At 52.2% G+C, this 57,671-nt stretch carries 55 protein-coding genes, 2 tRNA genes and 1 pseudogene (1 of these 58 only partly in view); 31 read left to right on the forward strand and 27 right to left on the reverse strand.

Features of this window, described 5'->3' with window-relative positions; genetic code table 11:
- The first annotated feature begins 14 nt into the window (after positions 1 to 14).
- The 3 genes from trpS (at position 15) to HV334_RS13285 (ending at position 2,573) form a co-directional block, all read left to right on the forward strand.
- Entirely contained in the window at positions 15 to 1,019 is a 1,005-nt protein-coding gene (trpS, locus tag HV334_RS13275) for a tryptophan--tRNA ligase (RefSeq protein WP_049281616.1), read from the forward strand.
- 349 nt (positions 1,020 to 1,368) lie between these two features.
- Positions 1,369 to 1,530, forward strand: coding sequence for a hypothetical protein (locus HV334_RS13280; protein WP_181012492.1), 162 nt, complete (start codon positions 1,369 to 1,371; stop codon positions 1,528 to 1,530).
- A gap of 290 nt (positions 1,531 to 1,820) precedes the next feature.
- On the forward strand, positions 1,821 to 2,573 hold the full coding sequence (locus tag HV334_RS13285) for an SDR family oxidoreductase (protein ID WP_181221896.1): 753 nt from the start codon (positions 1,821 to 1,823) through the stop codon (positions 2,571 to 2,573).
- Between the two features lie 129 nt (positions 2,574 to 2,702).
- Here HV334_RS13285 and HV334_RS13290 read toward each other — a convergent pair.
- The 4 genes and pseudogenes from HV334_RS13290 to HV334_RS13305 form a co-directional block, all read right to left on the reverse strand.
- Positions 2,703 to 2,975 (reverse strand): annotated as a pseudogene (locus tag HV334_RS13290) (integrase core domain-containing protein); the annotation flags it as partial.
- Between the two features lie 16 nt (positions 2,976 to 2,991).
- On the reverse strand, positions 2,992 to 4,068 hold the full coding sequence (locus tag HV334_RS13295) for an IS110 family transposase (protein ID WP_000227969.1): 1,077 nt from the start codon (positions 4,066 to 4,068) through the stop codon (positions 2,992 to 2,994).
- A gap of 550 nt (positions 4,069 to 4,618) precedes the next feature.
- Positions 4,619 to 6,124 (reverse strand): glycoside hydrolase 43 family protein, encoded by a 1,506-nt coding sequence (locus tag HV334_RS13300; protein WP_249415021.1) that lies wholly within the window; start codon positions 6,122 to 6,124, stop codon positions 4,619 to 4,621.
- A gap of 11 nt (positions 6,125 to 6,135) precedes the next feature.
- The gene (locus HV334_RS13305) at positions 6,136 to 7,563 is read right to left on the reverse strand and encodes an MFS transporter (RefSeq protein WP_047500561.1); all 1,428 of its coding nucleotides are present in this window, start codon (positions 7,561 to 7,563) and stop codon (positions 6,136 to 6,138) included.
- Between the two features lie 277 nt (positions 7,564 to 7,840).
- Between HV334_RS13305 and HV334_RS13310 the strand changes: the two genes are divergently transcribed.
- The 6 genes from HV334_RS13310 (at position 7,841) to HV334_RS13335 (ending at position 12,059) form a co-directional block, all read left to right on the forward strand.
- Positions 7,841 to 8,029 (forward strand): hypothetical protein, encoded by a 189-nt coding sequence (locus tag HV334_RS13310; RefSeq protein ID WP_235426916.1) that lies wholly within the window; start codon positions 7,841 to 7,843, stop codon positions 8,027 to 8,029.
- A gap of 178 nt (positions 8,030 to 8,207) precedes the next feature.
- A complete protein-coding gene (locus HV334_RS13315; protein WP_032947028.1) occupies positions 8,208 to 8,570 on the forward strand; it encodes a RidA family protein in 363 nt (120 codons plus the stop codon).
- A 13-nt stretch (positions 8,571 to 8,583) separates the two neighbouring features.
- Entirely contained in the window at positions 8,584 to 9,240 is a 657-nt protein-coding gene (locus HV334_RS13320; RefSeq protein WP_103766259.1) for a PAS domain-containing protein, read from the forward strand.
- Positions 9,227 to 10,033, forward strand: a complete 807-nt coding sequence (locus tag HV334_RS13325) for a PhzF family phenazine biosynthesis protein (RefSeq protein WP_181220474.1) — start codon at positions 9,227 to 9,229, stop codon at positions 10,031 to 10,033. The genes HV334_RS13320 and HV334_RS13325 overlap by 14 nt, the downstream gene beginning before the upstream one ends.
- Positions 10,034 to 10,118: 85 nt before the next feature.
- Positions 10,119 to 11,288, forward strand: coding sequence for a branched-chain amino acid transport system II carrier protein (gene brnQ / locus HV334_RS13330; RefSeq protein WP_141875147.1), 1,170 nt, complete (start codon positions 10,119 to 10,121; stop codon positions 11,286 to 11,288).
- Positions 11,289 to 11,546: 258 nt separating this feature from the next.
- Positions 11,547 to 12,059 carry a GNAT family N-acetyltransferase gene (locus HV334_RS13335; protein ID WP_016156401.1) on the forward strand — a complete coding sequence of 171 codons (513 nt, stop codon included), beginning with the start codon at positions 11,547 to 11,549 and terminating at the stop codon, positions 12,057 to 12,059.
- Positions 12,060 to 12,110: 51 nt separating this feature from the next.
- Here the strand turns inward: HV334_RS13335 and HV334_RS13340 are convergent, their stop codons facing one another.
- A complete protein-coding gene (locus HV334_RS13340; RefSeq protein ID WP_016152950.1) occupies positions 12,111 to 13,001 on the reverse strand; it encodes a LysR family transcriptional regulator in 891 nt (296 codons plus the stop codon).
- A 172-nt stretch (positions 13,002 to 13,173) separates the two neighbouring features.
- Between HV334_RS13340 and HV334_RS13345 the strand changes: the two genes are divergently transcribed.
- Positions 13,174 to 14,310 (forward strand): alpha/beta hydrolase, encoded by a 1,137-nt coding sequence (locus HV334_RS13345; RefSeq protein ID WP_049281907.1) that lies wholly within the window; start codon positions 13,174 to 13,176, stop codon positions 14,308 to 14,310.
- A 141-nt stretch (positions 14,311 to 14,451) separates the two neighbouring features.
- Positions 14,452 to 15,645 (forward strand): MFS transporter, encoded by a 1,194-nt coding sequence (locus HV334_RS13350; protein ID WP_047499603.1) that lies wholly within the window; start codon positions 14,452 to 14,454, stop codon positions 15,643 to 15,645.
- A 98-nt stretch (positions 15,646 to 15,743) separates the two neighbouring features.
- On the opposite strand, the gene HV334_RS13355 is transcribed toward HV334_RS13350, so the two are convergent.
- Entirely contained in the window at positions 15,744 to 16,214 is a 471-nt protein-coding gene (locus tag HV334_RS13355) for a GNAT family N-acetyltransferase (RefSeq protein WP_019076706.1), read from the reverse strand.
- Between the two features lie 248 nt (positions 16,215 to 16,462).
- Here HV334_RS13355 and HV334_RS13360 point away from each other — a divergent pair, with 248 nt between their 5' ends.
- The 6 genes from HV334_RS13360 to HV334_RS13385 all read left to right on the forward strand — a co-directional run bounded on the left by HV334_RS13360 (position 16,463) and on the right by HV334_RS13385 (position 20,578).
- Positions 16,463 to 17,443 (forward strand): helix-turn-helix domain-containing protein, encoded by a 981-nt coding sequence (locus HV334_RS13360; protein WP_153690405.1) that lies wholly within the window; start codon positions 16,463 to 16,465, stop codon positions 17,441 to 17,443.
- A gap of 78 nt (positions 17,444 to 17,521) precedes the next feature.
- On the forward strand, positions 17,522 to 18,532 hold the full coding sequence (gene gap, locus HV334_RS13365; RefSeq protein ID WP_181220475.1) for a type I glyceraldehyde-3-phosphate dehydrogenase: 1,011 nt from the start codon (positions 17,522 to 17,524) through the stop codon (positions 18,530 to 18,532).
- Between the two features lie 267 nt (positions 18,533 to 18,799).
- Positions 18,800 to 19,282, forward strand: a complete 483-nt coding sequence (locus tag HV334_RS13370; protein ID WP_137352083.1) for a glutathione peroxidase — start codon at positions 18,800 to 18,802, stop codon at positions 19,280 to 19,282.
- 199 nt (positions 19,283 to 19,481) lie between these two features.
- Positions 19,482 to 19,558 (forward strand) — tRNA-Val (locus HV334_RS13375).
- A gap of 4 nt (positions 19,559 to 19,562) precedes the next feature.
- Positions 19,563 to 19,639, forward strand: a tRNA-Val gene (locus HV334_RS13380).
- Positions 19,640 to 19,837: 198 nt separating this feature from the next.
- The gene (locus tag HV334_RS13385; RefSeq protein WP_181220476.1) at positions 19,838 to 20,578 is read left to right on the forward strand and encodes a substrate-binding domain-containing protein; all 741 of its coding nucleotides are present in this window, start codon (positions 19,838 to 19,840) and stop codon (positions 20,576 to 20,578) included.
- Here HV334_RS13385 and HV334_RS13390 read toward each other — a convergent pair.
- The 4 genes from HV334_RS13390 to puuE form a co-directional block, all read right to left on the reverse strand.
- Positions 20,547 to 21,299 (reverse strand): ABC transporter ATP-binding protein, encoded by a 753-nt coding sequence (locus tag HV334_RS13390; RefSeq protein WP_181220477.1) that lies wholly within the window; start codon positions 21,297 to 21,299, stop codon positions 20,547 to 20,549. The two genes, HV334_RS13385 and HV334_RS13390, sit on opposite strands and share 32 nt — an antisense overlap.
- On the reverse strand, positions 21,296 to 22,300 hold the full coding sequence (locus tag HV334_RS13395) for an iron ABC transporter permease (RefSeq protein ID WP_047499609.1): 1,005 nt from the start codon (positions 22,298 to 22,300) through the stop codon (positions 21,296 to 21,298). Before HV334_RS13395 ends, HV334_RS13390 begins: the two co-directional genes overlap by 4 nt.
- Positions 22,287 to 23,342, reverse strand: a complete 1,056-nt coding sequence (locus tag HV334_RS13400) for an ABC transporter substrate-binding protein (protein ID WP_181220478.1) — start codon at positions 23,340 to 23,342, stop codon at positions 22,287 to 22,289. The genes HV334_RS13395 and HV334_RS13400 overlap by 14 nt, the downstream gene beginning before the upstream one ends.
- A gap of 176 nt (positions 23,343 to 23,518) precedes the next feature.
- The gene (puuE, locus tag HV334_RS13405) at positions 23,519 to 24,781 is read right to left on the reverse strand and encodes a 4-aminobutyrate transaminase (protein ID WP_046274906.1); all 1,263 of its coding nucleotides are present in this window, start codon (positions 24,779 to 24,781) and stop codon (positions 23,519 to 23,521) included.
- A 106-nt stretch (positions 24,782 to 24,887) separates the two neighbouring features.
- Between puuE and HV334_RS13410 the strand changes: the two genes are divergently transcribed.
- Positions 24,888 to 26,363 carry a PLP-dependent aminotransferase family protein gene (locus HV334_RS13410; RefSeq protein ID WP_046274905.1) on the forward strand — a complete coding sequence of 492 codons (1,476 nt, stop codon included), beginning with the start codon at positions 24,888 to 24,890 and terminating at the stop codon, positions 26,361 to 26,363.
- Positions 26,364 to 26,410: 47 nt separating this feature from the next.
- Here HV334_RS13410 and HV334_RS13415 read toward each other — a convergent pair whose 3' ends face one another.
- The 4 genes from HV334_RS13415 to HV334_RS13430 form a co-directional block, all read right to left on the reverse strand.
- On the reverse strand, positions 26,411 to 27,619 hold the full coding sequence (locus HV334_RS13415; RefSeq protein WP_181220479.1) for a cytochrome c: 1,209 nt from the start codon (positions 27,617 to 27,619) through the stop codon (positions 26,411 to 26,413).
- Positions 27,620 to 27,622: 3 nt separating this feature from the next.
- Positions 27,623 to 29,515, reverse strand: coding sequence for an FAD/NAD(P)-binding protein (locus tag HV334_RS13420; protein ID WP_181220480.1), 1,893 nt, complete (start codon positions 29,513 to 29,515; stop codon positions 27,623 to 27,625).
- Between the two features lie 88 nt (positions 29,516 to 29,603).
- Positions 29,604 to 30,077, reverse strand: a complete 474-nt coding sequence (locus HV334_RS13425; RefSeq protein ID WP_181220481.1) for an ester cyclase — start codon at positions 30,075 to 30,077, stop codon at positions 29,604 to 29,606.
- An 11-nt stretch (positions 30,078 to 30,088) separates the two neighbouring features.
- Entirely contained in the window at positions 30,089 to 31,516 is a 1,428-nt protein-coding gene (locus HV334_RS13430) for a gamma-aminobutyraldehyde dehydrogenase (RefSeq protein ID WP_047499621.1), read from the reverse strand.
- Positions 31,517 to 31,833: 317 nt separating this feature from the next.
- On the opposite strand from HV334_RS13430, the gene HV334_RS13435 reads away from it, so the two are divergent.
- Together HV334_RS13435 and HV334_RS13440 are read left to right on the forward strand one after the other, a co-directional pair.
- Complete coding sequence (locus HV334_RS13435; protein ID WP_016156385.1) at positions 31,834 to 32,559, forward strand: GntR family transcriptional regulator; 726 nt, start codon at positions 31,834 to 31,836, stop codon at positions 32,557 to 32,559.
- A 24-nt stretch (positions 32,560 to 32,583) separates the two neighbouring features.
- Entirely contained in the window at positions 32,584 to 33,282 is a 699-nt protein-coding gene (locus tag HV334_RS13440; protein ID WP_049281872.1) for a cache domain-containing protein, read from the forward strand.
- A 21-nt stretch (positions 33,283 to 33,303) separates the two neighbouring features.
- On the opposite strand, the gene HV334_RS13445 is transcribed toward HV334_RS13440, so the two are convergent.
- Entirely contained in the window at positions 33,304 to 34,785 is a 1,482-nt protein-coding gene (locus HV334_RS13445; protein ID WP_181220482.1) for an APC family permease, read from the reverse strand.
- A 331-nt stretch (positions 34,786 to 35,116) separates the two neighbouring features.
- Between HV334_RS13445 and HV334_RS13450 the strand changes: the two genes are divergently transcribed.
- The 5 genes from HV334_RS13450 (at position 35,117) to HV334_RS13470 (ending at position 38,567) form a co-directional block, all read left to right on the forward strand.
- A complete protein-coding gene (locus HV334_RS13450) occupies positions 35,117 to 35,257 on the forward strand; it encodes a hypothetical protein (protein ID WP_016152930.1) in 141 nt (46 codons plus the stop codon).
- A gap of 204 nt (positions 35,258 to 35,461) precedes the next feature.
- Positions 35,462 to 36,295 (forward strand): ABC transporter substrate-binding protein, encoded by an 834-nt coding sequence (locus HV334_RS13455; RefSeq protein WP_047417771.1) that lies wholly within the window; start codon positions 35,462 to 35,464, stop codon positions 36,293 to 36,295.
- Between the two features lies 1 nt (position 36,296).
- Complete coding sequence (locus tag HV334_RS13460) at positions 36,297 to 37,115, forward strand: amino acid ABC transporter ATP-binding protein (RefSeq protein WP_181220483.1); 819 nt, start codon at positions 36,297 to 36,299, stop codon at positions 37,113 to 37,115.
- Positions 37,115 to 37,900, forward strand: coding sequence for an amino acid ABC transporter permease (locus HV334_RS13465; protein ID WP_181220484.1), 786 nt, complete (start codon positions 37,115 to 37,117; stop codon positions 37,898 to 37,900). The genes HV334_RS13460 and HV334_RS13465 overlap by 1 nt, the downstream gene beginning before the upstream one ends.
- The gene (locus tag HV334_RS13470) at positions 37,890 to 38,567 is read left to right on the forward strand and encodes an ABC transporter permease subunit (protein ID WP_019076692.1); all 678 of its coding nucleotides are present in this window, start codon (positions 37,890 to 37,892) and stop codon (positions 38,565 to 38,567) included. The genes HV334_RS13465 and HV334_RS13470 overlap by 11 nt, the downstream gene beginning before the upstream one ends.
- Positions 38,568 to 38,576: 9 nt before the next feature.
- On the opposite strand, the gene ydhT is transcribed toward HV334_RS13470, so the two are convergent.
- The 9 genes from ydhT to ttrS all read right to left on the reverse strand — a co-directional run bounded on the left by ydhT (position 38,577) and on the right by ttrS (position 47,509).
- Entirely contained in the window at positions 38,577 to 39,389 is an 813-nt protein-coding gene (ydhT, locus tag HV334_RS13475; protein ID WP_016152925.1) for a protein YdhT, read from the reverse strand.
- 3 nt (positions 39,390 to 39,392) lie between these two features.
- Positions 39,393 to 40,178, reverse strand: a complete 786-nt coding sequence (gene phsC, locus HV334_RS13480) for a thiosulfate reductase cytochrome B subunit (protein ID WP_019076690.1) — start codon at positions 40,176 to 40,178, stop codon at positions 39,393 to 39,395.
- Positions 40,175 to 40,843 (reverse strand): 4Fe-4S dicluster domain-containing protein, encoded by a 669-nt coding sequence (locus HV334_RS13485; protein ID WP_016152923.1) that lies wholly within the window; start codon positions 40,841 to 40,843, stop codon positions 40,175 to 40,177. Before HV334_RS13485 ends, phsC begins: the two co-directional genes overlap by 4 nt.
- Before the next feature lie 64 nt (positions 40,844 to 40,907).
- Positions 40,908 to 41,573, reverse strand: a complete 666-nt coding sequence (locus tag HV334_RS13490; protein ID WP_046274687.1) for a YdhW family putative oxidoreductase system protein — start codon at positions 41,571 to 41,573, stop codon at positions 40,908 to 40,910.
- Positions 41,574 to 41,583: 10 nt separating this feature from the next.
- Entirely contained in the window at positions 41,584 to 43,686 is a 2,103-nt protein-coding gene (locus HV334_RS13495) for an aldehyde ferredoxin oxidoreductase (RefSeq protein WP_046274686.1), read from the reverse strand.
- A 119-nt stretch (positions 43,687 to 43,805) separates the two neighbouring features.
- A complete protein-coding gene (locus tag HV334_RS13500) occupies positions 43,806 to 44,432 on the reverse strand; it encodes a ferredoxin-like protein (protein WP_038640293.1) in 627 nt (208 codons plus the stop codon).
- Between the two features lie 482 nt (positions 44,433 to 44,914).
- The gene (fumD, locus tag HV334_RS13505; protein ID WP_003029345.1) at positions 44,915 to 45,124 is read right to left on the reverse strand and encodes a fumarate hydratase FumD; all 210 of its coding nucleotides are present in this window, start codon (positions 45,122 to 45,124) and stop codon (positions 44,915 to 44,917) included.
- Positions 45,125 to 45,216: 92 nt separating this feature from the next.
- Positions 45,217 to 45,801 carry a tetrathionate respiration response regulator TtrR gene (ttrR, locus tag HV334_RS13510; protein ID WP_103766242.1) on the reverse strand — a complete coding sequence of 195 codons (585 nt, stop codon included), beginning with the start codon at positions 45,799 to 45,801 and terminating at the stop codon, positions 45,217 to 45,219.
- The gene (gene ttrS, locus HV334_RS13515; protein ID WP_249415070.1) at positions 45,776 to 47,509 is read right to left on the reverse strand and encodes a tetrathionate respiration histidine kinase TtrS; all 1,734 of its coding nucleotides are present in this window, start codon (positions 47,507 to 47,509) and stop codon (positions 45,776 to 45,778) included. Before ttrS ends, ttrR begins: the two co-directional genes overlap by 26 nt.
- Positions 47,510 to 47,735: 226 nt before the next feature.
- Here ttrS and ttrB point away from each other — a divergent pair, with 226 nt between their 5' ends.
- Genes ttrB through ttrA form a run of 3 tightly spaced genes read left to right on the forward strand, consistent with a single transcriptional unit; the run spans position 47,736 to position 52,557 of the window.
- Positions 47,736 to 48,470, forward strand: a complete 735-nt coding sequence (ttrB, locus tag HV334_RS13520) for a tetrathionate reductase subunit TtrB (RefSeq protein WP_019076686.1) — start codon at positions 47,736 to 47,738, stop codon at positions 48,468 to 48,470.
- A complete protein-coding gene (gene ttrC, locus HV334_RS13525; RefSeq protein WP_181220486.1) occupies positions 48,471 to 49,493 on the forward strand; it encodes a tetrathionate reductase subunit TtrC in 1,023 nt (340 codons plus the stop codon).
- Positions 49,486 to 52,557: a tetrathionate reductase subunit TtrA gene (ttrA, locus tag HV334_RS13530; RefSeq protein ID WP_181220487.1), complete on the forward strand. Its 3,072-nt coding sequence runs from the start codon at positions 49,486 to 49,488 to the stop codon at positions 52,555 to 52,557. Before ttrC ends, ttrA begins: the two co-directional genes overlap by 8 nt.
- A gap of 74 nt (positions 52,558 to 52,631) precedes the next feature.
- Here ttrA and HV334_RS13535 read toward each other — a convergent pair whose 3' ends face one another.
- The 3 genes from HV334_RS13535 to HV334_RS13545 are packed head-to-tail and all read right to left on the reverse strand — an operon-like array spanning position 52,632 to position 55,149.
- The gene (locus tag HV334_RS13535) at positions 52,632 to 53,444 is read right to left on the reverse strand and encodes a MetQ/NlpA family ABC transporter substrate-binding protein (protein ID WP_003029358.1); all 813 of its coding nucleotides are present in this window, start codon (positions 53,442 to 53,444) and stop codon (positions 52,632 to 52,634) included.
- A 21-nt stretch (positions 53,445 to 53,465) separates the two neighbouring features.
- Positions 53,466 to 54,134, reverse strand: coding sequence for a methionine ABC transporter permease (locus HV334_RS13540; protein WP_016152914.1), 669 nt, complete (start codon positions 54,132 to 54,134; stop codon positions 53,466 to 53,468).
- Complete coding sequence (locus HV334_RS13545; RefSeq protein WP_016156371.1) at positions 54,127 to 55,149, reverse strand: ATP-binding cassette domain-containing protein; 1,023 nt, start codon at positions 55,147 to 55,149, stop codon at positions 54,127 to 54,129. Before HV334_RS13545 ends, HV334_RS13540 begins: the two co-directional genes overlap by 8 nt.
- Positions 55,150 to 55,523: 374 nt before the next feature.
- Between HV334_RS13545 and HV334_RS25305 the strand changes: the two genes are divergently transcribed.
- The 3 genes from HV334_RS25305 to lpp form a co-directional block, all read left to right on the forward strand.
- On the forward strand, positions 55,524 to 55,718 hold the full coding sequence (locus tag HV334_RS25305) for a hypothetical protein (protein WP_242637968.1): 195 nt from the start codon (positions 55,524 to 55,526) through the stop codon (positions 55,716 to 55,718).
- A 7-nt stretch (positions 55,719 to 55,725) separates the two neighbouring features.
- The gene (pykF, locus tag HV334_RS13550) at positions 55,726 to 57,138 is read left to right on the forward strand and encodes a pyruvate kinase PykF (protein ID WP_016152912.1); all 1,413 of its coding nucleotides are present in this window, start codon (positions 55,726 to 55,728) and stop codon (positions 57,136 to 57,138) included.
- Between the two features lie 309 nt (positions 57,139 to 57,447).
- Positions 57,448 to 57,671: the 5' portion of a murein lipoprotein Lpp gene (gene lpp, locus HV334_RS13555; protein ID WP_003029373.1), read on the forward strand. 13 nt of this gene lie beyond the right edge of the window; only the first 224 of its 237 coding nucleotides appear in the window; the start codon lies at positions 57,448 to 57,450; its stop codon lies beyond the right edge, outside the window.

Here is a 57,671-nt window from a genome sequence, read left to right on the forward strand (position 1 = left end):
TTAAGGAGTCTTACATGAACAACAAAACTATCATCCTCACTGGCGATCGTCCCACTGGCCCGCTGCATCTCGGCCACTATGTTGGCTCTCTGCGCCAGCGCGCCACGCTGCAACATGATTATCAGCAGTTTATATTGGTTGCTGACCTGCAAGGGCTGACCGATAACGGCAGCACACCACAAAAGATCCGCAACAATATTCCCGAAGTGCTGGCTGATTACCTCGCCGCAGGAATCGACCCGTCACTCACCACCATTTGTCTGCAGTCGGCCCTGCCCGCCCTCGCTGAGCTGACCGCGCTTTATATGAACATTGTTACCGTGGCTCGCGTGGAGCGAAATCCTACGGTCAAAAACGAAATTGCGCAGAAAGGATTTGCCCGCTCGTTACCGGTTGGCTTTCTGGTTTATCCCATCAGCCAGGCTGCAGATATTACCGCCTTCAAAGCCGAGGTGGTTCCCGTCGGCGACGATCAGTTGCCCATGATCGAACAGACCAATGAGATCGTGCATAAGATGAATAGTCTGTTACCGACCTCTGTCTTGTCGCATTGTAAAGCGCTACTGAGTGAGACCAGCCGTCTTCCAGGGATCGACGGTAATGCCAAAATGTCAAAATCGCTCGGCAATACACTACTCCTGTCCGCCAGCGAAGAGGCTATTCATCATGCGGTCAGCGCAATGTACACCGATCCCAATCATCTAAAAGTGTCCGATCCGGGGCAGATTGATGGCAATATGGTATTTACTTACCTCGATGCCTTTCATCCGGATAAAGCAAAAGTGGCGGAGATGAAAGCACATTATCAGCGCGGCGGGCTGGGTGACCGGACATGCAAAAACGAGCTGGAGATGTGCTTGCAGGAGCTTATCGCCCCGATGCGCGAGCGGCGGGCAACCTACATCCAGGATAAAGGTATGCTGATGACGATGCTCAAAAAAGGCAGCGAAGAGGCGCACGAGGTCACGCAGCAGACATTAAAAGAAGTAAAGCAAGGGCTGGGTTTGCCGGTGTTCTGAACTCGAAGCACTACAGGTTCGATAATTAAAGATAGCTCCCGACGAATGACAATCGCCGGGAGTGGCGCAGCCATGCGTTGACGCGTAAAGATAACCTCTGTCACAGAGGCTAATTAATTCGCTGTTTAATAATCCGCGCAATACGATATGTCGTTTTTTATGCAGTGTTATTTCTATCCTGCACCTTCAATTATTTCAACTAATCATTATGAATTACCCATTACATGTACGGGCTCGAAATCCTCACCTTGCCTGAGATATGATTATTTGTTAAATTAACCGCGTTAGCGTTAAATACATTGAGCATTACACAGACGCTATTTATACAATAATGAATGATGGAGTTAAAATGAAGTATGCGTTTGCATTAATGTTGAGTATGGTATTATCAGGTTGTACCGCAAATGATTGGGTGGATGCTGCAAGTGGGATAATGCAGGCAAAAGACCAACAAGATAAAGACGCAAGAAACAATCGCATCAAAGAAGCCAACAGGGCTGCAGGCTACTGATATTTAAATGATTAGCACATCCCTCTTCTTGTCTTTATAAACAGAAGAGGAATGGTATTCTAAACAAATTTACTGACTAAATAGCACAATTAAAATTGGTGTATAGCGCATACATATCCTTGCAGAGAATATAATAACCTAACGCTCAGTCCGCTCCGCGCCAGATGCTGGCTTTGCAAGTCCCCTGTCCCTATTCCTCATGTAAAAATGGCACTAATTGAAAGATGCCAATCCACCTCCTCATGTATATCTATATCCACACATAGTCATAAAGAAAAGGATGGATGAAGATGCTAAGAGGTAAAAGAGCCGTAATTACGGGTGGAGGCGGAGGATTTGGTCAGGCGCTGTGCGTGTGGCTGGCGCGAGAAGGCGTTGAGGTGGATTTTTGCGCGCGGCGTGCTGATGATATTCAAAAAACCTGCAGTATCATCGCGGCTGAAGGCGGGATTGCAAAAGGATATATCTGTGATTTAACCCAGCCTGAATCCCTTTCGCAGTTTTCTTCACAGTTGTTAACTTCAGACAAGCCCATCGACATTTTAATCCTCAATGCCGCCCAGTGGCTGTCAGGAACGTTAGACGATCAACCAGACGCAGAAATTATCAATACCATCAGTTCAGGCCTGACAGGTGCGATTCTACTGACTCATGCATTGTTGCCTGGGTTAAGACGTTCAGAAAGCGCGGATGTCGTCTCAATAATATCTTCATGTGGGATTCCGAATTTTACGGATTCAATTGCGCATCCCGCTTTTTTTGCCAGCAAACACGGGCTGAGCGGATTCACAACTAAACTGTCACACCAGTTGTCCGAAGAAAATATACGTGTGACCGGGTTGTATCCACCGGATTTCGAACTTACAGGGTTAGATACGTTTGTTGATAGTCAATCCAGAATGGGGGAATGTTTATTAAATGGACGCTCAGTCTGGGAAACAATTCGTTTTGTGCTGGCTCAACCGCGTAGTTGCCATATAGGTAGTATCTACTTTCAAGGTCCAACTCGCGAGAAACTGAGTGCCAGGGACGGCTCCTCGTAAAAACATTAACATCAGTAAGAAAAGGTTTGTCTCGCTCCATTTAGGTTAGAAAAGCGATCTCATCTTCTAAAATTTTCGCTCGATATGATGTGGTCAACTAAAACTGACCACCGCTTTAGAGTTTTTCCACTATCGGCTTTCCGATTCGTTTGGGGGTAACCCTCCGTTATAGTCATGCGCCCTTAGCGAGCTGTAATACCCGACGATATAGTCTGTGATCGCATGAGCAGCTTCGCTAAAGTTTATATAACTTGTCGCTGGCACCCACTCGTTTTTCAGACTCCGGAAGAAGCGTTTCATCAGGCTGTTGTCCCAACCGTTTCCACATCGGCTGATACTCTGCCTGATCCGGCAACGCCACAGTAACTGCCGGAACTGCCTGCTTGTAGAGTGGCTACTCTGGACGCCCTTCTAAGAGTCAAGCTGTTATCGGGATACTGTTGATCCGCCTGTTTTGATTGCGCAGTAACGTGTAAACTTCGCGGGAGATATATCGCTTTAGACAGCGTATCGCTTCCATTTTTGTATGTCCTTCGGCTACACGCCTGGCGACATATTCCTTTGTTTTTGCGTCAGTTCGTAAGCGTCCGATGGCGATGATGTGAAGTGCACTATTTGCAGCACGATCTCCACCACGATTAAGTCGGTAACGGTTCGTTTTTCCAGAAGAAACGGGGACCGGGCTGACACCACACAGTGCCGCAAATCCTGATTCTGATCTTAACCGTTGAGGATTGTCTCCGGCAGTGATCAGCAACTGTGAAGCGCTTTCGTATCCGATAGCATTACGTTTAATCAGCTCAGGTGCCAACTCGTCGACAATTGCCGCAATCATGACATCCAGATCAGCGATTTCGTCATGTAACTCGAGATAGCGTCGGGCAAGGGACTTTAATGAAATGCGATAAACGTTGGTTACATTGCGGTATTCACTGGCATCAGGTCTCCAGGAACCCAGGGTCCTGATGAGCTGCATGCGCGTCATATTTCTGAGCTGTTCACGTAATTCATCCGGGGCAGAGATAATATTTGAATGGATAATCTGGAGAGCGACTCTGCGGGCTGATATTGCTGTTTTTCGGCAAGTTTTTAATACCCGCAGGGACTCAATCATGCCATCACGCGTTTTGGGAGTAACTGTCCTGATGCCTGAGAATGCTGCATGAGCGGCACATTCAGCATCAATTGTGTCACTTTTACCCCGTTTGCGTCGCTCCATCCGGTCTGGAGCAGTCACCTCAAGAACTTCTAACCCGGCGTTCTGAAAATAACGAAGCAAACCGGAACCATAGGTACCTGTGCACTCAACACCAATTCGCTTTAATGTCCCAAACGAGGTCATCCATGCCAGCATCTGCCGGTAACCTTGTCGTGTTGTGGAGAAATACTGAGTCCCAAGGACTTTATTGTTCTGATCTACGACAGCGGCAACGTGCAAATCTTTATGTGTATCCACGCCACCCACAACGGCAGCTTCGGTAACTTTATCAACCATGACAGAGCTCCTGTGAGGAAACAGAGTTGAATCTCCAGACAGATAACCCGGACAGGACAGTAACGAGACAAGCCGTCAGGCCCTTCTTGAGTCACGCGCATCGGTGAGGAGATGCCTCGCATGAAGGCGCTTCCGGCAACCGACGGGTCCAGGGCAGGACACAAAAGGTCGATCGCTGTGTGAGTCAGGATGCGGGAAGGTCTTCACTGCATCAGTAATCACACCAATCTGGTTAAACGGCAAACTAAGTGGTGGTAAAGACTGACATCGGCATTATTACTGTCACTGTGGAACATCACTCCGACTGGTTTACCCATCGCGTCATGGTAGAAAGACCCACATCCATAGCACCGGCCAGCAGCATCCCGGCCGACCCTGGCCGAAATGGTGGAGCAGATAACACCGTAGAACATGCCGGATGAGGTTTACCGATACACCGGTGTGCCAGATGCTGTCCTTTACCCTGCTGCGAGAAGCCGGTTTTCAAGCTCACCGTGGTGCTAGACTAGGGTTAATCAATACCCCGCGCCGTCGACGCGGGGATTACGCATTACGGGACGTTCACTGTAAAAGAGGAAAACAGACAGTTGCCTTCGCTTGCCTGGCCGTGCAGGTTTAGGGCCGCCAGCCCCAGTTTAGCACCCACCCATTTGCCTTTTCCGGCGGCAAAGGTGCGGGGCCAACTCTGCCATTCTTCGCCGTCGCTCCGCCAGCTAAAACGGCAAATGCCGCCTGCACCCACTTCGACGCGCAACTGGCACTGTGAACCGGCAAGCGGGGTTATACACTCAGTCTCTTCCCGTACCTGACCGCTGTCGCTCATCCAGCCGCACACCCACAGCAAACGGCAGGCATTATCGCCGTGTTCAAGCAATAATGCCGCGTAGCGCTCGCCATACACGATCAGGCCGCCGGCATCTCCCGACCGTGCGGTATCAAGCTGCAATGCCGTTTGTGCGCTGAATGTCCTGGCGGGGAATTTTTGCAGCAGCAGATTGGGCGACCAGTAAAGCGCCTCGCGCCGCACGGGCTGGAAGGTGAGATGAAGTCCACCACTGCCCGCTTTACGCCACTGTGGCTGCGGGTTGGCCTGCCATTGCCACTGTAAACCGGGTACACCGTGGTGAAAGTCATCGCTGGTTTGTGGGCCACCGTGCTCAGCAGCGAGCAATCCCGAAGGAGACGGGCACTGAGATACTGGCTGTCCGACACCCGTCTCCCCGATCTGCTCGCCGATGCGCGGCCAGTCATCATCTCCCCAGAACATCGGTTGCAGATGAACGATGCGGCCATAGATATGGGCATCCTGGAAATGGACAAACCAGCATTCCCCCTGCTCGCCCTCTACCCAGCCCCCTTGATGCGGCCCGTTAACCGGCGTATCGCCCTGAAAAAGCACATTACGCGTCTGCCATGGGCCCTGCATGTCCCGGGCGCGCAACACGGTTTGCCAGCCTGACTCCACGCCTCCGGCTGGGGCGAAGATGTAATACCAGTCGTTGCGCTTATAGACCTTCGGGCCTTCCAGAGTCGGTAAATCGCAGGTTCCGTCATAGAGAATTTGCCCTTCGCCGGTGACCGATTTGCCGTCTGGCGTCATCGGCAGCAACTGTAACTTATGCTTGATGCCGCTGCGGCTGTGGGCGAAGGCATGCACCAGCCAGGCCTTGCCATCGTCGTCCCAGAATGGGCAGGGATCGATCCAGCCTTTGGCCGCTTTGACGCAATGCGGAGGCTGCCACTCCCCCCAGGGATCCTGCGTCCAGGACATAAAAATCCCTTCATCTGGGGTGCTGAAAAAGACCCACAGCTTCTCATCATGCCAGCGAATCGACGGCGCCCAGGCCCCCTTACCCGGCTGGACCTCCTCATAGCCAGGCAGCGGCAGCGTTTGCAGAACATGGTTGATGATTGTCCAGTTCACCAGATCCGTCGAGTGCAACAGCGGCAAGCCCGGCATGTGGTTAAAGCTGGAGGCGACCATAAAAAAATCATTACCAACGCGAACGACGTCCGGGTCGGAATAATCGGCGCAGATAATCGGGTTGTGATACATCCTCATCCTCCTCAGGCTTTGTTCAGCGACACACACGTCACTTCTGGCGTAGCGTTATCAACAGGTGCTGCAGCCGTTTGTCGGGCCGACAGGTCGCGCTGGATAGTGGCCATGGTCTGATCATCAAGTTTATAGAAGCGCGACAACCACCACAGAACCAGGTAGGACAGCGATGGCCCGAGTGTCAGCAGGCCAATAATGCCCATGGTCGCCATCGGCGTCTGTTCCGCCACGCCGGACTGATAACCGAAGATTCCCAGGGAGAAACCGACCAGCGCTCCGGCGACAGCCATTCCCATTTTGAGGGCAAACAGGTTGCCAGAATAGGACAGCCCGGTTATCCGGCGGCCAAATTTCCATTCACCGTAATCGGCGGCGTTGGCCATCATGTTCCACTTAAAGGGCTGGTACATCTGATGGAAGAAGCCGACCAGGAAATAGAGTGGGAACACCACCGCAAGCCAGGTTGGTGGAATAAAGAACATCACCACACCAACGGCGACCAGCAGCAGGTTGATATTTTTAAACAGCGACACGGCCCGGTAACGTTTTGCCAGATACCCCGCTGCGATACTGCCAATAATGGTGCCGACGACGCTTGTGGAGACAAACGCGGATTTCATTGCCGTACCTGCAGCAGACGACACGCCATCCATCATCAGATAAGTGGCGTAGTAGAGCGTTGCGGCGCTGCGCATCACCCCAGCCATACTGGAAAAGAAGGTGATAATGGCGACAATCCGCCACTGATCGTTTGCCAGCAGCTGGCGAATATCTCCTTTCACATCTCCCTGATTTTCAACAATGGGGGCCACGCGCTCTTTGGTAGTGAAGAAACAGAACGCTAGCATTGCGATGGCGATAGCCCCCATGATGCCCATTGTCGCCTGGAAGCCAAATTGTTTATCGTCTTTGCCCAAATAATCGACCAGAAACAGCGTTGCGACCGAGACCATCAGCCCGGCCAGCGAGGAGATCGTAAAACGATAAGATTGCGCGGAGAGACGGTCTTTCTCGTCACGGGTAATCACCCCGCCGAGGGCGCAATACGGAATGTTGATAAAGGTATAACACAGCATCAGCAGAGTGTAGGTGATGTAGGCATACACAAGCTTGCCGGACGCACCAAATTCCGGAGTGGTGAAGGTCATCACCGCCAGCACCGCGTAAGGCACGGCGAACCAGATCAGCCACGGACGAAAATGTCCCCAGCGGGTTTTAACCCGGTCGGCCACAATCCCGGTCAGCGGGTCGGTAATGGCATCAAGCACACGCGTCACCAGAAACATTACGCCAACCGCAGCGGCAGAAAGTCCATAGATATCAGTGTAAAACCAGGTCAAAAACATGGTTACGGATGAATAAACAATCCCGCAGGCCGCATCCCCCATACCGTATCCTAACTTCTCGGCCACCGATAACTTATTGTCATGATTCACGATCAGTCCCCCCTGTATTAATGTGGATTTAACTGTATAAGCCCTTCCTTTTTGCGCGTATTGCTTTTTTTTGTTATGCGATTATGTAATTTGATAACTGAGAAAGTTGTCACACATCTTTCTAACTGGTATTACAGGCATAACTTTCATATGAAGCATTTAGCGGCCTCACAGCCACAAAACGCAGGCTAACCGCACCGGTTCAAGGTAGAGTCTTAGGACGTGGTGTAAATGGCCGAGCCTGATTTTTATTGGCATATGTGCCTGGTTACATCCGATTGGTGACCTCACGACCGCCACAACCGCGTATCAAACTCGCGCATTCGATACAGGGTTCGTCAACGGTTATCAGACCCTGGATGTACAGCCCGGTGCGGGGCGCAACGAACGGTATGCAGGTGATGAGCGCCTATGTCGAGACTGTTTTTGGCGTTTATGGCCGGGTGTTGTTGGCGGGGATCTATAGTGCTTAAACGCGGTTCAGAGCATGTCCCATCCCGTCAACAAAGTATCTGTCGATGCTCTGTTAGTGGAGAGACATGAAAGCCACGAAATCAACAAATGTTTAAAATAATAATTTTGTTTAATTTAAAGTTAAGTCATGCTACCGTGCTACTACACTTTCTTTAGGGCAAATCTGACACATGTCTATCGTACGCTACCCCACGACCAAGCCTTTTCCCTTTTCAGACGCCGTGCAGGTGAACGGGTTTGTTTTTCTTTCAGGCCATGTCGCCATGAGCCCCGAAGGTGAACCGTTGTATGGATCTGTCACCCAGCAGACCCGGCATATCATGCACGCCATCCGGGAAACTCTGGCGCGGGCGCATACGACGCTGAACCACATTGTGAAAGTCCAGGTTTGGTTAAGCAGCATGGAGCACTTTAGCGAATTCAATGTTGCTTACAGCGCGTTCTTCCCGGAAGGTTTCCCCGCAAGGAGCGTCGTCACCAGCCACCTTGCATTTGATTTAGACGTCGAAATAGAAGTCCAGGCCGTTGTCTGATGGAGAGAGCAAAATGAAAGACGAACGTGAACGTTTAATCACTATTTTGACGGCTTCGCTTGAGGCATTGAGAACCACGCTTCCCTTAAACACAGAAGCAGTTCTGCATGACCTTACCCGCCCCGAATCGTCCGTGATAAGCATCATTAATGGACACGTCAGCGGCAGGAAAGCCGGTGATGCGCTGTTGTCCGGCCCGGAAAATGACACGGGATTTTTAGGTTTACTGGATGCTTCGCAGCGTGTTTCCAGTCAGGTATTCAGTGGATATACCACCACCACTCTCTCTGGCACCACATTGAATAGCGCATCGACGATTTATTACAGCAAGGACGGCGTGCCGTTAGTAGCTTTTTGCATTAACGTCGATATGGATGTGGTATCAAAACTCAAACGCGACCTGGACTATTTACTCCATCCGGCCGCCGCGGCTGAAACGCCGGAAAATCCGCTAGCTGATATTCAGGATAAATCTCTGGATGACGTTATTTCGAAATTCAGACCCACGGGTTCAGAAAATAAAATTGATTTCAGAAAACGGGTTATTTCTGAAATACATGCTCAGGGCTTTTTCAAGATTAAAGGCAGCGTTAATCATGTCGCTAAAGCGCTGGGCGTCACCCGATACACCGTTTACAACTATCTGGATAAATTAAATGACAAAGTCTGACACCACAGTAATTCCTTTTTATCAGGTTGATGCTTTCACCTCTCAACCTTTTGGCGGCAACCCGGCGGGCGTTTGTCCGTTAACTGAGTGGCTGCCTGACACTGTTCTGCAAGCCATCGCCACGGAGAATAATCTTTCTGAAACCGCGTTTTTTGTGCCGTTCGAGGAGGGTTATCAACTGCGCTGGTGTACGCCTGCGGTTGAAGTGGATTTGTGCGGTCATGCCACTCTCGCTGCATCCTGGGTGCTGTTCAACAAGCTTGGCTACCAACAAGAAACTATCAGCTTCCACACCCGCAGCGGCCTGTTGACGGTGAGTAAGAACGGGGACGAACTCTGCATGGACTTCCCGGCTAAATCGGCCATGAAGATTGATACTCCTGATGGACTGCCGGCAGCCCTCGGCATTACCGCCGGTGTTATCGGGGTGTGGAAATCGGACGATCTGATTGTACTGGTCGATGACAAAAATATCATCGACGGGCTTAATCCTGACTTCAACAAGCTGGCGGTATTCGACACCCGCGGCGTGATCGTGACCGCCGCTGATAACCAGTTTGATTTTGTGTCCCGTTGGTTCGGCCCGCAGGTCGGCGTGAACGAAGATCCAGTCACCGGGTCGGCACACACTTTCCTCGCCCCGTTCTGGGCGGCGCGTACGGGTAAAAATGTCCTGACCGCTCAACAAGGCGGGAAGCGTAAAGGGGCGTTGCGCTGTGTAGTTCGGGATGACGGGCGCGTGGAATTGCATGGCTTCGCTCGTATGACCATCGAAGGAATATTCCAGTTGTAATAACGATGTATGACCGGAACGGTGACCAGGCATATAATGACCACGCCTTCCAAAGCATGATGTTTATATAAAATAAGAGTTAATAATGACAGCAAACACCAGACTTTCATTGCCAGAGACAATGGCTCTTGGCGGGATGACACTTGCGCTTTTTTTGGGTGCAGGCAATATTATATTCCCGCCGCTGGTCGGCATGCAGGCGGGCGCAAACGCCTTTAATGCAGGCTTTGGCTTTATCATCACAGCGGTTCTGTTCCCGGCGCTGGCGATTATTTCCCTTGCCATTAATGGCGGAGATATCGCGGAATTAACGAAACCCTTAGGCAAATGGCCGAGCCTGATTTTTATTGGCATTTGCTTTTTAACGCTGGGGGTTTTATTTGGTACGCCACGCACCGCGACGATTAGCTACGAAGTCATCACCGATGGCGCAGCTAGTTCCCTGATGCATAAGATTATATTTTCCGCCGCGTTCTTTGGCCTTGCTGGCGCGACGCTGGCTAAGCCGGGGAAAATGCTGGAAATCGTCGGTTTCTTCCTTTCGCCCATTAAAATTAGTGCCCTGATTTTTATCGGCATATGTGCCTGGTTACATCCGATTGGTGACCTCACGACCGCCACAACCGCATATCAAACTCGCGCGTTCGATACAGGGTTCGTCAACGGTTATCAGACCCTGGATGTGATCAGTGCGCTGTGCTTTGGCGCCATTATCACCCACACGCTTAAACAGCGCGGGATCCACCATCCGCGGGGCATCTTTACCCATTCCATCGCCGCAGCCTTTATCGCCGCGGCAGGTCTGGCCGTGATTTATATCTGCTATCTGTCGATGGGGTCCCACAGCCCGGTGCGGGGCGCAACGAACGGTATGCAGGTGATGAGCGCCTATGTCGAGACTGTTTTTGGCGTTTATGGCCGGGTGTTGTTGGCGGCGATCATTACCCTCGCCTGTCTGGTCACGGCCATTGGTCTGACGACCGGAACGGCGCGCTATTTCAACCAGACGACCGGTGCGTCTTATGGGCTGCTGGTGACGCTCTCCCTGATGGTGTCAGCAGCACTTGCCGTGCTGGGACTGAATTCCCTCACCGCAATGGCGGTTCCCGTGCTGTGCGCCATTTACCCGGCTGCGCTGGTCGTGGTCGCGCTGGGCATCGTTAGAAAATGGACAGACGTGCCGACGAATCTGTATCAGTTGCTTTTCTATAGCGCCCTGGCAGTGGGAATAATGAGCTTGTTTGTAAAATCCTGAATGAACAGTCGCAAGTTCGGAAGATGTCTTTTCATTTTCGCTCAAAGCAGACCAGGCAATCAGTTGGCCTGTCTGCTTCGAGTCAGAAGCTAACATCGATAAAAAATAACTTAATGGTCGAGCTCCACCAACTTCAGACCTTAGATTGCGTATTCAAAGTTTGAGGGTAAGACAGTCACAACGGACATATAGACTTAACAGGCCGTATATATTACAAATTTAAGATCATTTTTCTCTCATAAAGTAAGGGCCTATCCCATGTCTTTAATCATACGACAAGCAACATTAGCCGATTCGGGATTACTAAATGAGCTTGGCTACCGCTTCTATACTGCGCACTTTAAGCATATGTGGAAGTCAGAATCAGAATTTGATAATTATTTGGAGGGTGAATATTCACTTCCTGTTATTGAGCAGAGTATTAATGATAAAAACATTAGCTGGTATATAGTTGAAATCGAGCAGCCGATTGGTTTTGTGAAGCTGACATGGCAAGCAACTATCCCGAATACAGACATCAGCGGTGTTTTACTTAATAAACTCTACCTTGCCCCAACCAAAACGAATCAGCATTACGGTCAACTAATGTTTAATAAAGTCATAGATCTTGCCCGAAGTCAGGGGAAAAAATATTTATGGCTGGAGGTTCTTGAACAAAATGAACGTGCTCAAAAATTCTATAAAAAGCAGGGAATGAAACACATCAGCGACATCATTTTCGAAACAAATTCACAGAGGAGCATACTCAAGTTAATGGGGATGTGTATATAAGGCCCGCTCTTCGCTCAGACCCGTTACCCTGACACGTGTGCAGCCTGGCCTTCATTCATAAATTCTCAGTGTATCGATAACTGCTCGCAGAGCGGGAGACACATTGCGGTGCGGATAATAGAGAAATGAGCCTTCCAGGCGTTGACTGTAGCGTTGTAATACTCTGATGAGCGAACCCTCTTCTAAATCATCGGACACCAGTTCTTCCGGAACATAAGCCAGCCCCAGCCCCAGTCTGGCGGCTTTGGCTTCCATATAACTGTCAGCAAAAGCCCATTGTCCCTGCGGCTGATGCGTTATTTTTTTACCATCCTGTTGAAGCTCCCATGTATAGAGGCTTCCATCGCCAAATTGATAAGCGATGCAGGGATGAACCGCCAAATCTGCCGGGACTTGTGGAAAGCCATAGCGGCGAAAGTGTTCTGGCGTACCAACAATGGCCATCTCCATGTCGGGGGAAATACGGACCGCTATCATGCCACCGCCAACTTCCGGTCCGAGACGTACACCGGCATCGAATCTTTCCGCAATAATATCGACAAACCGACTTTCGCTAATGAGTTCCAGCCGGATGTCAGGATAGCGTTGCTTAAACACCGCAAGCTTTGGCAGGAGCAGTTTATCAATAGCGTGCTGACTGGCATTAATCCGTACCGTACCTGACGGGGACTGGCGATAATGGGCCAGCGTGGCAAGCCCCATATCTAAAGCGTCGAATCCTGACTCAATGGTCCGGTAGAGTTGTTCGCCGGCATGTGTGAGCGATAGCCTACGCGTAGTGCGAGCCAGAAGCTGAACGCCCAGTCTTTCTTCAAGTTCGCGTACAGAACGGCTTATACCTGATTGTGCCAGGCCGAGTCGTTGCGCCGCAGCGGTAAAACTCCCTTCCCGCACCACCTGCATGAACAGGTATAAATCATTATAGTTTTCCCGTTTCGCCATCACGTTTCCCTCGCTATCGCATCACCATTTAGAACAATATGGTATTAATTCTAGCAATTTTACCCCTCTAATAAGCACTATTACTGCTCACTATAATGCTCGCATTGCAACAAAGCACAGCAGTGTTGTCCGTATGAAACCTGTATCTATCACGTTTTATGAGGGGATTTTGATGACTGCCTTCACCAAAAAACTGACAGCCGCGATACCAGCCATGCTGCTCTGCGCATCATTAAGTGGAGTTACAACGATGAGTTATGCCAATACAACCAATCCGAACGCGCCAGTTTCACTGGTCGAGACATGGGATAAAACCTTCGCTAAAAGTACGAAAATTAATCACCGTAAAGTGACCTTTCAGAACCGCTTCGGGATCACCCTGGTCGGTGATCTCTACATTCCAAAGGATCGCGGCGAGCGCAAACTGGCGGCCATTGCCATCAGCGGGCCTTTCGGCGCGGTGAAAGAGCAGTCCAGCGGTCTGTATGCGCAGACGTTGGCTGAGCAGGGATTTGTTACCCTGGCTTTTGACCCTTCATATACGGGGGAAAGCGGTGGCTATCCACGTAACGTTGCCTCTCCGGATATCAACACCGAGGATTTCAGCGCGGCTGTTGATTTCCTTGGCCGGCAAAAAGAGGTTGATCGAAATCGTATAGGATTACTGGGTATCTGCGGATGGGGCGGGATGGCCTTAAACGACGCCGCGATGGATACCCGCGTGAAAGCGGTGGCGACCAGTGTGATGTATGACATGAGCCGTGCGATGGGGCATGGCGTAGGTGATGGTAAAGACCGTTATACCACTGCGGATCGTCGCGCCGTATTACAGTATCTGAACGCACAGCGCTGGGAAGATGCGAAGAACGGAGCTTTCGCGCCCGGCGGGCATGACATTTATGTTGATGAAAAGGGGAACGTCAGTACGTCGAAACGTATTCTGCCAGAAACGTTACCCGCAAATCCCAATCCGGTTCTGAAAGAATTCTTTGATTATTATCGCATGCCGCGTGGTTTCCATGCGCGTTCGGTCAACTCAACTGGGGCCTGGAATGCGACGATGCCGCTGTCATTTATGAATATGCCGCTGCTGAGCTACGCCAATGAAGTCACTATCCCCACGCTTATCGTGACCGGCGAAAAAGCCCATTCACGCTATTTTGCTGAAGATGCCTTTAGGGCGATCGGCAGCAATGAGAAAGAGCTGGTGATTGTCCCGGGGGCAAATCATGTTGATCTGTACGACAATGTTGCGGGTAAGATTCCGTTTGCTAAATTTGAGCAGTTTTTCAATACCAACCTAAGATAACCGCTCCAAGCCGCCTGATATTTACAGGCGGCTGTAAAACGCCTGTAGATCATTTTCATCCATGTTTTGACGTGATTTCCTGAATGACGTCTGTCCGGACTGCGCCTGAACCTTGCCGATTCGATATTAAGAGATCTGATAATGTCCACAGTAAGACTAAAACCACATTACGAAAAAAAGCATGCGCATTGGGGGGGCGTGTTTGCCATGACGCTGTGCGTGTTTGTGCTGATCGCTTCCGAGTTTATGCCGGTCAGCCTGCTTACGCTTATTGCCAGTGATTTACACATTACCGAAGGGCTGGCTGGCCAGGGAATTGCAATCTCTGGCGCGCTGGCGGTCATTACCAGCCTGACTATCTCCCATATTGCCGGAGATCTGAACCGAAAACATCTCCTGCAGGGGCTGACGGTTTTAATGGCCATATCGGGGATAGTCGTCGCCCTGGCACCCAGCTATCCGGTTTATATGCTGGGGAGGGCCCTGCTTGGGGTGGTCATTGGTGGATTCTGGTCCATGTCTGCTGCAACCGCCATTCGGCTCGTTCCGCAGCATCAGGTTCCCCGCGCGCTGGCGATTTTTAACGGTGGGAACGCGCTGGCTACCGTTGTAGCGGCACCGCTTGGCAGCTATCTGGGGACGACCGTGGGCTGGCGAGGGGCTTTTTTATGCCTCGTTCCCCTGGCTATAGCCGCGTTCATCTGGCAGTGGGTCAGCCTGCCATCGATGGAAAGCGATAAAAAACAAAAATCCCAGAGATCTATGCTTCGTCTGTTCCGCATCACCATTGTCCCTGCGGGACTCCTGGCCTGCGGGCTCTTCTTCATGGGGCAGTTTGCCTTATTTACCTACGTGCGCCCCTTTCTTGAAACCGTAACCCGCGTAGGCCCTTCTGGTCTCTCTCTGATTTTGCTCGCAATAGGCGTGGCGGGTTTTGTCGGCACACTGGCCGTATCAATATTCCTGAACACAAGTTTTTATCAGACTTTAATCATGATCCCCCTGCTTATGGCAGCGACTGCCGGGGCGTTACTTCTGGTTGGACACAGCATCTGGGCTGTTGCCGTATTGCTCAGCCTGTGGGGACTACTAGCAACGGCTGCGCCAACGGGATGGTGGACATGGATAGCGCGGGCACTACCCGAAGATGCAGAGGCGGGTGGTGGCTTAATGGTTGCGGTGATCCAGCTATCGATTGCCCTGGGTTCAACGGCAGGTGGGTTGGTATTCGACACTCTGGGATGGCGCAGTACTTTTGGCTTGAGTGGTTTCTTACTTCTGGCGGCGGCAGCAATGACGATTGTCACATCCCGTCAAAACAGCAAAGCAAACTAGAACTATCCATTCATTTCTGGCGTGCTCTCTGTCATGGCATACGGCAGAGAGCCGAGTGTCCGCCCTCGCTGATCGCGGGCCTTTAGCCCAGTTATCTTCTATTTTTTCACCAAATATTTTCGCATCAGTGCATTTTGTAATGTCACTCCGCGACAGGCAGGAAACCCACGTTCCACAACATGAAAGCCGTGTCGTAGAAAGAACGCCTCCGCAGCCTTACTGACATTTGAAGTCAGTTCGCCAATTCCACGTTGTCTGGCTTCTTCATGAATGCGATTCATCAGTAGTGTCCCTACTCCCTGTCTCGGGTAGGTTCCCGAGACAAAGAAATGGTCAATGTACCCATTTGGCTGAACATCTGCATATCCAGCTATTTCACCATCCACTTCAACAACAAAGGGGCGTAATTCCTTCATGTGATTGGCCCATTGTTCCGGGTCGATATCCGTTGGGGCCCACGCATCTATTTGTTCCTGTGTGTAATAGTGTGATGCGAGGGTATGTACAGAAGATAAAAAGACGCTGAACAACGAAATTTCATCTCCATTACTAAACCTTCTGATTTTCATAAGACCTCGTCAGGAGAGTGACTTGTAGAACAAGTCCATTTTTGGTGCAGCGGAGCGTCAGCTCCTCGCGGTGAGTTTAATGGGTCAATGCAACGCTATTCTTAATCAAGGGAGATGCTCAGGCAACGCCGTTGAGTCAACATCAAACCATCGGCCTGTGGCGGTAATGTCGCTGCGCCACGGGTAAGACTTTTTCCAGTTGAGTATGTAATATTGACTTATTGTGTAAAAAGATTACTTTTCAGGACATGAAGAAGATACTCATTATTGTTCCCGATGGCGGTATGCTGTTTGAGTCCGCCGGTATTGCCGACATTCTGATGCAGGCCAACCGCCTGCATCCCAAAGGCGCTACGAAGACGTGTTACCAGGTTCAGTTAGCGACAACGCAACCGCATCAGGTGATCCATGGTCAATCCGGCCTAAATCTACTGGCAGATCATCGCCTACATGAGATAGATCCTCGCGAACCTCTCGATACCATCATCATCACTGGCAGAGGTCAAAACCCGCAGGAAGGAATTGCGGTGGTTGACTGGCTACGCCTTGCCGCTCCCCACGCCCGCCGCATTGCATCCATTTGCGGCGGCGCGATGCTGCTGGCAGAAACCGGGCTGCTGGACGGCAGACGAGCCACCACCCACTGGAAGCTACTGGAAACTATGCAGGCAGAATTCCCTAAGGTGCGCGTCGAAAGCGGTCCGCTCTATATTCAGGACGAACATATCTGGACATCAGGTGGCGTCAGTTCCGGCTTTGACCTGACGTTAGCGTTAGTTGAAGAGGATTACGGCTTCAGTCTGGCGCGCGACGTCGCTCAGGATTTCGTCATGTACCTGCGCCGTCCCGGGGGACAACTCCAGTTTAGCCGCTACAACCTTCAGCAGACCAGCACCCTGGGCCCGATTAACGATCTGCTCGCCTGGCTGCTTGAGAACCTCACCGCCGATCTCAGTGTGGATAAACTGGCGGAAAAAGTCGCCATGAGCCCACGTAATTTCACCCGCGTGTTTACCCGAGAAACGGGCGCATCACCGGCACGCTACGTGGCCGAAGCTCGTCTGGCCGCTGCACGACAGCGTCTGGAGCAGACCAACGAGACGCTGGAGCGTATCGCCGAACAAACAGGATTTGGTAGCAGCATTAACCTGCGACGGCTGTTTGAAAAACAGCTTCACCTGACGCCTGGTGAATATCGTCAGCGCTTTCACTGTCGTAAAATGGCGTAAAGTGATCCTTATTTGTCATTTACGCCAACTCGTGACCGGCCTAAATTTACTCCAGAGACAACAGATAAGGAGTTCATCATGGTAAAGGTCGGTATTAACGGTTTTGGCCGTATCGGACGTAACGTACTGCGTGCTGCACTGGGTAACCCGGAGATTCAGATCGTGGCAATCAACGATCTGACAGACAGTAAAACGCTGGCGCATCTGCTGAAATACGACTCGCTGCTCGGTAAACTCGACGCCGACGTCACCGCCGGTGAGGGGCAGTTGGTGGTTAACGGTAAATCTATCACCGTGTTCAGTGAACGCGATCCAGCCAACATCCCATGGCGTCAGCGTGAAGTCGATATTGTCGTTGAAGCAACCGGCTTCTTCACTGAACGTGACAAGGCGGCGGTGCATATCCACAGCGGTGGCGCAAAACGAGTGATTATCTCCGCCCCCGGTAAGAACGATGATTTAACCATCGTGATGGGCGTTAACGATCACCTCTACTCCGCGGATAAACACTTTGTCGTCAGCAACGGTAGCTGCACCACTAACGGTCTGGCACCTGCCGCACAGGTTTTGCACCAACATTTCGGCATTAGGCATGGTTTGATGAACACCACCCACGCCTATACCAACAGCCAGGCGCTGCACGACCAGCCGGAAAAAGATCTTCGTGGTGCCCGCGCCGCTGCATTATCGATTGTGCCCTACTCCAGCGGTGCCGCGAAGGCGCTTGGCAAAGTCATCCCGGAGCTGGATGGTCGCTTAACCGGTTACTCGCTGCGCGTACCGGTTCCGGTGGTGTCCATTGTCGACCTGACCGTAACGCTTGAGCGGAATGTAACAGCAGAGGAGGTCAATAATGCGTTTCGTGACGCCGCCGCGACAGGGCCACTGAAAGGGATACTCGGCTACAGCGATGAACCGCTTGTCTCAAGCGATTACCAGGGTGACCCGCGCTCATCCATCATCGACGGCCTGTCAACGCTGGTGATTGGCGGCAATATGGTCAAAATTCTGGCGTGGTACGACAACGAATGGGGATTCTCTAATCGCCTCGTCGACCTGGCACTGCTAATGGCAAGGCACGAACGCTAACCCCCTGCTCTCAGACTCTCTCTAAATCCACGCCAGGCGTGGATTTTTTTATATCTGTCATGTGTTTGTCGCAGTGACAATCGCCCACAACGTCACGTCCCCCATTTTTAGTCGTCACCTAACGATGCTGCTGGGGTGACGCGTTTAAAAACGTTAGCGATAACCCGACAAAATAATAAATCGCCAGCACTTCAACGGTCAGTTTATTAATCAGACAGTTGCGACCATAATAAAATGAGTAATGCGATCTTATTTGAGGATTCCGGCATGATCACCTTTTATCAACTTACAGCCACCCGTCTGCATGGTGAGCCCGTCTCTATGGCCGACTACGCTGGCAAACTGGTTCTGGTGGTCAATACTGCCAGCCATTGTGGCTTCACGCCGCAATATGCAGGCCTCGAAGCGCTTTACAAGAAGTACGCCGCGCAGGGTCTGGTGGTGCTTGGCTTCCCCTGCAACCAGTTCGGTAATCAGGAGCCCGGCGGGGCCGACGACATCTCGCAAACCTGTCACATCAACTACGGTGTGAGCTTCCCGATATTTGAGAAAGTGGAAGTCAACGGTGCTGCTACGCATCCGGTGTTTCGTTACCTGAAAAACGAATTACCCGGCGTGCTGGGTGGGCGTATCAAGTGGAATTTCACTAAGTTCCTGATCGGGCGTGACGGCAAACCGCTCAAGCGTTTTGCGCCGTTCACTACCCCTGAGAAAATAGAAACCGCGATCCTTGCTGCGCTTAAAGTCTGAGCGCACCTGTCATTCAAACCGTCCCCATTATGCCCCTGCTCACTGTCTGAATAAAAAACACGCTGCAAAATCAACAAAATATAATCAACTTGCTTAATTACTCTGCAATCGCGTGAGTTCAGGAAGAAAAATGCTATTTCCCTCTTGCCTCATTCGGTCTGTGCCGCTAATATTCGTCCCCGTTGTCACCTACAACGTTGCGTTCATAGCTCAGTTGGTTAGAGCACCACCTTGACATGGTGGGGGTCGTTGGTTCGAGTCCAATTGAACGCACCATCTTGCGTCCGTAGCTCAGTTGGTTAGAGCACCACCTTGACATGGTGGGGGTCGGTGGTTCGAGTCCACTCGGACGCACCAAATTATTTCTATGATTTGGTGCTATTTCCCTTCGTTACACCTCATAATTTCTTTTTATTCCCCTGTTCGTAGCCTTAAGCTTGATCATTACTCCGTATGATGCTGGCACAAAGCGATAGGCCAAAGACTTCTAAACGCTATGCTCAGCGCGTATCATTTATCCTCTTCGCAAACCTTTTTCGCCAGAGATCGGATACCATGCCCTCTTCCATTATTCTGTTTGCCGCGGGCAGTTTACGCCTGGCATTTGCCCCTTTAATAAGCCAGTTCTCGCGCCATAGTGGAATAGACGTGAAAGTGGAATATGGTCCGGCCGGTTTATTACGCGAGCGTATTGAAGCCGGTGAACCGTGTGCGCTCTTTGCCTCAGCCAATCGGGAGCACCCGCAACGCCTGCTGGCTTTGCAAAAAGCTGTCCTCACGCAAACCTTTAGCTGGAATCAACTGAGTCTGGTCAGCAACCGAAACGGCGCCTGGCTGGATTTGTTCCGCGACCCAACGCTACGAATAGGTACATCCACGCCCGGCTGCGACCCTTCCGGAGACTATACCTGGGCATTTTTCGACAATATGGATGTACTGGAGCCAGGACTCGGACAACAGCTTAGGGCGCGCGCCATCCCGCTGGTTGGTGGGCGTGATACGGTGAAAATCCCGTCTGGTGAACTGGCGAGCACCTGGATCCTTCGCCAGGGACTGGCCGATCTGTTTATCGGCTACGCGCATTACGCGAATACGCTGCGCGCCCAACCCGACGTGCATTATGTAGCTATCCCTGATGAGCACAATATTCGCTGCGAATACCAACTGGCGGTGCTCGACGCATCCAACGAGGTGATGGCGCTGGTTAAATTCATGCTCTCCAACGGCGGTCAGGCGTTTCTTACCGCCGCCGGGTTTTTACCTCTTAACGACGAACAGAAAACAGCGGTGCGATAAACGGCGTCGGGTGGTTCTCCACACGGAGTTTTCGCAGCGGTAAGCCATAGGCCTGGAACAGATTCTCTTCCGTCACAATGCTGTCCGTTGGCCCTGCCCGCCATTTTCCTTCGGGGAGCAGCAGCAAAGTATGGGTGGCTATTTGTAACGCATGCAGCGGATCGTTGGTCGAAAAAAGAATGCTGCATCCTTGTAGATGGGCCAGATCGCTGATGAGCTGAAGCACCACCTGCTGATTGGCGAGATCCAGCGCGGAGCACGGCTCATCAAGCAGCAGCGTTTGACACTCCGTCACCAGCGCCCGGGCTATCATCACCAGTTGCTGTTGCCCCCCGGAAAGTGAGCTAAACGAGTGGGAAGCAAGCTGGGCAATATTTAACTGCTCCAGCGCCTGGGTCGCTCTTAGTTGATCCTGATTGCTGGGTTGCGCAAAAAGCTTCACGTGCTGTGCCCGCCCCATCAGCACCACGTCGCTCACCGTATAAGGAAATGGCAGGTGGCAATGCTGCGCCACAATCCCTATCCCGCCGTCAATTTCAATGCTGCCGTCCAAAGCTGGTAGCGTGCCGGTTAGCGTATCGAGCAGCGTACTTTTACCCAGGCCGTTACGTCCCAGCACAGCCCAGATCTCACCTTTCTGGCAACTGAATGTAAGCGGCTCAAATAGCGGCGCGCGATACCCATAGGTAAGCGTATTTACACGCAATGCGGCAGGTTTCATGATGTCCCCCGGCGGCTGGAGCGGATGAGTAAAAAAGCAAACAGCGGCGCGCCGAATAATGCGGTGATGATCCCAAGCGGTATCTCCGCGTGCATCAGGGTACGCGCAATATCATCCACCACAATCATAAAACCGCCTCCCATCCAGAAGGCGCACGGCAGTAGACGACGATGATCAACCCCCACCAGCAAACGCGCCAGATGCGGAATAACCAACCCAACCCAGGCGATACTGCCGCTGACCGCTACCTGAGCGGCAACTAAAAAAGCGCAGCACAGCAAAACGCTGCGTCGCAGAGGAACCACCGCGACGCCTAGCGATCGGGCATCTTTATCATTGAGTGATAACAGGTTTATCCGCCAGCGTAGCTGATACAAAACTGTCGCAGCGATACCGACTGGAATCGCCAACAGCAGAACTTTATGCCAGTTAGCCGTCGCAAAGCTGCCGAGCAGCCAGAACACGATATTGGGTAACGTTTCTTCGGTATCAGCCTGATACTGAATCAGGCTCACCAGCGCGGCAAAAAAACCACTCAAAATGATACCCGACAGGATCAGCACCAGCGTATTCTCCAGCCCCTGCAGCGCAGCAATGGCATACACCAGGACCAGCGCCGTCAGACCGAAGAAAAACGTTGAACCCATCATCAACCACGGCGACAGGCCGAGCAGAATAGCCAGCGTTCCGCCAAAAGCGGCCCCGGACGTCACGCCAATAATATGCGGGTCGACCAGCGGATTATGAAATACCCCTTGCAGCGTCGCGCCACATAACCCCAACGCCCCACCCGCTAGCAGCGCCATCAGAATTCGCGGTAGCCTGACCGTCCAGATAACCTGACCGGCAATCCCTTCAGCGTCGCTATAGTGCATCAGGTGATAAAAGACTTCTCTTAACGACAGCGGATATTGTCCGAGGCACAACGAACCAAGGCCCAGCAACAGGACCGTCGCGATTAAGAGTGGTTGCTGGAGTAAAATGCGCTTACTTAACTGCATCAGGCTGCCAGTTCACACGATAAAAACGCTGATAGTAGTCTTGCGCCTGCGCATCAACATCCACGTCTTTATAGGCGTCCGGGTACAGTTTTTTGGCCATCCACAGCTCACCAATCGCCAACGCTTCAGGCATCGGATAGCCCCAGGCTTTGGCGTACTCAGGCATCAACCAGACGCGATGATTTTTCACCGCATCAATCCCCTGCCAGTTAGGATCGTTTTGGATCTCCGTTACCACCTGCGGGTAGCGATCCTGAACAAAAATTACCTGCGGGTTCCACGCCAATACCTGTTCCAGCGCAACCTGATGGGCGCCTTTTACACTGGCAGCCGCCACGTTTAGCCCGCCCGCGTGCTGCATCATGAGTCCCGTGTACTTCCCGGAGCCGTAAGTCATCAGGTCGGGGTTAGCCATATAAATACGGACTTTTTGCGCATCCGGGATTTTTGCGACCGGCGCATTGAATTTTGCCCGCGCCGCAAAAACGTAGTCGATCAACGTCTCCGCTTGCGGTTTGCGCCCCACGACGTCCGCAATCAGGCGAATCCCCTGTTTTAACCCTTCGTTGTAGACCTGCTCTTCATCAGCCATGGTCGGGTTCATTTTATTCTGTTGCCCGGCTGCATCCTTGCGCAATGAGATAGCCACGACCGGAATACCGGCGTTCTGAATCTGCTGGATCATCTCCGCTGGCGCATAGTTGGCGACAAAAACCACCTGTGGATGAATCGCCAGTAGGCTTTCAATATTCACGCTGGTGAGATCGCCCGGCGTCGGCAATGTGGCAATTGTCGGCATAAAGCGCGCAAACTCAGGCCCGAGCTGTTTTTTCCAGCTCGACATCACGCCAATAATGTCCTGCTGAGCATTAAGCTGGACCAGAATATTCAGCGTCTGGTGTTGCAGCACGACCACTTTGTCGACGTGGTCCGGAATCGTGACCTGACGACCAAGCTGGTCGGTGATCGTACGGTCGGCCTGGGCAGAAAACGCAAACAACATGCTGGCGCATACCAGCACAAAAGAGCGGAAAGTTAACATGGGATACCATCTGGATAGCGGAGTAAAAACGATGTGTATTAAATTATATAACGATATAACAGGCAACCCATTCGCGATAAATACCGCACGACACACGAGGAAGATCAATTTATGCCGACAAAAAAAGCCGACGGTGATGACCACCGTCGGCTGTGGGTAACACTAGGACTAACGGATTATTTGGTTGCCGCTTTAATGATATCGAGCGCTTTGGCGAACTGATCCTGCGGGATCGTCAGCGGATAAAGGAAACGAATAACGTTGCCATACTGACCACAGGTCAGCAGCAGTAATCCTTGCTCAAGGGCTTTCTTCTGCACGCGTTGTGCGGCGGCTGCGTTGGGTTCTCCCGTCGCTGCGTCACAGAATTCAGCGGCGATCATAGAGCCTAAGCCGCGCACTTCGGCCAGTTCAGGACACCCGGCTTGCGCGTCAGTCAGTGTGGCGCGCAGTTGTTCGCCGAGAGCTGCCGCACGCTGGCACAGCTGTTCATCACGAATGATATCCAGCACCGCATGAGCTGCCGCAATTGACAGCGGGTTTCCGGCGTAGGTTCCGCCCAGACCACCCGGCGCAGGCGCATCCATAATTTCAGCTTTGCCCACGACGCCAGACAGCGGCATGCCGCCTGCAAGGCTTTTTGCCATAGTCATCAGGTCAGCTTTATCAGCGTAATGGTCCATCGCAAACAACTGGCCCGTACGAGCAAACCCGCTTTGCACCTCATCGGCGATCATCACGATGCCATGCTCGTCGCAAATACGGCGGATGGCAGCCACAAACTCCGGCGGCGCCACCACGAAGCCCCCTTCCCCCTGGACGGGCTCGAAAATAATCGCCGCGACCTGAGTGGGATCGATATCGGCTTTAAACAGGCGCTCAATCGCTTTGATGGAGTCCGCCGTAGAAATCCCCTGCAACTCGCAAGGATACGGTGCGTGGTAAACGGAGCCAGGGAACGGGCCGAACCCTTTTTTATACGGCGCCACCTTGCCGGTTAACGCCATCGTCATGTAGGTACGCCCATGAAAACCGCCGCCAAAAGCAATAACGCCAGGACGGCCGGTATGTGCGCGCGCAATTTTCACCGCATTTTCGACCGCTTCAGCCCCGGTGGTGAAAAATGTGGTTTTGCGCTTGCCGTCGATTGGCGCAACGGCGTTGATTTTCTCCGCCAAAGACACATAGCTTTCGTACGGGACAATCTGATAAGCCGTATGGGTAAAAGCCTGCAGTTGCGCTTCGACTGCCTGCACCAGGCGAGGATGACGGTGTCCGGTGTTCAGCACGGCAATCCCGGCGGCAAAATCAATGTACTGATTGCCTTCGATATCGGTAATTGTGCTGTTTTCTGCTGACTGGGCATAAAAATCACACATTACACCCACGCCACGCGGGGTGGCATCCAGACGACGTTGTTGCAGGTTTTTATTGTTCATTCTCTACACCTTGTCCATTAATACATTTAGGTTGAATTACCCTTTAAATTTAGACGCCATCTGGTACTTTAATCGAGAGCCAAATTGTTTTATTTTAAGGATCCAAATGCGTTCACTTGCCGGAGATGTGATCAAGCAGGCATTTAGCCAGCAGACCGATGAAAAGCTGCATCGTCGCCTGTATGCCGCCATCTGCAGTTGCATCCTCGAAGGTAGCCTGAAACCGGCGACCCGAATGCCTCCGTCGCGTGACCTGGCAGGCGAACTGACGCTATCGCGCAATACCGTCCTGCGGGTTTACGAGCAATTGCAGGCCGAAGGTTATATTTCTGCGCGCACCAGCAGCGGCACATTTGTCACCGACAGCGTGCTGGACAATCTTGACCTGCGTCCCCACAAAGAGCCCGTTGCCGCCACACTGGAGGATCACACCCGCTTATCTGCCCGCTGCCTTGAGCTGCTGGGCCATGCCAGCGCCAGCCCTCGTCAATGGGGCGCATTTATTCCAGGCGTACCTGATGTGGAGCATTTCCCTCACCGGGTGCTCAAAAAAATTCAGGATCGGCTGGCGAGACGGTTACGCCCGGAGTTTCTCACTTACGATGCCGCAGGCGGCGTGACTGAGCTGAAAGAAGCACTGGCAGACTATCTGCGCACCGCACGCGGGGTACGGTGTTCACCGGAGCAAATTCTGATTACTGAAGGTATTCACCAGGCGCTGGATCTGGTGACCCGGACGCTATGCAACCCGGGGGATAACGCCTGGATTGAGGAGCCGGGCTACTGGGGAATCAAAAATATTCTGCGCATCAATGCGGTTAACTTTTCGGCGATCCCGGTTGATGAACAAGGTATGGTGCCGCCGGAGGCTGGCGAATCTGCGCCAAAGCTGATTTTTGTGACACCGTCACATCAATATCCGCTCGGTTCGGTAATGAGCCTCAACCGCCGTCGGGCACTTCTCTTTCGCGCACGTGAAACGCGAAGCTGGATCGTGGAAGATGACTACGACAGCGAGTTTCGCTTTTCCGGCCAGCCAATTCCATCATTGCAGGGACTGGAAGAAGAGACGCCGGTCATCTATATCGGGACATTCAGTAAAACACTCTATCCCGCACTGCGGCTCGGGTATGTGGTACTGCCCAAACCGCTCGCCGCGCCGCTGAAGAAGGTTCATAACGACCTCTATCGTGGTGGACATTTGCTGATTCAGGCAGCGCTGGCGGAGTTTATCCGCGAGGGTTACTACGCGGCGCACATTCGTAAAATGCGCCAGTTGTACAGTCGTCGCCGCCAAACGTTGGTGGAGCTTATCAGCCGCCAGTTGGGCGAGCAGTATCTTGGCTCCTTCAGCAGCAACGCCGGGCTGCACATGATTCTACAGTTGCCCGTCGGGAGCGATGACGTTGTCATTGCCCAACAGGCAAATGCGCAAGGGCTGCTGGTGCGCCCGCTGTCTCGCTATTACGTGAATGAAGAGAAACGCAGCGGCCTGCTGCTGGGATTTGCCAGTATCGAAGAGCATGAAATGGCGGCGGCGTTTACCCGACTGGTGGGTATTATCAGAGTAAACGCCGTTTAAGCACTGCCGGATGGCGCTGCAAGCACCTTGTCCATCCGACATGCTGTTTAATGTGACGCTTTTTTAATCCCTGCCAGGTCCTCCTGGCTTACTTCGCCATTCCCTTCTCCCCAACTTTTACGCACGTAATTAATCACGTCGCGCATTTCGTTGTCGCTTAACATGCCACCGTAAGCCGGCATCTTAAAGGAGACGCTGCCACGCGTTGTCGGTGTTTCTGCGCCGTGGGCAATCACTCTGAACAGCGGCGTCGGGTCATCAACCATCACCAGCGGGTTGTTGATCAAAGAAGGGACGTTATCATCCGTACCTTTCCCCTCCAGACCGTGACAGGTGGAGCAGTAGCGGTTATAGGTCACTTTGCCCGCCTCGGGTGAATTCGACCAGGACACCGTAGTTGCCGCTGCGCGCACCGTTTCAGGCTTCTCGCTTTTCAGGCTCAGCAGATATTGCGCGATCGCCGTGGCATCGTCATCGGTCAGATACTGTGTACTCTGCGTAACGACTTCAGCCATCGAACCTGAAACCGCGGCATGCTTGCTTTTACCGGTCAGCAACAGCGATTTTAATTCCTGCTCAGACATTCCCGTGCCGCGCAGCGAAGGCGCATACCAGCCGTCGATCATCGCGCCGCTCAGGTACTCGGCATCAGCATTGGTATACGCTTTTTCGTTCATCGCCATGCCTCTCGGGGTATGGCAAGAACCGCAGTGTCCGGGACCTTCCACCAGATAAGCGCCCCGTTTTACTAACGCAGCGTTGTCATCCGTTTTTGCACGTTCTACAGCCGTCGCTGGCGCGTCGGTAAACAGCCAGTTCCAGATATGCAGCGGCCAGCGGGCGGAGAGTAGCCACGGAATGGCATTCTCTTTATTGGGCTGCGCAGAGGGGGTGACATCATGCATAAAATAGCGATACAACGCCTGTACATCGTCATCAGAAAGTTTCGCGTAAGAGGGATAAGGCATGGCCGGATAGAGCGGATGACCATCTTTGGCAATTCCCTGACGTACGGCCTTGTCAAAATCCTCGAATGAGTAATTACCAATACCCTGGGTTTTGTCTGGGGTAATGTTGGTCGAATAAATATCCCCTACCGGAGTAGGAAACTTTTTGCCACCCGCCATCGCCGCCCCCCCTTCGGTGGTATGACAGGCCACACAGTCAGAGATACGGGCGATATATTCGCCATTAGATTCCGCTGCACTCACAGAGGCGGTAAACAAACAGGCGGCAAGAACGGTTACATTACGCATAGATCACCCCATATCCTTGAGTTCATTAACCGCACGCCATGCCTGGTCGATGGCCGTATGGGCATAAGCGCCCCAGTCAGAATCGGAATTAGCGATGGCAATGCGACCAACTGGCTGACGCGCCCGCTCGATAATTTCTGGCATTTTATCCATATCATCGAACAACGCGTTGGCGTAATACGCATAGCCATGCGCCCAGCGGTTAACCGTAATGGCGGTGATATCGCGTTGATTATCAAAGCCCGTTGAGCCAAACATTTCCTGCAACTGGGAGCGAATCATCTCCTCATGCGTCGCAAATGTGGTCCCCAGTAAATACGCTCGCCCCAGACGGAATTGCTCTCTGGCCGACAGATTACTGCCCGGATAAGTAGGCACATAGACCATGTGAATGACCATCGGTTCGTCCGGTGAGGCCGGGTGTTGATACCCGCCGATGCTGACCGGATAGTCGAGCTTAATCCGGCTGTAAGGTGCCGCCGGAGAGTAAAATTCATGCACACCAAGCTGTTTGAACGCCTGCCAGTTTTTGACCACCACGTTGGTGTACACCAGCGGTGCCTTCACGTTCAGTTTGAGATCCGCTTGCTGCTGTTCCGGCATCTCAGGCACCAGATACGGGATCATCATGTTATAGCCCGCCATGATGGTGTTTTTACCGCGCACGCGATGCATTTTGCCGTCACGCAGATAGGTCACCACCACGCCATCCTTTGTGTTGGCCGCATTAATCACCGTGCTATTCAGACGCAAGCGCGTGGTGTTTTCCGGCAGATCCAGCTTTTCGTAATGCAGTCTGGCAAGGATAGAGTCTTCCATCGTGTTACCCGGTAGCGCATCCGGCAGCATATACCTGACTAACAGTCGGGCCAGCCCGGCGTTACCGTCAGGGAAATGGTAAACATACGGCTCTTCGAGGTCGGCCAGCGACTCGCCGTCCAACGGCGGTATTCCCAGCGCCTCCATGCCGGGTAATGCGCACGCTCTGGCATCGCTACAGGAAATGCCTTCAATGCCGATGGCAAAGAAGTCATTAGAACGCTGCTGAAAATAGAGCAGCGCCATTTTGCTCAAACCAACTTTTGTGGCCAAAAATTCACTGTAGCTGTGGGTATCCAGCCATTCCATTTTCTCATCGACCGTCATGCCCGGAAGATAGTCGCCAGGATGGACGTGCAGGTCGATCAACGCCTTTCGGTCGTGCTCACTTAGCGGAAAATCATTGATAAAGTCTTCAATTTTACGGCCATTGAGCCTGTTCGGCGGGATATCATCAGATACCGCGCGCCCCGGATCGCCGCTGACGATTTTTGTCTCGCCAAAATTCTTTTTGTCGAAGAAAACACCGCGACTGAGCTGCCAGTCGGGGTAGAAGTTTACGTCAAAACTCTCTTTTAACCGCGTGACGCTGACGCCCACGGTTTCCATCAGTTTTTGCACCTCAGGGCTGAAATTGTGCGCGGGCGACTGGAATGCTTCGCTACCGCCATAGCCGAGTAATTTCTTACCTGAGCTCGTAAATTCGTTACGTTTGGCGTGTCCGCCAAAATCGTCATGGTTATCGAGGATCAGGATCCGGCTATTTTGCCCGGCAAGCTGGCGCCAGAAACAACCGGCAGCCAGCCCGCTAATACCGCCGCCCACAATCACCAGATCATACTCTTCCTCAACGGGCAGAGCGTTTAAATCAAAATGTTTATGCTCGCGGCCTACTGCATGCGCCATTTCAAACGATCCAGGATGATTACCCCGCAGCCCCGTCAGCCCAGGCGGATAATAATTTCCATCTATAAATGCGTTTCCCTTTCCTGCCGCCCTGACCCATTCCAGCGGGGTAAGCCCCGCCGCAATAGTCACCGCGACGCCGTTGAGAAAATCACGTCTGGTAATTGCCATTAACTTTTTTCCTTATTGCTACACACTGCCCTAAATACGACACAAATAAGAGATGTCCCCCTTCATAGTAATAAAGGGGTACAGCCGACTATTTCCCTGGCTTTAACTCTTCATCCAGTTTTTTAGAATCATAATAATCGCCCTGCCAGGTGATTTTATCTGCTTTAACATGAATATAGCTGACACCTTCAAATTTTATCGGATTATTTGTCGGCGGACTCCCTGCCCATTCGCCACTATTTTTGCCTGAAAATTCCCAACGAAACGCCACGGTATCTTCGTCGTAAACGGGTTTGCCGACCATTTTCCAGCTCAGATCTGGCACCGCCTTAATAAAGGCACCGATAACCTCTTTTTCAGCTTTTTCTCTGCCATTTATCGGTTCGCCAGCGGCGGCATCATAATAGACTGCGTCATCAGCAAGATATTGCGCGGCTCGCGAAGCATCGTGTGCATTCCAGGCTGCCATGTACTCTTTAACGGTATTCAGCGATGTGCTTTCTGCCAGGCTATAGCCCGAGAACATCACGAATGAAAGCACCGCTATGTTTAATGTTTTCATCGAAATCCTCTCTATTCAGAAATGTCACACATGATATGTTTCACCCGGGTATATTCTTCGAGCGAGTAGGATGAGAGATCTTTGCCATAACCCGATTTTTTGAACCCGCCGTGCGGCATTTCGGCGCACAGAGGAATGTGATTGTTAATCCACACGGTGCCAAAATCGAGGTCAATGCTGAAGCGCTGTGCGCGACCATGGTTACTGGTCCAAACGCTGGCGGCCAGACCATATTCCACATCATTCGCTTTGTGTAGACCCTCTTCATCAGTCGAAAACGGCTGAATAGTCATTACCGGTCCAAATACTTCATGCTGAATAGCTTCGTCATGTTGATGCAATCCGGAGACGATCGTCGGCTCAAAATAGAAGCCCGGACCTGGCCCGGCACGCCCACCCGTTTCAATTTTTGCATGTGCCGGTAAACGCGCAATAAAGCCTTTCACCTGCTCCAGTTGGTTTTTACTGTTCAATGCGCCATATAGCGCAGCCTGATCCGCTGGCGGTCCAAATTTAATACTCTTCGTTTTCTGAACCAGCTTTTCCAGGAATTCAGCGTAGATGGATTGTTCGACCAGAATACGCGTAGCCGCCGTGCAATCCTGGCCAGCATTGAAGAAACCTGCCGTGGTGATCGTCGCGATCGCCTTGTCCATATCTGCATCAGCAAACACCACAGCAGGCGCTTTCCCGCCCAATTCCAGATGCGCCTTGGTCAGGTTCGCCGCAGCCGAAGCCGCAACCTGTAGACCCGCGCGGACCGAACCGGTAATCGAAACCAGTGAGGCCTTCGGGTTTGAAACCACCAGCGAACCGGTACTGGCTTTACCTAATACGACGTTAAACGCCCCTCTTGGGAACAACGGCGCGGCCAGTTCAGCCAACAGCAGCGTGCTGACCGGCGTAGTGTCGCTGGGTTTTAATACGACCGTATTGCCTGCTGCCAGCGCTGGCGCAATCTTCCATACCGCCATCATGAACGGGTAGTTCCATGGCGTGACTTGGCCAACGATACCCAGCGGTTCACGGCGGATAGTCGAGGTAAACCCGGCGGAATATTCCCCTGCCGCTTTCCCTTCAAGACAGCGCGCCGCACCGGCAAAAAAGCGGATGGCATCGCAGGATGCCGCGATCTCTTCCTTCTCAATAAAATGGCGAAGCTGACCGGTCTCCTGACTCTGCGCGTTCACCAGCCGCTCAACGTTTCGTTCAATCTCATCTGCCAGTTGCAATAACGCCTTTTGCCGCTGTGCCGGCGTCGATTTTCGCCAGATGCTAAACGCCGCCTCCGCCGCCGAGTAGGCCTGCTCCACCTCTTTCGCATTGGCGTTGGGTGATAATGCGTACGTTTCGCCGTCGACCGGACTCACCAGTTCGAAGGTATCTTCGCTACGACCTGCTACATATTGCCCATTGATAAAATGCTTCAGGGTTTTCATGTCTGTCTCCTGCCCGTTAATACATAAAGAATCTTATGTAATATATATATTGTAAAAGATTTTCAAATGCGCAACATTGACACTATGATAAGCCTCGCATTTTTAACTTAATTTTTACATTTTCGGGATAAGGCTTTTCATTGTGAGCTGAGGCTTTATGCTCAGCTCATCATGAGGTTATCGGGACACACACATCCGCTTGTGCAGTGACATTGCGCATAGGCATGTAAAATAACTCGGCCATTCTTACCTTCCTTGCCTGACGGGCATGTGTTAAAAATGGTCGTTGTTTCAGGGAATTGAGTGCAGAAAAGATTATGATTACTCACGCGGTCATATTTGCGCCTATCGGGCAGGTCAGTCGTTCAGACCAGATAGTGCAGCGCCTGTCAAACGCCATTATCACGGGGTTGCTGGAGCCAAAAGAACAGCTCCCCAACGAAACTGATTTGGCAAAGATGATGGGTGTCTCACATATCACTATCAGAGAAGCGCTAAACACGCTTCGGGCTAATAATCTTATCCATACGGTTCGTGGTCGTAATGGCGGGAGCTTCGTTTGCGAAAATATTGATGGCAAAAACAGCGCCCTGCATCCGTTCAAAGCGATCAGTACGGATTATCTTTCTGACCTGGGCGAAATGCATTGCGCCATTATCAGCCATAGCGCAAGGCTGGCTTCCAGACGGATGACCGGCGCGGATATCGCCAAATTTCGCGAGTTTGTTGAGGTGCTCAGCAAGGCAAACTCACCAGAGCTGATGACCCAGGCCGATATGCGCTGTCTACTGGCGATAGCTGCCAGTTCACATTCCGCGCGACTGGCCAATCAGGAGCTGCAGGTCCAGGCTGAATGGGCATCGCTGGTGGCGATACTTTATCGCGCAGACAACATTCATGCCGAAATTATTGCGCTTTACTCGGCACTGGCCGATGCGCTGGCTGCTCACAACGAGGCAGAATCCGTGCAGCTTGCCACACGGATCATCGACACGTTTACCTATTACCTTATTGAAAAAAAGCTGAAATATAACTCGAACTGACAATCAGTGAAGGCAGGACAGACAATGAGCTCTTCGACATCCTTAAGCGCATTAATTCGTAAGATTGATGATATTACCGCCTCTACCGTAGATTCTACCGTTGCGCTGGCGAGGAGCATCCATGAGGCGATTTCCGGGGTGCAAAAGGCCTCAGCAGAAGTTGTCCTCGATCCATCGGTGAGATCTACCGTTCAGCAACACATCAAGCGCACCCTCAGTAACAATCATTACTGTTCAGGGGCCGGGTTCGCCAGCCATATTGAGAGCACTGCCACCACAAAAGAGTATTGGCTGCTGGAATGGTGGTATAAGAAAGATAATGGTTTGAGTCAGGCAAACCTCGATTTAGATCAGGCCACCCAGCAACGTCTGGATTTCAGAACCTTCGAGTGGTTTAAGCACTCACCTCCGGCAGGAAAAGCCTATATCCACGGTCCCTACGTCGACTATATCTGCAATATTTCCTACACCCTGACCTCGGCAGTGCCGATCTACTACAACGATCAGTTTCTTGGCGTTGCCGCCGTCGATCTGCTGGTCAGTCAGATTGAGGCCGAACTGCTCTCCTGCGCTCATCCTGACTATGTCATTCTGACCAATCTGGAAAACAGAATTATCTTTTCCAGTTGGCCACGTTTTCGCGTGGGTGAATTACTCTCTCCCGCAAACAGTACCGTTGTTTATCAGAGCGACTACTTTATCCTTTATCACTATCAAAACTAAGGGCCCGAAGGCCCTTAGTGTTTAGTTATCCTGCCCCATATTCAGCTTGTTAGCGTAGGCAATGGCGTCGTTTTCCGGCGCCGCAGAGCGACCAAACGGTCGGGTCAGGAACATATAGATAAGCCCGGAGCCAACGACAATCGCCAGGCCGAACAGTACCGTCCAACGGTCGATGAAATCGCTGCTGTCTGCCGGTTGCGCCAATAACCAGATCCCACACAATCCATAGGCTAGCGCCAGCACGTTCACAATCACGCCCCAACCGCCAATGGTCCACTCCCCGGCCGGTTTCCAGCCTTTCAGGCGCTGGCGCAGTGCGGCAAGCACAACCATCTGGAACGAGATATAAATACCGATGACGGCAAACGCGGTAATACGCGACAGGTTGTCTGGCTGGAAATAGACCCAAACGCAGATGATGACTGGCAGCAGACAGCTAACAACCATGGCATTATCCGGAACGCCATTTTTAGAGATCTTTGACATCCACTCACTTCCCGGCAGCATTCTGTCACGGGAGAAAGAAAAGATAAGGCGGCTTAACGCAGCCTGCAGAGACAAAATGCACGACAGCATCGCCACAATCGCGACGATGATAAAGATAGTTGCACCAGTTTCACCAAGAGCTTCATTAAGGATGGCCGGAATCGGGTCAGATGTTTTGCCATTCACGATACTGACCAGATTTGGTGAAGCCAGGAGGTATCCCATGACGGAAATAATCGCCGAAATCGCACCAAATACGATGCTCAAAATCATCGCAACCGGGATCTTTTTACTTGGATTCTGTACCTCTTCCGCAACGTTACCGCAGGCCTCAAAACCAAAGAACATAAACAGCCCCATCAGCGCGGCAGACATAAATGCGGTGGAATAGCTGCCGTCATGCGCCAGCACGCCCATCGAATCAAAAATAACGGAGGATGGCTGCGAACGGTGGAATATCAGCAGATAAATTCCCAGCGCAATCACGCTAACGATTTCACACCAGAAGCCAATTTTTGCGACCCGAGCCAGATTTTTAGTCCCGGACATATTAACAGCCATCATCAAAAGCAGCAGCAGGACGGAAGTCGCCAACATAGTGGCTGGCGTCTGACCATAGTGGAAGAGCGACTCAACAAATGTTGACGTATATTCCGCGATTGACGTAATGGTGACCACCAGGGCCCACAGGTAAATCCAGGCAGCGATCCACGCATATTTCTTGCCCCATAACCTTCTGGCCCAGGGATAAAGCCCGCCGGTTATCGGATACTGGGAAGCCACCTCACCAAACACCAACGCCACTAAAAGTTGTCCACATGCGACGATTAAAATCCACCAGACTGCGGGCGGCCCCGCCAGCGTTACGGCCAGTGCAAACAGCGAATAGACGGCGGTAAGCGGCGAAAGGTAGGTAAAACCCAACGCAAAGTTTGAAATAAGACCGATCGAGCGATTGAACTGTTCTTTGCCATCTTTTTGAAAATTATCGTTTTTCTTATCAGGTGTCTGTTCCATATAGCTTTCTCTTTTGTGGAATAGTCGCAGGGTTGAACAATTAATGTATAAAAGATATTAAGTTATATGTATAGTGATTTTGTCGCTAATTTGTTAAAAATGATCGCGCATCACGTTAATTAAAAGGTGGGGGTAGAACAGTCGAGGGCACAAGCATTTTTCGGTATTTCCGCTTCACGGTTCTTTAGCAATGGCGAATTGTTGGTCAACTGGCGGGTAAACAGGCACCCCGAATTGAGTTCGACGCTAAGTAGCAAGAATCGCTGCTGTTAAGCAACATTTTTGCAATATAATAATGTGATGTTAAACGCTGAACCTGAGCAGGTGAATGATGGAAATTGATCTCGATAATCTGGTCTTTGATGGACTGGAAGAAGCACAAGAGCGTAATGCTGAACGTCTGGAAGATGCAGACAAGAAAGCGCAGGACATTATTGCTGATAATGACTGCGGCGACGCCTGTAAAATCTGATTTCCAAACCGGCGCAATGCCGGTTTTTTTACCGCCAGACTATGCCCCTCCTCTTATCTACATATCCCATCGCGTTTACCCATTGTTAACACCGCTTTCACTAATAACATTTTGTAAATAGATAAGAATTTTTTCTTATTTTGTCCTGAACGTAAGTTATGGGAGCGTAAAAAGCACAAACCAAAAACGACAGGGATTTACATCATGATGGCAACGAAAACTTATCGCGCTAAAAAAACATTGCTGGCACTCGGTGTGCTGCTGGCCACCGGCATTGCCGCCTCGCAGGCTCAGGCTGACCAATTGGCCGATATCAAAGCCGCAGGCGTAGTAAAAGTTGCGACATTCGACGCGAATCCGCCGTTTGGCTCCGTCGATGCCAAAACGCATAAGATTGTCGGCTATGACGTTGATTTTGCTGAAGCGCTGGCGAAATCCCTCGGCGTAAAACTGGAACTGGTAGCGACTAATCCGGCAAACCGCATTCCGTTATTACAATCCGGTAAAGCCGATTTAATCGTGGCGGATATCACGATTACGCCTGAGCGGGCGCAGGTCATTGACTTCTCCGTCCCCTATTTTGTTACCGGGCAGCAGTTCCTGGTACCGGCCAAATCCCCGGACCAGCTCGATGCATACAGCAAAGCGCGAATCGGTGCGGTGAAAGGCACTACCGGTGAGCAGGCGCTACATCAGCGCTTCCCGCAGTCACGTGTGCTGGCCTACGACGATATTCCACTGGCGTTAACCGCGCTACGCAATGGCAATGTTCAGGCCATCACCCAGGACAGTACGATTCTGGCCGGTCTATTAAGCGGTGCGCCGGATAAAGCAGATTTCAAAATTCTGCCTGACCTGTTGAGCAAAGAAGAGATTGGCGTGGGAGTGAAAAAAGGTGAGCCAGCGCTGTTAAAAGCCGTCAATGATGAGCTTTTGAGGCTGGAATCTACCGGGCAGGCGGCAAAAATTTATGATGTCTGGTTTGGCCCTGAAACCAAAAATCCGCAACCCCGCGCCTTTAAAATAGAAGCGAAGTAATATGCTCTCAGCCCTGTTTCATCGTTGTGCAGTTTCCGCGGCGGATTTTAACCATTTGCGCCAGGCAAGCGTCGAACTGCGCAATGTCATCAAACAGTTTGACACTCACACCGTACTTAACGGCGTCAGCCTGTCAGTTGAACCCGGTGAAGTGGTGACTATTCTGGGCCCTTCTGGCTCGGGAAAATCCACGCTTATACGCCTTATCAACCAGCTTGAGTCGCTCAGCGGTGGCGAGATTTTCATTGATGACAAACCAATTAGTCAGTTGCGCGGGGCTGCATTACGCCAGTTACGCAGCCGTATCGGTTTCGTTTTTCAGCAATTCAATCTCTATTCGCATCTGACAGCGCATCAGAATATCTCGCTGGCGCTGGAATATGTTCACGGCTGGAACAAGGCGGCAGCGGCGCGTCGGGCACTCGAATTGCTGGATCAGGTGGGACTAGCAGAAAAAGCGAGCGCTTATGCCGCACAGTTGTCCGGTGGGCAGCAACAGCGCGTGGCCATTGCCCGCGCGCTGGCCTCATCGCCACAAATCCTTCTGTTTGATGAACCCACCTCCGCGCTGGATCCAGAAATGATCGGCGAGGTATTACAGGTGATGAAAAACCTGGCCCACAGCGGTATCACCATGATCGTCGTGACCCATGAAATGCATTTTGCCCGTGAGATTGCCGATCGCGTGGTATTCATCGATGGCGGTGAAATTCTTGAAGTGGCCGCGCCGGAGGATTTTTTCACCCGGCCACAGCACCCGAAAACCCAGCGTTTCCTGAAAAAAGTGCTCGACCCGTTACACCAGGAGTCATCGCTATAATGCTTGCAATGGACTGGCAGGGAGTGCTGAGCGGGCAACCTCTGCAATGGATAATTTCCGGTTTTCTCACCACGCTCTGGGTGACACTGGCAGGTGTCGTACTCGCCACGCTCATTGCCATCTTCCTACTCGGCCTGCGTCTGACGGGCAATCGCTTCAACAAAGCGGTGGTCAGTGTATGGGTTTCGGTGTTTCGCAACACGCCTTTACTGGTGCAACTGATGTTCTGGTATTTTGCCGCATGGAACTGGCTGCCCCGCAACGTCATTAGCTTCATCAATGCAGAGCATCCCTGGTCTATTCTGCCAGGCGATGTCTGGTGGTTAACACCAGAGTTTATCTGTTCAGCATGGGGGCTGGGCGTATTTACCTCGGCATTTTTGGTCGAGGAGATCGCCTCTGGTTTACAGGCGGTTTCTCCCGGACAACGTGAGGCTGCCGTGGCGCAGGGTTTTTCATCCTGGGCGACGTTTCGTCACATTCTGCTCCCTCAGGGACTGGCGAACGCCTGGCAACCCATTGTTGGGCAATACCTTAACCTGATGAAACTTTCCTCGCTTGCCAGCGGTATTGGATTTGCTGAGCTCACCTACCAGGTGCGGCAAATTGAGAGCTACAACGCGCACGCGCTGGAAGCCTTTGCTGTTGGCACTGCGCTCTATCTGTTCACCGGCATCGTTCTGGGTATGCTGCTTACGCGTCTTGGCCCACGGCCTGCATCGGGTAAATCGTCCAAGGTTAAAACGCGTATCTTCAGCGTCAGGAGCATACTGCATGATCGCTAACATTTCGGTCATTACCGACAATCTTGATTATCTCCTGTGGGGACGGGTGGCGGATGGACAACCCGGCGGCGTTCTGCTCACTTTGTTGATGGCTCTCGGCGCGGCGCTGCTGGCCTTGCCTGGTGGGATAGTTCTTGCCTGCTGCGCCTGGCGTTTTCCAGGCACGGTTCGCAACGGGTTGTTTATCTGGGCGGAGTTTATTCGCGGCATTCCGCTAATCTTTGTGATTTTCTGGATGTGGTATTTGCTACCCATGCTGACCGGAAGCGATCTCCCCGGAGCCGTTACCGTGACGCTGGCGCTGGCATGGTTCACCGCCGCCTCGGTCATGCACTCAGTGTATGCAGGAATTAGCGCGCTGCCTGGCGGGCAATATGATGCTGCCGTGGTTCAGGGTTTTCGCCCGTATCAGGCCCTGTGGCTTATCTTATTGCCGCAGGTGCTGCGTAACGTACTGCCATCGCTGACGGGGATTTTTATTGGATTACTGAAGGACACGTCGTTGGCGTTTATCGTTAACGTGCCGGAACTCACAACGGTTGCGGGTCAGGTTAACAGCCGGGTACAAATCTATCCGGCAGCCATTTTTATCTTTACCGGACTGGTCTATTACCTGCTGTGCCTGAGCCTGGAGAAAATCACCCAACGCCGCTTCGCGCTAAAATGAGATCACGGCTCAACATTCCACAAACTGGTGGTCTTCGTTGAGCCGATATTTCACGCCCGCCCGGATGTTATTTTCCCCCTCAACGGCAAGCGCAAAACGCATTCTCTCGCCATCGTGATAGGCCAGCGCCGCGCAACCGCCGGGACCGAGTATTATCGAATCGACAACACCGGTACTGGCAACAACGGCGTTCTCTCCGCTGGCAATAATGTGGATGTTGTCGGCGCAGTTGGCGATTTTAGACTCTGCGCCAAAACAGGCCAACTGGGTTAAATCACCACCGCAGGCAATCCGATTTCTGTCGCCGAGCGAACTGATGCGTACGCGCATGCCGGTACTGGCGATACGCGTCCCGTCACCCACGCTACTGATACGTGCCGAATTTCCCGCAACCGCAATTCGCCCGCGATCGCCTGAACTGCCGATATGCGCGTTATAGCCTACGCTACCAATACGTGCGCTGTAACCTGCGCTGGCGATCTGTGCGGCATACCCGGCGCTGGTGATTTTAACGTTATCGCCTGCACAACTGAATCGGGCATTATCTTCCGCACTCGCCAGCGGACGGCTGATTTCCCCCGCCGTTTGCACACGGGAAATATTACCCATCGCGCGAATATCCTGCTGGGCAAAACTCGCCTCTTCCCGCCATTTTGACCAGCCGTATTCCACCAGGCTATTTGCCCAGTCTGTATACCCTTCCCGCTGGAGCGCACGATGGACATCAGCGTAGCTTCCGCCAGTTGGAAACGCGCGTAGAAACCAGCGATACATTACGGGCCCAACGCGCCAGGCCCGTAAGTCACTTCGCGTAATCATCATCGCTTAATGCCGGTGATAGCCATCCACCATACACTTGAAAGTTTCGCCCGGCGTACGACCTGTCGTGCAGAGATAAAGATGCCCAAAAATGAAAAACAGACTGATTATTGCCAGCGCGAAGTGCGCCTGGAGCAACCAGTAACGCACGCCGGGGAACAGGTCACCGACAACCGTCGGATAGAGCGATAACAACCCTGAGATCAACAGCAGTGGCAGTAAGCCATACATCACGCCAACATAGGCCGCCTGCTGTAGCGGGTTGAATTTACAACGCTTTGATGCCGGGAATGGGTGTGACTCGCCCTGCATAATGCCAAACAGGTAAAAACGCGTTTGTCTTTGTGCTCGTCCGATCCAGCCCTGACGTTGAATAATATAGTGATGCCCGTTGCCGCCAATCAGATTGATCAGGACAAAGCCAATCCAGCAGGCGAGCAGCAAAAAGCCGCAGACCTCATGCACGGTAAGCAGGCTTTTCATCACCGACGCACTGACGACGGAGAAGTGATTGACCAGGCCACTGACCAGAAGTAGCAGAAATAGCAGCGCATTCGACCAGTGCCACAAACGAACGGCCTTCGAGTATAAATAGACTTTCTCACCGTGCCCTGCCGACGCTTTATGCGCGGCCCGAAAGCGCAGCATGGCGTGTAGCGCCAGCACCAGCCACATCCCCACCAGCATTAACCCGGCGATGACCAACCACACAGGCCAGTAGTCCGGTGAAAACAGGGGAACATACTGTGCAAGCTGGGCGTGAAACTGTTCGGCATTCTGCGACGCGTTCATACATTTTCCTTTTTAATCAAATGTTGACCGAACCGACGATACAGATGGGGTTTCCCGGCGCCTGCAAGTTGATGCTCGTAATACTTATTTTCTCTCAACCAGGTCTGAATTTCCGGGCTATCTTCGCGACCAAAAATCAGCGCATGTTCCGGGCAGGCGTTAACACAGATCGGCGGGAAACCTTTCGCCAGACGAGATTCAGCGCAGAAGTCGCATTTATCCGCCACTTTGGTCTGCGGGTTGAGATAACGCACCTGATAAGGACACGCGCCAATACAGTAACTGCAGCCGATACAGGAAGACGTGTCTACCCGCACAATGCCGTTGTCATCTCGCCATGAGGCGCCGGTCGGACACACCTCAATACAGGGGGCATCATCACAGTGCTGGCAGGACTGACGGAAGTAGTGATACAGCGTTTCGTTGTCGTTGTCCGAAACCGGAATATGAGCTATCGACAAACGGCTACCCTGCGCAGGAACATGATTGGTTTTCCTGCATGCGCGGGCGCAGATATTACATCCGTTACACAGTGATTCATCGTGAATCATGACGTAATGTACGTCTTTAGAACTCCTGGTACTCGCTAACAGATTTTGACCTGGGCCAGTGAAAAAAATCACCGTCCCCATGCCAATGACAAATTTTCGTCGGGTGAAGGACATCGGGTTATCCTCTAATACTGTGACAGTGGTCGTCCACACGTTCCATGACATCAACCTGAATAATTCAGGGGTTCTGATACTGCTCAACCTCAAGCCATTCGCACAGGCCGTACGCTTTGCCATAACTCATAAAACGTTCGCTGAACAAATAAGGCTCCGCATTTGACGATTCCACAGTCCGTATATCTGCATAATCGGGATGCGTTTCCATGGCCGTGAGCGCAGCGGCAATCTGTTGAGACTCAAAGCGATACGGCGGTTGCGTCAACATGGCGACCTTATAAGGGCGAGGATACGTTCGACAGTCGAAGCGTACCGCCTCGGCAATCGCACGGCAGATGTCGTTTTCCACCACCTGCACACACATGTCGGCGTAATTTGCCGTCATGGTTTGCGTCGAATAGAAATATGCTTCTTCCGCACCCTGCACACAGGTGATATCCGCACCATTCGCGTCCTGGCCCAGCACATCCAGCAGCGCGGAAAGATCGGTTTCAGGAACCGAATAAGGCGGCAGCAAAAAGACACTGCGCGCCACCAGTTGCCCCGATGCTGAATGCTGACGGATAAAATCTGCCACAATCGACTCCGGGCTGGCTGGTTCCTGAACCTGGGGCGCATTCATCTGTTCTACAGGCGGGTGAAACGCCTGCAGCCACTGTCTCTTTCGGCTATCCACTTCGTCAGGAAACGCCTCAACGGGGGTCAGAACGTCGCTCACGTTAGTCATCTCGCATTCCTTACGCCGGCAACAGATCTTGTGCAGCCAAATCAGCGGCTACATCTTCAAGTCCGAGTCGGTTCAGGGTTTCACGCGTTGGGCAACCCAGTTCTGGATCCCAGCCCATTTCCTGATAGAACATCGTCAGCGACTGACGCATATCCTCCCGGTCCATCTTGTCGGTCCCTTCAGTGAAGACCGGGATCTTCGGATCTTTATCAAACACCCAGGAGCAGATGAGATCGTGCTCATTGCGCATATCTTTGGTTTGCATCAATTTGACCGTATAGGCACGGTGCAGGGTAAAGATGCGTTCAGCGGCCAGGTCCAGACTCTCCTGCGTGGTTTCATCGCCAGTGACCGCCTGGAAGAATTTTGCTTCCAGATCCAAATCGCCGCGATAGTTACGGCTCTTGAGTGGTGAAACCGTCATCGGCCACACCCAGTTGCACAGCGTAACCGCGTTATGCAGGCAGACTTTCAGCAGCGTCCATTTGGCATATTTGATCTTGGCGGCATTGATCGGGGTGTAGTTTTTGGTTTCGTCGTATGCATCCTGCGAACCAAATAGCTCGCCCGCCACTTCGCGCTGTAATTTCAGCGGTAAACCGGAACCGATGAAGTTGATATGGGTATGCGCCATACAGTCACGGTTAAACATACAGTTGGTGATCGCCCCCACCTGTGCAGAGGCCTCGTTTGCATGGTGGACAGGAAAACCAAACGGCGACCACAGTTTATTTTTGGCATAACCCCAGTACTCTTCGCCCAAATCCCAGCGTTCAGCAATGGCATACGATCCGTCCGCAAGATGGCTGAGTTCCCCCACGCGATGTGCCAACCGGTAGTAAAAATCCTTAATAAAATGAGGATCGCCCGCTTCCAGCTGATCCCAGCGGATCTCCGCATACTCTTCAGCTGGCAGTACGCGCTTAAAGACGCCTTTCGAATAGCAGTAAGTAAAATCACGGTGCAACTGCCCGTAGTTACACCAGATGCCATAATCGTCAAACAGGTTCAGACCAATCAGATTTCCCACCACGCGCCCATCGTCTTTATCGTCGAAATCTTTCGGGCCATTGGGGAAAATGGTGGTGTGGACAAAGTTCGCCACGCAGGTGTTACCGCCGGTACTTGGCACGCCAAAATCTTTCACCCGCGGGACATTGAGCTGCGACATACAGCGAATGGGGCATGAATGGCAGCCGCTCATTTTGACCGTGTATTTCTCAGCAGCTGGCCCCAGATCGAATACGGATTTATAGGTACGGAAACCCACGGTATTCTGGTTACCCGGCGGGATTTCCCCGGTTTCGATTGGTCCCCCTTCTGCCGCGCCCCAGAACAGTCCCTTACGGGCCGTCCAGCGCGAGTTTGGCGAAGAGTATTCTGCCCAAGCCTGCGGGGTGCTTGGCACAACGTGGTTGTTGTTGGCACCGATGAGCTCGGTCATCATGTAATCATTGAGCCGCTTCATCTCTTTGCGATCGGCAATATTGACCCCTTTGGTCCCTTCTACCGCAATAGCCTTCAGGTTTTTCGACCCCATTACCGCGCCAGTACCGGCGCCTCCGCTGTGGTTGCGACTGTTGATCATGCAGGAGAGCGGCACCAGATTTTCACCCGCCTGGCCAATAGCGGCGACGCAGGTTTCCGGGCTGGTAATGCGGCAAATCTCTTCGGTTGTGGCGCGCGTTCCCTTACCCCACAGGAAATCGGCTTTTTCGATGCTGACCTTTTCGTCTTTAATGTTGATCCAGACAGGCGTCGCGGACTTGCCTTCGATAATAATGGCGTCGTAACCGGCGAATTTCATTTGCGCAGCGAAGAAGCCGCCCATATGAGCATCCACCACTAAATTGCCTTTGGTAAAAGTCGATAAGGAGGTGATATTGACGCGGGAGCTACAAGGGGCACCAGAGCCCGTTAATGGCCCGGTGGCGAAAACCAGTTTATTCCCTTCATCAAAAGGCATGGTGCCTGGCGGGACTTCGTCGTACATAATTTTATAACCAAAGCCCATCCCGCCGACAAATTTTTTAAATTTACTGGAATCTTCAAGGGTGATATTCCCCGTGGTGAGATTGACCCGTAAAATATTACCTGTCCAACCATTAGCCATCATGTTTTCCTTTGCAAGAAGGTTTAATAGATATACCCGCCATCCTTCAGGCAGTTTTTTTTGCAAAACTGCGATATTTTTGGCAATTAATGACGCGTATCAGGTATGCCTGCTATCTATCAAACAGTAATATCTTTCCACTCGATAATTTTTAATGCCCCAGTCGGACAAGCATTGGCGCACTCCCCACATAACACACATTTTGAGGATTTTTTTGTTTCGGTATTCACGGTCGCCATCATCCACGGGCAGGCGGTGGTACAAGCGCTGCAGCCAATACAACGTTTATGATCCACCGCAATACAGCCGTCTTCCTGTTTCCAGGTAATAGCACCAATGGGGCAGACCTTCATGCATTGCGGATCTTTGCACTGACGACAGGTATCAGCGGTATAGTTTAAATCGCCATACAGTCCGCCACCGGACCCGACGCCATCATCGCCAAAGAAGTAGTTGCGATGGATTTTTATACGGGAAAAGAAAGTCCCCACGGCACCATCGTTATAGTTGGTACAGGAAATTTCACAGCGGTGGCAGCCAGTACAGCGCGCTCGCTGGGTCACCAGCACCCCTTTCGGCGTATTGATAAGCCCCACGGTACCGCTGTCGATATCTTCCTGCTTACAGCCAAAAAGTGATAACAGTGCAGGGGCGATGGTTAATCCCGCCAAACCTTTTCCTGATATCCGCAGAAATTCAAGCCGCGTTAAACCACAATCTAAAAATGGACGATCAACCTGATTCATTTATTTCGCATCCTCTTCGCAAACGCTGTGTTAGCAACACCTCCAGGCTAAATTAAACCCGTGCAACTCAAGCCATTTCGGGCGGTTAATGTTGCCAACAACACGTAAATTTTTGCCCTAACCTGATCGCGTAAAATGACGGTGGTTAAACTGAATGAATCTAATCCTTTAGGGTTAGGCGTAAAGATAATGTGGTTATTCAGCGCTCATAGTTTTGATCATCATCAATTAAAAAACGGAAGGGAAATAATAAATGCGGAGTGAGATTTATTATCATTAAGATAAGTTGAAATAATATTTCACATGCTTTGCAAATATTTGTGACTCTACTCGCATATATATTTTTATATATCATCCGAGATATAACTTAATATACAGCGGAGATTACTCCTCTAATTGCAGCACTAAATTATATATATTGATAGATTAACGTGACGAGAATAAAAGGACGGCGAACGAGACCACCATCCTCTTTTTGTGGATTAACCGGCTAATGCTTTAATTACGGTCTCAATAGCCTGTTTTTCTAACTCGCTGCGCTTCACGCGCTGGTTGGCGAGGGTGGTTCTCAGTACTCCCGCAATGACGATATGCTTAGGCTCTTGTCCCAGATCGCGCATTTCCAGCACTACTTTACCGACTACTCTGCACATTTCACGGTACAACTCATCGTCTTTGGTCTGATTTCCCATTTTTTCCCGCTCGTCATTAACTCAAACCAACAGCATATATCAGTCTGACTGATTAGACAAAATTCAATGAAAATCAAATAAATGTCATAAATTTACTGAATCCTCTGCAGTCGATTAACCAGTTCAGCAAGACTCCCCGCCTGCATTTTTTCCATCACCCGCGCCCGATGAACCTCAACCGTGCGCACGGCAATATTCATGGCATCAGCAATTTCCCGATTCATTAACCCTTTTGCTACCAGTTGCGCCAGCTCTCGCTCCTTTGGCGTAAGCTGCTGATAGCAAACCACGATCTCTTGTCGCGAAAAGGCGGCGTGAGAAATCTGCACTGCATGCTCTAACGCCGCTTGCAGAGGCGCGGCGGAAACCGGCTTTTGCAAAAAATCGACCGCACCGCGTTTCATTTGCTCAACCGCCATCGGCACATCGCCATGCCCGGTGAGAAATACCACCGCCAGCGTACTCTCACGCTGGCGCATGGCTTCATGCACAGCATGCCCATCCAGTACAGGCATACGCATATCCAGCAAAAGTACGCCCACCTGGTGCAGATTTGCCTCAGCGAGGAATGTTTCGCCTTGCTCCCAGCAACACACCTCATATCCCAGACTTTCCAGTAAAAACGCGCAAGCCTGGGTGACGGCAATATCGTCATCCAGCAGATGAATGATTGCCACGACGGCCTCCCTCCGGGTTTTGCTTAAAATGTAATGTCACTACAACGCCCGCTTTTTCATCTGGAGCCTGATGATTTTTGATCTCAATGTCTCCGTTTGCGTAGCGCACCAGCCGCTGGCAAATGGCTAGCCCCAGCCCCATGCCCTCTTTACGGGTGGTCATAAACGGCTGAAAAGCCTGGTACAGCTGCACCTCATCAATACCTCCGGCGTTATCCTGCACCTGAATACTCACATCACCATCCTCACGCTGAGCGCAAAACCACACGGTGGTTGCCCCCGCCTGGGCGGCGTTGAGAACCACATTGGCCAGTACCTGTTCGAGGAGAACACTCGGCAACGTTAATGTTAACGCCTTACCGATCTGCGTTTGCAGCGCTACCGCCGGGAATTGCTGGGGCATGCGTAATAATTGCCAAACGTGATGGATAGCATCATGAACGTTGACGACCTGCCAGTCATCGGTCATCACCGGATTGCCCTGTGCCTGGCTGACCCACTGGCGTAGATTGTGCAGCGTATCAGCCCCCCGCTGCGCCTGGGTATCAATGTGCTCCAGCGCGGGCAGCAGCGGATGCTGTTGATCCTGATTACGCAGGCGGATCAGACAGCCCTGCGCATAATGACGGATAGCCGATAGTGGCTGATTGAGCTCGTGGGCAAAACCCGACGTCATCTCGCCAAGCACGCTCATTTGGCGAGCGGTTTCCAGCTCCTGTTCCTGTTTGCGCAACAATACGTTGTTTTGCTCCAACTGCCTGCCGCGTCGGCGGACCAGCAACATCACCCAGATGTAATTGAGCGTCAACAACAACAAGACAAGAGCCGCGGCCCCCATCGCCAGCCGATGTTGAATAAACCAGCTTTTGACATCCAGCCACAGCTGGCGCTGCTGCGGATGCTGGCGGACATCGCGCAGCAACGCTTCCACCTCGCGGGTCGAGGCGGGCGCCCCCCAGCGAAACGTCGCGTTCTGCGGCGCATTGAACAGGGCCCGCGTGACGCGATCGGCCAGCTCGTCGCTTACCGCAGGCAGTGCCGCAAATGACCAGTCAGGATAGAGCGGCGTACTGGTTAAACAGGGAATCGACGTTGGATGGTTAAGCACGGCCGTAAAATCTGTTTTACGAATAAGCCCTTCTTCGTCCATTTTTTCCAACAGGCACACCGGCACAATCACTGCCTGCACGGCTTTTTCGCGTAATAAATAGAGTAAGGCATCGGCGGGAAATCCGGTAAACGTCAGGCGCAAATCGCGTTCCGGGCGCAGCCCGGCATCGCTGAGCGCTTTATATCCCAGCAAATAGCCGCCAAATGCCTGAGCATCAATGGCACCCACCGTTTTGCCGATCAGATCGTGTGCGGAGGTTATCCCGCTATCGCGCCTGACGAGGATCGCGCTGCCAATCACATTACTGGTGGCTTTCCCCCCGCGAGTAGAACGGAGTGACGCCAGCCAGCGTAGCGCAGCGCGGCTGTTTAGTTGAACAAATTGCGCCGGATTAGTGACCACAAATTGTACCGTTCCACGATTCACCGCCTCCTGCATCTGCCGCAGGTCCAGTGGTTGAATGTGAAACTGTTCGCCGGGAATTTGTTGATTCAACAGGGTTTCCAGCGGCTGCCAGTGATTACGTGTGGAGATATCCCCACGCATCGCCAAAACGCCAATGTTCCATGTCTGAGCCCTGACCACACCGCTTAGCATCCATAGCGATACCAGCACCGTCAGACATTTTGCTACGTTGCGTCCCACTCAATTATCCCTGTCAATTATGTTGTTTTAGATCAACAACAAGCCGGGTATGTGGTTAACCACAATAGAGTCCCCCCGTCACGATTTTTACACTGTAAATCATCAAGATTCTTTATTCATCACACGCAAACCAACGGCGTGACCAATGTTTCGTTGTTGCATCGTGACGGGAGAAAATATGGACAGCAGTAAACGGCAGTTTCTCCAGCAACTGGGCGTCCTGACCGCTGGCGCATCACTGGTACCCTTGGCTCAGGCGCAATTTCCCTTCTCGCCTGAACGCCATGAAGGCTCACTTCAGCATCGCTACGCCATGCTGGTTGACCTGCGACGCTGTATCGGCTGCCAGGCCTGTACTGTCAGTTGCGCCATTGAAAACCAGACGCCGCAGGGTGAATTTCGCACCCTCGTTAACCAGTACCAGGTGCAGATTGAAGGTCAGCAGAGCGTCACCAACGTCCTGCTGCCGCGGCTGTGCAACCATTGTGATAATCCTCCCTGCGTGCCCGTTTGCCCGGTACAGGCTACCTTCCAACGCGAAGACGGCATTGTGGTGGTCGACAACACGCGCTGCGTGGGCTGCGCCTACTGCGTGCAGGCCTGCCCTTATGATGCGCGATTCATCAACCATGAAACACAAACCGCCGATAAATGTACCTTTTGCGTTCACCGCCTCGAAGCTGGCCTGCTCCCGGCCTGCGTGGAATCCTGCGTCGGCGGCGCGCGCATCATAGGCGATATCAAAGATCCGCACAGCCGGATTTCTCAAATGCTGCGTGAACACCATGACGCCATCAAAGTCCTGAAACCGGAAAACGGGACATCACCGCACGTGTTCTATCTGGGTCTGGACGAAGCGTTTGTAACCCCGTTGATGGGACGTGCTCAACCCGCTCTCTGGCAGGAGGTTTAAATGAACCATTCACTGGTTATTGAAGAGGTTCTGGCCCATCCCCAGGACGTAAGCTGGTTACCCTGGGCCGTACAATATTTCTTTTTCATCGGCATTGCCGCCTGCGCCACGCTGTTCGCCTGCGTACTTCACTGGCGTAAACAAGAGATGCCGGAGCTGGAAAATCTGACGCTGTTAATCGCCCTGACCTGCGCGATTACCGCGCCGCTGGCGCTGACCGCTGACTTACACCAAACCGCCCGCGTCTGGCATTTCTACGCCTGGCCGACGCCGTGGTCCTGGATGCCCTGGGGCGCGCTGTTTTTACCGCTCTTTACCGGCTTCTTAGGTCTGTGGTTTCTGGCGCAGCATGTTAAACGGTTAACGCTTAAAAGTTACAGTGTCACTAAGTGGCTGGCGATAGGTAGCGCCTTGTCAGCCATCGGGTTGCTGGTATACACCGGCCGCGAAGTGTCGGTAGTGCAGGCGCGTCCTGTCTGGTTCAGCTACGCCTTTCCGGTTGCGATGTTCCTCAGCGCGCTGCAAACGTTTCTCGCCCTGCTCATCGCCGCGACAAAAAGCGAGGGAACATTGACCCGCAAACTGGCGTGGGGGCAGACAGTCACCCTGATGGTACTGGCTTTGGTCGTGGTGATATGGGTGAGCGGCAATACGCTTTCCGGTTCGGCTATTCGCCAATGGCTGAACGTTGCCCCGTTAGCACGACACTACGCCATCGGTTGGGTTGCGCTATGGCTTGTTTCGCTTGTCCTGTGCGGGCTGGTGCTACGTAACCCCTTATCGCTGCCGCTGCGCATATTACTTGCATTTAGCGCGATGGCGCTGTGCTGGCTGATGCGCTGGACGTTACTTATCCAGGTGCAGACCATCCCGAAATTTAACGCGCTGTTTAATCCTTACACCCTGCCCGGTGGTACCGATGGCTGGCTGGCCATTGTGGGCACCTTCGGCCTGTGGATAGCACTGATCATTATTGTTCGTGAAGCCCTGAACGCGATCGCAAGGAGAATGCAACATGGCTAATTTAACCCGTCGTCAGTGGCTTAAAGTAGGCCTTGCCGTAGGTGGCATGGTGACTTTTGGCCTGAGTTATCGGGATGTGGCAAAGCGCGCGATAGACGGTTTGCTGGACGGCTCCTCGGGCAAAATTACCCGAGACCGCATCTTTGGTAACGCCCTCATCCCCGAAGCCAATGCCCAGCCGCGCTGGCAGCAGAACCCGCAGCAGGTTATCTCCATGACGCAGTGCTTCGGCTGCTGGACGCAGTGTGGCGTGCGGGTGCGCGTTGACAGCGAACAAGGCAAGGTGTTGCGCATTGCGGGCAACCCCTATCACCCATTGTCTCACGAGCATCATATTGACGCCTCCGTCCCCTTTGCCACCGCAATGGAACAACTGGCGGGCGAAACGGGTCTTGACGCGCGTTCCACGGCCTGCGCCCGTGGCGCAACCTTACTTGAAGGTTTATACAGCCCGTTACGCATTCTCCAGCCCATGAAACGTGTCGGCAAACGCGGTGAGGGAAAATGGCAGCGCATCAGCTTCGAACAGCTGATCAAAGAGGTGGTGGAAGGCGGCGACTTGTTTGGTGAAGGCCACGTTGACGGCTTGCGGGCAATCCATGACACCAACACGCCGCTTGATGCCATGCATCCCGGCTATGGCCCTAAATCCAATCAACTGCTGGTCACCAATACCAGCGATGAAGGACGTGATTCATTTTTGCGCCGCTTTGCATTAAATAGTTTTGGCAGTAAAAACTTCGGCGCTCATGGCGCTTACTGTGGTCTGGCATACCGGGCCGGTTCCGGTGCGTTAATGGGCGATCTGGATAAAAATACCCACGTGAAGCCCGACTGGGACAACGTCAAATTCGCGCTATTTATGGGAACGTCTCCGGCGCAATCCGGTAACCCGTTTAAGCGCCAGGCTCGCCAACTGGCCAGCGCCCGTTTACGCGACGACTTCCGTTATGTGGTGGTGGCGCCGGCCCTGCCATTGACCACGGTGCAGGCTGACAATCGCGGCCACTGGCAGCCTGTACGTCCGGGAAGTGACTCCGCGCTGGCGATGGGGATGATCCGTTGGATTATCGAAAAACAGCGTTATAACGCCGATTATCTCACCATTCCCGGCGTACAGGCCATGCAGCAGGCCGGAGAAAAAAGTTGGACTAACGCCACGCATCTGGTGATTACCGATGAGCTTCCAACCCTTGCCGGACAGCATTTAACCCTCGCGCACCTGAGCGCAAACGCCGCCCAGGAACCGGTGGTCATTAACGAGGCCGGCGAAATTGTCGCCGCCAGCAGTTGCCCACGCGCGCAGTTGTTCGTCACCCGCCAGGTCACGCTGGCAGACGGTCAGACGGTGACGGTAAAAAGCAGCTTCCAGTGTCTGAAAGAGTCCGCCGGGAAACTGACGCTGACGCAGTACAGCCAACAATGCGGCGTGTCTGAAGCTGACATTGGCGCCCTGGCCGACGCGTTTACCCGCCATGGCCGCCAGGCAGCGGTGATTACGCACGGTGGAATGATGGCAGGCAATGGATTTTATAACGCCTGGGCGGTGATGATGCTCAATGCGCTGATTGGCAATCTCAGTCTTGAAGGCGGCGTATTTGTCGGCGGCGGCAAGTTCAATGGCGCCACCGACGGTCCGCGCTACAACATGGACAGCTTCGCCGGGAAGGTAAAACCAAAAGGATTAAGCATCGCGCGCAGTAAAACTGCTTATGAGTCTTCCGAAGAGTATCGCAATAAGGTGGCGGCCGGACAATCGCCCTTCCCGGCCAAAGCCCCGTGGTATCCGTTTGTCGCAGGCCAGCTTACCGAACTCCTCGTCTCGGCGCTGGAAGGCTACCCTTATCCGCTGAAAGCCTGGATCTCCAACATGACCAACCCGTTCTACGGCATCGCAGGGTTGCGCGGCGTGGCGGAAGAAAAGCTCAAGGATCCTGCGCGTCTGCCGCTGTTTATCGCTATTGACGCCTTTATGAACGAAACCACGGCGCTGGCCGATTACATCGTGCCGGATACCCACAACTTTGAAAGTTGGGGATTCAGCGCCCCGTGGGCCGGCGTTGCCAGTAAAGCCACCACCGCGCGTTGGCCGGTAGTGACAGCGGCAACCAGCAGTACCGCTGATGGTCAACCCGCCTCGATGGAATCTTTCTGTATCGCAGTGGCAAAACGTATCGGGCTCCCCGGATTTGGTGACAATGCGATTACCGATCCGCAGGGCAATCACTATCCGTTGAATCGTGCGGAAGATTACTACCTGCGACTCGCCGCCAATATTGCGTTTATGGGCAAAGCGCCGGTCGCTGAAGCGCAACCGGAAGACCTGGCGCTGACTGGGGTACAGCGGATCGTGCCGGTGATGACCCAAACGCTGAAAGCCGATGAAATCAGCCGGGTGGCGTTTATCTACTCCCGCGGTGGGCGTTTTGCGCCAGACAACAGCGGGCGGGTTGAGAATCGGATAGGCAATGCGTGGGAAAAACCGCTACAAATCTGGAATGCGGACGTCGCCGCGCACCGCCATGCAATTACCGGCGAGCGCTACAGCGGCTGCCCGGCCTGGTATCCTTCACGACTGTCAGATGGGCGTGCGGTCGAGGAGTTGTTCCCGGAACAAGAGTGGCCGCTGAAACTGATTTCTTTTAAATCCAATACCATGTCCAGCGCCACGGCGGTGATCCCTCGTTTGCATCATCTGAAGCCGGTTAATCTGGTGGCGCTTAATCCGCAGGATGGTCAACGATATGGTTTAGCGCATGGCGATATGGTGCGTATCACCACGCCTGGCGGTCAGGCGGAGGCGCAGATAAGCCTGCTTAATGGCGTGATGCCGGGCGTGATCGCCATTGAACACGGTTATGGGCATAAAGAAATGGGCGCGGCGCAGCATACGCTCGACGGCAAGCCGATGGCGTTTGACGCACAAATAAGGTCGGGGATTAATCTCAACGATTTGGGCTTTGCGGATCCTACCCGGCAGGTAGCCAATACCTGGCTTGACTGGGTGTCAGGTGCAGCGGTGCGCCAGGGGTTGCCAGCGAGGATTGAGCGAGTGAAACTCTAGCGCCGGATGGCCACGCCAACGCGTTTTATCCGGCCTACAGAACGTCGTAGGCCGGATAAGGCAACGCCAGCGGATCAGTTATTTACCGGGATCACCGCACCTTTATATTTGGTGCGGATCCAGTCCTGGATCTCTTTTGAGTGCAGGACATCAACCAGCGCCACGATATCTTTTTTCTTCTCGTCGCCACGATGCACGGTAATGATGTTGGCATACGGGTTGTTTTCACCACTTTCGACAGCGATAGGATCTTTCACCGGATCCAGCCCGGCGTCGATGGCGTAGTTGGCGTTAATTACCACCGCATCGCCTTCGTCGTTGTTATACATCTGCGGTAACAGCGCGGCTTCCACGTTAGGCAGGAACTTCAGTTTTTTCGGGTTCTCGACGATATCGCTAATGCGCGCGGTGACTTTATCCACGCCCGGCTTCAGCTTGATTACGCCCTCTTTTTCGAAAATCGACAGAATACGGCCTTCCTCAGATACCGCATCGCGCATGATGACCTTGCCGCCTTCCGGCAGATCTTTAAGCGATTTCACTTTTTTCGAATAGATCCCAATTGGCTCGATGTGAATCGCTCCGGCGCTGACGAAATCATAGGTTTTATCGCCCGCATGATCTTTAATCACGCTGTTCAGGTACGGAATATGCTGGAAGTAGTTAGCGTCAATCTCACGGCCAGCCAGCGCGGTGTTGGGCAGAATGTAATCCTGGAACGGTTTAATCTCTAAATCGATCCCCTGCTTCGCCAGAATAGGCTTAGCCTGCTCAAGGATCTCCGCGTGCGGCACGTTTGAGGCGCCAACGGTCAGAGTATCGGCCCAGGAGGCAAAGCTCAGGGCGCTTAAGGTTGCTGCGGCGAGTAACGTCAGTGATTTTTTCATGATAATGGTTTCCGTATTTTATTAGCGTTTATCTAACAGAGAGGTGATCACATCGCCGCAAAGCTGGATGATGAAGACAATGAGCAAAATCGTCACCGTCGCCACCAGCGTGACGTCGCTGTGGTTGCGCTGGAATCCTTCCAGATAGGCCAAATTCCCTAAACCACCGGCACCAATCACCCCTGCCATCGCGCTGTAGCTGACCAGCGCAATCAGCGTCACGGTGATCCCGGACACCAGAGCAGGAGAGGATTCCGGCAGTAAAACCCGAAAAATAAGCGTGCTTAGCCGTGCGCCCATCGAACGCGTCGCTTCAATAACGCCTTTGTCGACTTCACGCAGGGCTATTTCGACCAGACGCGCATAAAACGGTGCGGCCCCTACAATCAGCGCAGGCAACGCGGCATTAGCGCCGAGAATGGTGCCAACCATCGCTTTGGTAAACGGGATCAGCAGCACGATCAGAATGATGAACGGGATGGAACGAAAGATATTCACCACCAGCGAAATAACGCTATACACCGCGCGATTGTGAAACAGTCCGCCGCGTGCGGTCAGGAACAGCGCCAGACCAAGTGCAACGCCCAGGACAAAGGTCGCCGCGCCAGAAAGGACCGTCATGTAGAGCGTTTCCTGGGTTGCTGCCAACAGTTGCTCCCACTTCAGATGAGGAAACAGTTCTTCAGCCATGGTTGATCACCTCGCCTTCAATGTCGCTCTGGCGCAGATCGGCCAAAATATTGTTCAATTGTTCCTCAGAGGCCACAACGTGCACCCAAAGCTGACCAAACACGCCGTGCGCGGTTTGCGTCATCTTGCCGTGTAAAATGTTAAACGGCAGGCCATAGCGCAGGGTCAATTCGCCAACCACCGGCCGATGCGTACGTTGCCCGGTAAACGTTAGCTTGATCACCACACCGCCCAGCTCGCGGGCCAACTGTGGGTTAAACTCGTCTTCCTCGGTGTACTGACTCACCTGACGAACGAACTGTCGGGTGATCGGCTGTTGGGGATGGGTAAAGACGTTGAGCACGTCGCCTTCCTCAACGACCCTGCCGTTTTCCATTACCGCGACGCGATCGCAGATTTTGCGTACCACGTGCATTTCATGCGTGATCAGCACAATGGTTAATTTGAAGCGGCGATTAATATCGAGCAGCAAATCGAGGATCTGATCGGTAGTTTGCGGATCCAGCGCCGAGGTGGCTTCATCACACAGCAGAACGTCAGGATTGTTCGCCAGCGCACGGGCAATTCCTACCCGCTGTTTTTGCCCACCGCTAAGCTGGGACGGATATGCATTTTCACGACCGCTCAGCCCCACCAGCGAAATCAGTTCAGCAACTCGCGCTTTAATTGATGCTTTTGGTGCTCCAGCAATTTGCATAGAGAACGCAATATTTTCACTAACCGTTCGTGACCACAGCAAATTGAAGTGTTGAAACACCATGCTGATTTTCAGTCGCGCCTGACGTAAAGATTCCCCACGGGCGGCAGAGATATCGTGGCCGTTAATCGTTACGCTGCCTGAAGTCGGTTTTTCCAGACCATTAAGTAAGCGTATTAAGGTGCTTTTCCCCGCCCCGCTGTAACCAATAATTCCGTAAATCTGTCCCTGTTCAACCGTCAGGTTGACGTTATCGACAGCGGTAATGGCAAGCCTGCCTGGCGTAAACACTTTCGAAATATTTTTCAGGACAATCATGTCGTTTAGGTATCCGCTGCTGCTTATTGTTCTGCTGCTAGCGCTTTTGGCTGTTTAGCAGTATGGATGTCCAAACGAGTGTAATCAGTGAGATTAGCTTTTAAAATGAATTAAAACGCATTTGATATAACTTTTAGAAATATGTCGGTTTGGTCGGCGCTATACACAAAAAGTCAGGGATTGGGATGACAATTACACCTTGTTGCGCAACAAATGCTGCTGCGAATAACCTCTTTATCCATACCTGGAAACAAATTAATGAATATTTTCTGTAAAACTGCACAGAAGTGTTTTGAAACGCTGTTTCCATTTTCCTTTTTGATAATTTTCAGCGTATAATGCGCGCCAATTGTCTCTTGAATGGTTTCAGCACATTGACCTGTAAAACTCAACGACTACAAAACTCACCATCCCGTTGGGCTGAAACACAAGCACACATTCCTCTGCACGCTCTTTCGATGTCACCTATCCTTAGAGCGAGGCATCACAACTTTCGTAACTCAGGTTTAGCTTCCCGTCCGTGCGCGGCGGGAGCCAGATTTCCATATCCTTCTCAACTTAAAGACTAAGACTGTCATGAAAAAGACGAAAATTGTTTGCACCATCGGTCCGAAAACCGAATCCGAAGAGATGTTAACCAAAATGCTGGACGCGGGCATGAACGTCATGCGTCTGAATTTCTCCCACGGGGACTATGAAGAACACGGTCAGCGCATCAAGAATTTGCGCAACGTCATGAGCAAAACCGGCAAGAAAGCCGCAATCCTGCTCGACACCAAAGGTCCGGAAATCCGTACCATCAAACTGGAAGGCGGTAACGACGTTTCCCTGAAAGCGGGCCAAACCTTCACCTTCACCACCGACAAATCTGTGGTCGGCAACAACGAAATCGTTGCTGTTACTTATGAAGGCTTCACTAAAGATCTGTCCGTCGGCAATACCGTTCTGGTTGACGATGGTCTGATCGGCATGGAAGTTACCGCTATCGAAGGTAACAAAGTTATCTGTAAAGTGCTGAACAACGGCGACCTGGGCGAAAACAAAGGCGTTAACCTGCCGGGCGTTTCCATCGCGCTGCCAGCACTGGCTGAAAAAGACAAACAGGACCTGATCTTCGGTTGCGAGCAAGGCGTTGACTTCGTTGCAGCATCCTTTATCCGTAAACGTTCTGACGTCGTTGAAATCCGTGAGCACCTGAAAGCGCACGGCGGCGAAAACATCCAGATCATCTCCAAAATCGAAAACCAGGAAGGCCTGAACAACTTCGACGAAATCCTCGAAGCATCTGACGGCATCATGGTTGCTCGTGGCGACATGGGCGTTGAGATCCCGGTTGAAGAAGTTATCTTCGCGCAGAAGATGATCATCGAAAAATGTATCCGTGCACGTAAAGTCGTTATCACTGCGACCCAGATGCTGGACTCCATGATCAAAAACCCGCGTCCGACCCGCGCTGAAGCCGGTGACGTAGCGAACGCCATCCTCGACGGTACCGATGCAGTAATGCTGTCTGGCGAGTCTGCAAAAGGTAAATACCCGCTGGAAGCCGTCACCATCATGGCAACCATCTGTGAGCGTACCGACCGCGTGATGACCAGCCGTCTGGACTTCAACAACGACAGCCGTAAACTGCGCATCACCGAAGCCGTTTGCCGTGGCGCGGTTGAAACTGCAGAAAAACTGGATGCTCCGCTGATCGTTGTAGCAACCCAGGGCGGTAAATCTGCTCGCGCAGTACGTAAATACTTCCCGGATGCCACCATCCTGGCGCTGACCACCAACGAAACTACCGCGCGTCAGCTGGTGCTGAGCAAAGGCGTAGTTGCACAGGTGGTTAAAGAAATCAGCTCTACCGATGATTTCTATCGTCTGGGTAAAGAAGTCGCTCTGGAAAGCGGTCTGGCTCAGAAAGGTGACGTTGTGGTGATGGTTTCCGGTGCACTGGTTCCGAGCGGCACGACCAACACGGCATCCGTTCACGTGCTGTAATAATTCCAACGCGAATTAATTTGCTTAAAAAAGCGCCCTGGTGGCGCTTTTTTTATTTTATCGATAGCTACAATTAATAAAAAATCAAATCGGATTTCACTATCTAATCCGTGATTATCTAAGATGAATCCGATGGAAGCTTTCTGTTTTCACTCGGGTTTTTAGCCGTTTTTGCACAATTCGATGCTTCTTTGAGCGAACGATCAAAAATAAGTGCATTCCCATCAAAAAAATATTCTCAACATAAAAAACTTTGTGTAATACTTGTAACGCTACATGGAGATTAACTCAATCTAGAGGGTATTAATAATGAATCGTACTAAACTGGTACTGGGCGCGGTAATCCTGGGTTCTACTCTGCTGGCAGGTTGCTCCAGCAACGCTAAAATCGATCAGCTGTCTTCTGACGTTCAGACTCTGAACGCTAAAGTTGACCAGCTGAGCAACGACGTGAACGCAATGCGTTCCGACGTTCAGGCTGCTAAAGATGACGCAGCTCGCGCTAACCAGCGTCTGGACAACGCAGCTACTAA

The organism is Citrobacter sp. RHBSTW-00944 (assembly GCF_013615435.1).
GTDB lineage: Bacteria > Pseudomonadota > Gammaproteobacteria > Enterobacterales > Enterobacteriaceae > Citrobacter > Citrobacter braakii.

Coding starts and splice junctions, on each gene's coding strand:
- trpS (WP_049281616.1), top strand. CDS start 15: ATGAACAACAAAACTATCATCCTCACTGGCGATCGTCCCACTGGCCCG.
- HV334_RS13280 (WP_181012492.1), top strand. CDS start 1,369: ATGAAGTATGCGTTTGCATTAATGTTGAGTATGGTATTATCAGGTTGT.
- HV334_RS13285 (WP_181221896.1), top strand. CDS start 1,821: ATGCTAAGAGGTAAAAGAGCCGTAATTACGGGTGGAGGCGGAGGATTT.
- HV334_RS13295 (WP_000227969.1), bottom strand. CDS start 4,068: ATGGTTGATAAAGTTACCGAAGCTGCCGTTGTGGGTGGCGTGGATACA.
- HV334_RS13300 (WP_249415021.1), bottom strand. CDS start 6,124: ATGTATCACAACCCGATTATCTGCGCCGATTATTCCGACCCGGACGTC.
- HV334_RS13315 (WP_032947028.1), top strand. CDS start 8,208: ATGTCTATCGTACGCTACCCCACGACCAAGCCTTTTCCCTTTTCAGAC.
- HV334_RS13320 (WP_103766259.1), top strand. CDS start 8,584: ATGAAAGACGAACGTGAACGTTTAATCACTATTTTGACGGCTTCGCTT.
- HV334_RS13325 (WP_181220474.1), top strand. CDS start 9,227: ATGACAAAGTCTGACACCACAGTAATTCCTTTTTATCAGGTTGATGCT.
- brnQ (WP_141875147.1), top strand. CDS start 10,119: ATGACAGCAAACACCAGACTTTCATTGCCAGAGACAATGGCTCTTGGC.
- HV334_RS13335 (WP_016156401.1), top strand. CDS start 11,547: ATGTCTTTAATCATACGACAAGCAACATTAGCCGATTCGGGATTACTA.
- HV334_RS13340 (WP_016152950.1), bottom strand. CDS start 13,001: ATGGCGAAACGGGAAAACTATAATGATTTATACCTGTTCATGCAGGTG.
- HV334_RS13345 (WP_049281907.1), top strand. CDS start 13,174: ATGACTGCCTTCACCAAAAAACTGACAGCCGCGATACCAGCCATGCTG.
- HV334_RS13350 (WP_047499603.1), top strand. CDS start 14,452: ATGTCCACAGTAAGACTAAAACCACATTACGAAAAAAAGCATGCGCAT.
- HV334_RS13355 (WP_019076706.1), bottom strand. CDS start 16,214: ATGAAAATCAGAAGGTTTAGTAATGGAGATGAAATTTCGTTGTTCAGC.
- HV334_RS13360 (WP_153690405.1), top strand. CDS start 16,463: ATGAAGAAGATACTCATTATTGTTCCCGATGGCGGTATGCTGTTTGAG.
- gap (WP_181220475.1), top strand. CDS start 17,522: ATGGTAAAGGTCGGTATTAACGGTTTTGGCCGTATCGGACGTAACGTA.
- HV334_RS13370 (WP_137352083.1), top strand. CDS start 18,800: ATGATCACCTTTTATCAACTTACAGCCACCCGTCTGCATGGTGAGCCC.
- HV334_RS13385 (WP_181220476.1), top strand. CDS start 19,838: ATGCCCTCTTCCATTATTCTGTTTGCCGCGGGCAGTTTACGCCTGGCA.
- HV334_RS13390 (WP_181220477.1), bottom strand. CDS start 21,299: ATGAAACCTGCCGCATTGCGTGTAAATACGCTTACCTATGGGTATCGC.
- HV334_RS13395 (WP_047499609.1), bottom strand. CDS start 22,300: ATGCAGTTAAGTAAGCGCATTTTACTCCAGCAACCACTCTTAATCGCG.
- HV334_RS13400 (WP_181220478.1), bottom strand. CDS start 23,342: ATGTTAACTTTCCGCTCTTTTGTGCTGGTATGCGCCAGCATGTTGTTT.
- puuE (WP_046274906.1), bottom strand. CDS start 24,781: ATGAACAATAAAAACCTGCAACAACGTCGTCTGGATGCCACCCCGCGT.
- HV334_RS13410 (WP_046274905.1), top strand. CDS start 24,888: ATGCGTTCACTTGCCGGAGATGTGATCAAGCAGGCATTTAGCCAGCAG.
- HV334_RS13415 (WP_181220479.1), bottom strand. CDS start 27,619: ATGCGTAATGTAACCGTTCTTGCCGCCTGTTTGTTTACCGCCTCTGTG.
- HV334_RS13420 (WP_181220480.1), bottom strand. CDS start 29,515: ATGGCAATTACCAGACGTGATTTTCTCAACGGCGTCGCGGTGACTATT.
- HV334_RS13425 (WP_181220481.1), bottom strand. CDS start 30,077: ATGAAAACATTAAACATAGCGGTGCTTTCATTCGTGATGTTCTCGGGC.
- HV334_RS13430 (WP_047499621.1), bottom strand. CDS start 31,516: ATGAAAACCCTGAAGCATTTTATCAATGGGCAATATGTAGCAGGTCGT.
- HV334_RS13435 (WP_016156385.1), top strand. CDS start 31,834: ATGATTACTCACGCGGTCATATTTGCGCCTATCGGGCAGGTCAGTCGT.
- HV334_RS13440 (WP_049281872.1), top strand. CDS start 32,584: ATGAGCTCTTCGACATCCTTAAGCGCATTAATTCGTAAGATTGATGAT.
- HV334_RS13445 (WP_181220482.1), bottom strand. CDS start 34,785: ATGGAACAGACACCTGATAAGAAAAACGATAATTTTCAAAAAGATGGC.
- HV334_RS13450 (WP_016152930.1), top strand. CDS start 35,117: ATGGAAATTGATCTCGATAATCTGGTCTTTGATGGACTGGAAGAAGCA.
- HV334_RS13455 (WP_047417771.1), top strand. CDS start 35,462: ATGATGGCAACGAAAACTTATCGCGCTAAAAAAACATTGCTGGCACTC.
- HV334_RS13460 (WP_181220483.1), top strand. CDS start 36,297: ATGCTCTCAGCCCTGTTTCATCGTTGTGCAGTTTCCGCGGCGGATTTT.
- HV334_RS13465 (WP_181220484.1), top strand. CDS start 37,115: ATGCTTGCAATGGACTGGCAGGGAGTGCTGAGCGGGCAACCTCTGCAA.
- HV334_RS13470 (WP_019076692.1), top strand. CDS start 37,890: ATGATCGCTAACATTTCGGTCATTACCGACAATCTTGATTATCTCCTG.
- ydhT (WP_016152925.1), bottom strand. CDS start 39,389: ATGATGATTACGCGAAGTGACTTACGGGCCTGGCGCGTTGGGCCCGTA.
- phsC (WP_019076690.1), bottom strand. CDS start 40,178: ATGAACGCGTCGCAGAATGCCGAACAGTTTCACGCCCAGCTTGCACAG.
- HV334_RS13485 (WP_016152923.1), bottom strand. CDS start 40,843: ATGTCCTTCACCCGACGAAAATTTGTCATTGGCATGGGGACGGTGATT.
- HV334_RS13490 (WP_046274687.1), bottom strand. CDS start 41,573: ATGACTAACGTGAGCGACGTTCTGACCCCCGTTGAGGCGTTTCCTGAC.
- HV334_RS13495 (WP_046274686.1), bottom strand. CDS start 43,686: ATGGCTAATGGTTGGACAGGTAATATTTTACGGGTCAATCTCACCACG.
- HV334_RS13500 (WP_038640293.1), bottom strand. CDS start 44,432: ATGAATCAGGTTGATCGTCCATTTTTAGATTGTGGTTTAACGCGGCTT.
- fumD (WP_003029345.1), bottom strand. CDS start 45,124: ATGGGAAATCAGACCAAAGACGATGAGTTGTACCGTGAAATGTGCAGA.
- ttrS (WP_249415070.1), bottom strand. CDS start 47,509: ATGCTAAGCGGTGTGGTCAGGGCTCAGACATGGAACATTGGCGTTTTG.
- ttrB (WP_019076686.1), top strand. CDS start 47,736: ATGGACAGCAGTAAACGGCAGTTTCTCCAGCAACTGGGCGTCCTGACC.
- ttrC (WP_181220486.1), top strand. CDS start 48,471: ATGAACCATTCACTGGTTATTGAAGAGGTTCTGGCCCATCCCCAGGAC.
- ttrA (WP_181220487.1), top strand. CDS start 49,486: ATGGCTAATTTAACCCGTCGTCAGTGGCTTAAAGTAGGCCTTGCCGTA.
- HV334_RS13535 (WP_003029358.1), bottom strand. CDS start 53,444: ATGAAAAAATCACTGACGTTACTCGCCGCAGCAACCTTAAGCGCCCTG.
- HV334_RS13540 (WP_016152914.1), bottom strand. CDS start 54,134: ATGGCTGAAGAACTGTTTCCTCATCTGAAGTGGGAGCAACTGTTGGCA.
- HV334_RS13545 (WP_016156371.1), bottom strand. CDS start 55,149: ATGATTGTCCTGAAAAATATTTCGAAAGTGTTTACGCCAGGCAGGCTT.
- pykF (WP_016152912.1), top strand. CDS start 55,726: ATGAAAAAGACGAAAATTGTTTGCACCATCGGTCCGAAAACCGAATCC.